This window comes from Collinsella sp. TF05-9AC (assembly GCF_003438495.1).
GTDB lineage: Bacteria > Actinomycetota > Coriobacteriia > Coriobacteriales > Coriobacteriaceae > Collinsella.
Window position 1 is genome coordinate 1 of record NZ_QSSH01000019.1, and the last position, 45,971, is coordinate 45,971.

The 45,971-nt window shown below is 60.5% G+C and carries 48 protein-coding genes and 1 riboswitch; of the genes, 37 read left to right on the plus strand and 11 right to left on the minus strand.

Going from position 1 to position 45,971, the window contains the following annotated elements:
• Window positions 1–407 precede the first annotated feature (407 nt).
• The 3 genes from DXC52_RS06350 to DXC52_RS06360 all read right to left on the minus strand — a co-directional run bounded on the left by DXC52_RS06350 (window position 408) and on the right by DXC52_RS06360 (window position 2,983).
• Complete coding sequence (locus DXC52_RS06350) at window positions 408–851, minus strand: hypothetical protein (protein ID WP_117746605.1); 444 nt, start codon at window positions 849–851, stop codon at window positions 408–410.
• 8 nt (window positions 852–859) lie between these two features.
• A riboswitch (SAM riboswitch) is annotated at window positions 860–950 on the minus strand.
• Window positions 951–1,216: 266 nt separating this feature from the next.
• The gene (locus tag DXC52_RS10370) at window positions 1,217–2,206 is read right to left on the minus strand and encodes a hypothetical protein (protein ID WP_117746606.1); all 990 of its coding nucleotides are present in this window, start codon (window positions 2,204–2,206) and stop codon (window positions 1,217–1,219) included.
• Window positions 2,207–2,329: 123 nt separating this feature from the next.
• Window positions 2,330–2,983, minus strand: a complete 654-nt coding sequence (locus DXC52_RS06360; RefSeq protein ID WP_089573552.1) for a transcriptional regulator — start codon at window positions 2,981–2,983, stop codon at window positions 2,330–2,332.
• A 277-nt stretch (window positions 2,984–3,260) separates the two neighbouring features.
• On the opposite strand from DXC52_RS06360, the gene dpaL reads away from it, so the two are divergent.
• From dpaL to hydA, 6 genes are all read left to right on the plus strand, one after another.
• The gene (dpaL, locus tag DXC52_RS06365) at window positions 3,261–4,475 is read left to right on the plus strand and encodes a diaminopropionate ammonia-lyase (RefSeq protein WP_055252227.1); all 1,215 of its coding nucleotides are present in this window, start codon (window positions 3,261–3,263) and stop codon (window positions 4,473–4,475) included.
• A 237-nt stretch (window positions 4,476–4,712) separates the two neighbouring features.
• Window positions 4,713–6,098, plus strand: a complete 1,386-nt coding sequence (locus DXC52_RS06370) for a YgeY family selenium metabolism-linked hydrolase (protein ID WP_117746608.1) — start codon at window positions 4,713–4,715, stop codon at window positions 6,096–6,098.
• A 201-nt stretch (window positions 6,099–6,299) separates the two neighbouring features.
• Entirely contained in the window at window positions 6,300–7,502 is a 1,203-nt protein-coding gene (ygeW, locus tag DXC52_RS06375) for a knotted carbamoyltransferase YgeW (RefSeq protein WP_055287465.1), read from the plus strand.
• Window positions 7,503–7,516: 14 nt separating this feature from the next.
• The gene (gene arcC, locus DXC52_RS06380; protein ID WP_117746609.1) at window positions 7,517–8,467 is read left to right on the plus strand and encodes a carbamate kinase; all 951 of its coding nucleotides are present in this window, start codon (window positions 7,517–7,519) and stop codon (window positions 8,465–8,467) included.
• A 177-nt stretch (window positions 8,468–8,644) separates the two neighbouring features.
• Window positions 8,645–9,259: a nucleotidyltransferase family protein gene (locus tag DXC52_RS06385; RefSeq protein ID WP_158554604.1), complete on the plus strand. Its 615-nt coding sequence runs from the start codon at window positions 8,645–8,647 to the stop codon at window positions 9,257–9,259.
• 9 nt (window positions 9,260–9,268) lie between these two features.
• Entirely contained in the window at window positions 9,269–10,636 is a 1,368-nt protein-coding gene (gene hydA / locus DXC52_RS06390) for a dihydropyrimidinase (protein WP_117746611.1), read from the plus strand.
• A 109-nt stretch (window positions 10,637–10,745) separates the two neighbouring features.
• Here the strand turns inward: hydA and yqeC are convergent, their stop codons facing one another.
• On the minus strand, window positions 10,746–11,480 hold the full coding sequence (yqeC, locus tag DXC52_RS06395; RefSeq protein WP_117746612.1) for a selenium cofactor biosynthesis protein YqeC: 735 nt from the start codon (window positions 11,478–11,480) through the stop codon (window positions 10,746–10,748).
• 102 nt (window positions 11,481–11,582) lie between these two features.
• Here yqeC and yqeB point away from each other — a divergent pair, with 102 nt between their 5' ends.
• From yqeB to DXC52_RS06510, 23 genes are all read left to right on the plus strand, one after another.
• A complete protein-coding gene (yqeB, locus tag DXC52_RS06400) occupies window positions 11,583–12,377 on the plus strand; it encodes a selenium-dependent molybdenum cofactor biosynthesis protein YqeB (protein ID WP_117746613.1) in 795 nt (264 codons plus the stop codon).
• Window positions 12,378–12,386: 9 nt separating this feature from the next.
• Window positions 12,387–13,430 (plus strand): XdhC family protein, encoded by a 1,044-nt coding sequence (locus DXC52_RS06405; RefSeq protein ID WP_117746614.1) that lies wholly within the window; start codon window positions 12,387–12,389, stop codon window positions 13,428–13,430.
• Between the two features lie 312 nt (window positions 13,431–13,742).
• On the plus strand, window positions 13,743–14,300 hold the full coding sequence (rplE, locus tag DXC52_RS06410) for a 50S ribosomal protein L5 (RefSeq protein WP_117746615.1): 558 nt from the start codon (window positions 13,743–13,745) through the stop codon (window positions 14,298–14,300).
• Between the two features lie 79 nt (window positions 14,301–14,379).
• A complete protein-coding gene (locus tag DXC52_RS06415) occupies window positions 14,380–14,565 on the plus strand; it encodes a type Z 30S ribosomal protein S14 (protein WP_022094280.1) in 186 nt (61 codons plus the stop codon).
• Between the two features lie 119 nt (window positions 14,566–14,684).
• Entirely contained in the window at window positions 14,685–15,083 is a 399-nt protein-coding gene (gene rpsH / locus DXC52_RS06420; protein ID WP_006235262.1) for a 30S ribosomal protein S8, read from the plus strand.
• Window positions 15,084–15,116: 33 nt separating this feature from the next.
• Window positions 15,117–15,653: a 50S ribosomal protein L6 gene (gene rplF / locus DXC52_RS06425; protein ID WP_006235263.1), complete on the plus strand. Its 537-nt coding sequence runs from the start codon at window positions 15,117–15,119 to the stop codon at window positions 15,651–15,653.
• Between the two features lie 75 nt (window positions 15,654–15,728).
• Window positions 15,729–16,097, plus strand: coding sequence for a 50S ribosomal protein L18 (gene rplR, locus DXC52_RS06430; protein WP_006235264.1), 369 nt, complete (start codon window positions 15,729–15,731; stop codon window positions 16,095–16,097).
• 14 nt (window positions 16,098–16,111) lie between these two features.
• Window positions 16,112–16,636, plus strand: a complete 525-nt coding sequence (gene rpsE / locus DXC52_RS06435; RefSeq protein WP_022094279.1) for a 30S ribosomal protein S5 — start codon at window positions 16,112–16,114, stop codon at window positions 16,634–16,636.
• 2 nt (window positions 16,637–16,638) lie between these two features.
• Complete coding sequence (gene rpmD, locus DXC52_RS06440; protein WP_006235266.1) at window positions 16,639–16,821, plus strand: 50S ribosomal protein L30; 183 nt, start codon at window positions 16,639–16,641, stop codon at window positions 16,819–16,821.
• Between the two features lie 3 nt (window positions 16,822–16,824).
• Window positions 16,825–17,274 (plus strand): 50S ribosomal protein L15, encoded by a 450-nt coding sequence (gene rplO / locus DXC52_RS06445; RefSeq protein WP_006235267.1) that lies wholly within the window; start codon window positions 16,825–16,827, stop codon window positions 17,272–17,274.
• Window positions 17,268–18,554 carry a preprotein translocase subunit SecY gene (gene secY / locus DXC52_RS06450; RefSeq protein WP_117746616.1) on the plus strand — a complete coding sequence of 429 codons (1,287 nt, stop codon included), beginning with the start codon at window positions 17,268–17,270 and terminating at the stop codon, window positions 18,552–18,554. Before rplO ends, secY begins: the two co-directional genes overlap by 7 nt.
• 18 nt (window positions 18,555–18,572) lie before the next feature.
• Window positions 18,573–19,199, plus strand: coding sequence for an adenylate kinase (locus DXC52_RS06455; RefSeq protein WP_006235269.1), 627 nt, complete (start codon window positions 18,573–18,575; stop codon window positions 19,197–19,199).
• A complete protein-coding gene (map, locus tag DXC52_RS06460; RefSeq protein WP_006235270.1) occupies window positions 19,196–19,984 on the plus strand; it encodes a type I methionyl aminopeptidase in 789 nt (262 codons plus the stop codon). The genes DXC52_RS06455 and map overlap by 4 nt, the downstream gene beginning before the upstream one ends.
• 104 nt (window positions 19,985–20,088) lie before the next feature.
• On the plus strand, window positions 20,089–20,307 hold the full coding sequence (gene infA / locus DXC52_RS06465; protein ID WP_035137443.1) for a translation initiation factor IF-1: 219 nt from the start codon (window positions 20,089–20,091) through the stop codon (window positions 20,305–20,307).
• Between the two features lie 150 nt (window positions 20,308–20,457).
• Entirely contained in the window at window positions 20,458–20,571 is a 114-nt protein-coding gene (gene rpmJ / locus DXC52_RS06470) for a 50S ribosomal protein L36 (RefSeq protein WP_006363204.1), read from the plus strand.
• A gap of 14 nt (window positions 20,572–20,585) precedes the next feature.
• Entirely contained in the window at window positions 20,586–20,960 is a 375-nt protein-coding gene (gene rpsM / locus DXC52_RS06475; RefSeq protein ID WP_022094275.1) for a 30S ribosomal protein S13, read from the plus strand.
• A gap of 14 nt (window positions 20,961–20,974) precedes the next feature.
• Window positions 20,975–21,379, plus strand: a complete 405-nt coding sequence (rpsK, locus tag DXC52_RS06480; RefSeq protein WP_006235274.1) for a 30S ribosomal protein S11 — start codon at window positions 20,975–20,977, stop codon at window positions 21,377–21,379.
• A 19-nt stretch (window positions 21,380–21,398) separates the two neighbouring features.
• Entirely contained in the window at window positions 21,399–21,995 is a 597-nt protein-coding gene (gene rpsD / locus DXC52_RS06485; RefSeq protein ID WP_006235275.1) for a 30S ribosomal protein S4, read from the plus strand.
• A 32-nt stretch (window positions 21,996–22,027) separates the two neighbouring features.
• Complete coding sequence (locus DXC52_RS06490) at window positions 22,028–22,969, plus strand: DNA-directed RNA polymerase subunit alpha (protein ID WP_006235276.1); 942 nt, start codon at window positions 22,028–22,030, stop codon at window positions 22,967–22,969.
• A 30-nt stretch (window positions 22,970–22,999) separates the two neighbouring features.
• Window positions 23,000–23,467 carry a 50S ribosomal protein L17 gene (gene rplQ, locus DXC52_RS06495; protein WP_055287451.1) on the plus strand — a complete coding sequence of 156 codons (468 nt, stop codon included), beginning with the start codon at window positions 23,000–23,002 and terminating at the stop codon, window positions 23,465–23,467.
• Between the two features lie 92 nt (window positions 23,468–23,559).
• Window positions 23,560–24,384, plus strand: coding sequence for a tRNA pseudouridine(38-40) synthase TruA (truA, locus tag DXC52_RS06500; protein WP_055287449.1), 825 nt, complete (start codon window positions 23,560–23,562; stop codon window positions 24,382–24,384).
• A 203-nt stretch (window positions 24,385–24,587) separates the two neighbouring features.
• Window positions 24,588–25,586, plus strand: coding sequence for a glycosyltransferase (locus DXC52_RS06505; protein WP_138375096.1), 999 nt, complete (start codon window positions 24,588–24,590; stop codon window positions 25,584–25,586).
• Between the two features lie 132 nt (window positions 25,587–25,718).
• A complete protein-coding gene (locus DXC52_RS06510) occupies window positions 25,719–26,156 on the plus strand; it encodes an arginine repressor (protein ID WP_117746618.1) in 438 nt (145 codons plus the stop codon).
• Window positions 26,157–26,345: 189 nt separating this feature from the next.
• Here the strand turns inward: DXC52_RS06510 and DXC52_RS06515 are convergent, their stop codons facing one another.
• Window positions 26,346–28,544 (minus strand): transglycosylase domain-containing protein, encoded by a 2,199-nt coding sequence (locus DXC52_RS06515; RefSeq protein ID WP_117746619.1) that lies wholly within the window; start codon window positions 28,542–28,544, stop codon window positions 26,346–26,348.
• A 162-nt stretch (window positions 28,545–28,706) separates the two neighbouring features.
• On the opposite strand from DXC52_RS06515, the gene DXC52_RS06520 reads away from it, so the two are divergent.
• From DXC52_RS06520 to DXC52_RS06535, 4 genes are all read left to right on the plus strand, one after another.
• Window positions 28,707–30,665, plus strand: coding sequence for a U32 family peptidase (locus DXC52_RS06520; protein WP_158554605.1), 1,959 nt, complete (start codon window positions 28,707–28,709; stop codon window positions 30,663–30,665).
• A 96-nt stretch (window positions 30,666–30,761) separates the two neighbouring features.
• Window positions 30,762–31,973 (plus strand): tyrosine--tRNA ligase, encoded by a 1,212-nt coding sequence (gene tyrS, locus DXC52_RS06525; RefSeq protein WP_117746621.1) that lies wholly within the window; start codon window positions 30,762–30,764, stop codon window positions 31,971–31,973.
• A gap of 385 nt (window positions 31,974–32,358) precedes the next feature.
• Window positions 32,359–34,179, plus strand: a complete 1,821-nt coding sequence (locus tag DXC52_RS06530; protein WP_055287474.1) for an adenine deaminase — start codon at window positions 32,359–32,361, stop codon at window positions 34,177–34,179.
• Between the two features lie 206 nt (window positions 34,180–34,385).
• Window positions 34,386–35,180, plus strand: coding sequence for a Cof-type HAD-IIB family hydrolase (locus DXC52_RS06535; RefSeq protein WP_055287476.1), 795 nt, complete (start codon window positions 34,386–34,388; stop codon window positions 35,178–35,180).
• Window positions 35,181–35,298: 118 nt separating this feature from the next.
• On the opposite strand, the gene DXC52_RS06540 is transcribed toward DXC52_RS06535, so the two are convergent.
• From DXC52_RS06540 to DXC52_RS06565, 6 genes are all read right to left on the minus strand, one after another.
• Complete coding sequence (locus DXC52_RS06540; RefSeq protein ID WP_117746622.1) at window positions 35,299–36,141, minus strand: Cof-type HAD-IIB family hydrolase; 843 nt, start codon at window positions 36,139–36,141, stop codon at window positions 35,299–35,301.
• 86 nt (window positions 36,142–36,227) lie between these two features.
• Window positions 36,228–37,646: a citrate synthase gene (locus DXC52_RS06545; RefSeq protein ID WP_117746623.1), complete on the minus strand. Its 1,419-nt coding sequence runs from the start codon at window positions 37,644–37,646 to the stop codon at window positions 36,228–36,230.
• Window positions 37,647–37,723: 77 nt separating this feature from the next.
• Window positions 37,724–38,011, minus strand: coding sequence for an ACT domain-containing protein (locus tag DXC52_RS06550; RefSeq protein ID WP_006235289.1), 288 nt, complete (start codon window positions 38,009–38,011; stop codon window positions 37,724–37,726).
• Window positions 38,012–38,407: 396 nt separating this feature from the next.
• The gene (locus DXC52_RS06555) at window positions 38,408–39,115 is read right to left on the minus strand and encodes a site-specific integrase (RefSeq protein WP_255360342.1); all 708 of its coding nucleotides are present in this window, start codon (window positions 39,113–39,115) and stop codon (window positions 38,408–38,410) included.
• A gap of 18 nt (window positions 39,116–39,133) precedes the next feature.
• The gene (locus tag DXC52_RS06560; protein WP_006235292.1) at window positions 39,134–39,385 is read right to left on the minus strand and encodes a helix-turn-helix transcriptional regulator; all 252 of its coding nucleotides are present in this window, start codon (window positions 39,383–39,385) and stop codon (window positions 39,134–39,136) included.
• Between the two features lie 9 nt (window positions 39,386–39,394).
• Window positions 39,395–39,907: a DUF2975 domain-containing protein gene (locus DXC52_RS06565; RefSeq protein WP_006235293.1), complete on the minus strand. Its 513-nt coding sequence runs from the start codon at window positions 39,905–39,907 to the stop codon at window positions 39,395–39,397.
• A gap of 552 nt (window positions 39,908–40,459) precedes the next feature.
• On the opposite strand from DXC52_RS06565, the gene DXC52_RS06575 reads away from it, so the two are divergent.
• The 4 genes from DXC52_RS06575 (at window position 40,460) to DXC52_RS06590 (ending at window position 45,742) form a co-directional block, all read left to right on the plus strand.
• Window positions 40,460–42,682: a hypothetical protein gene (locus tag DXC52_RS06575; protein WP_117746624.1), complete on the plus strand. Its 2,223-nt coding sequence runs from the start codon at window positions 40,460–40,462 to the stop codon at window positions 42,680–42,682.
• Window positions 42,683–42,687: 5 nt separating this feature from the next.
• Window positions 42,688–43,428: an ATP-binding cassette domain-containing protein gene (locus tag DXC52_RS06580; RefSeq protein ID WP_158554606.1), complete on the plus strand. Its 741-nt coding sequence runs from the start codon at window positions 42,688–42,690 to the stop codon at window positions 43,426–43,428.
• 153 nt (window positions 43,429–43,581) lie between these two features.
• Window positions 43,582–45,396: an ABC transporter ATP-binding protein gene (locus tag DXC52_RS06585; RefSeq protein WP_117746626.1), complete on the plus strand. Its 1,815-nt coding sequence runs from the start codon at window positions 43,582–43,584 to the stop codon at window positions 45,394–45,396.
• Between the two features lies 1 nt (window position 45,397).
• Window positions 45,398–45,742 carry a hypothetical protein gene (locus DXC52_RS06590; RefSeq protein ID WP_117746627.1) on the plus strand — a complete coding sequence of 115 codons (345 nt, stop codon included), beginning with the start codon at window positions 45,398–45,400 and terminating at the stop codon, window positions 45,740–45,742.
• Window positions 45,743–45,971: the final 229 nt, after the last annotated feature.

The window sequence follows — 45,971 nt, forward strand, 5'->3', positions numbered from 1 at the left end:
CGGTCGGCGGGGCCATTGTGGCTCTTGACAGCGGATTGGGTCATATGAGCGAGGCGAGCAGGCTAAGCGCGAAGCGCCTGGAGAATTTCAAGGAGGTCATTGGTGGTGCCGATCTTCCATAATTGTTGCAGCGATACCAGTATATCTTTGGCCCATGCTAGCCAGATGTTCTTTCCGCGAACGGCTCGTTAGTTTAGAGACGGCATATGGACGCCTGTCTCGTCCACGTTTCTCGTAAGGGCGATTATAAGGACATGAAGAGACTTTCTCGGAACAATCAATTGGGGATATCAAAGAAATGCTGGACGCCTCCTGATCGCTCAATGCCTTTGAGGTGAAATGCGGCGCATCGGCTACGTTGTTGAGATCATTTATCGAGCGATACGTCATTCCAGCTGAGGCCACCGTCATGAGGCTTCTGTTCCTACACCCCCCCCCGCAATCCCGCGCGCGGCACCCAACAGCTCGTACTCCCTCTCGCTCCACTGGCACAGCTCGGCAGTCTCGACGGCGTCGCGACACAGGTCCAGAAACACCTCAGCTCCCTCGCAGAAGCACTCGCGGGCAAAGTCACCCGAACCGCTTGCGACGCACGTGCCGTCGGCAAACAGCTTCCAGCTAGACAGCTCGCGCGAGTCGTCTCCAAGCAGCTTGATCTGCAGTACGTGCGGGTCGCCGGCGGTGTAGAGCTCTTTCTCGAGCGCCTGCACGGTAAAGCGCATCTGGTGGGGGAGACTGCTCTTGACCATGGCCGAGGCATAGCCGTTCGGCTTGTCCAGAAGATGCATTCGTTTTGGCTTGGCTGCCAGGTTGTGGAAGTTGCGCTCACTGCGCACGGAGAAATTGTCCATACGGACTCCTTTCATCGATATTGGCAGGGCCACCGTGCCTCTTGGCCGGTTGGCGTCGGGATCGTGGAGCCAACTCTCTACCCCGACTCTGGATAAAACGCGCCCGCTCCTTGCGGGCACGATGGGGTCTATCAACGTGTACGGACAGAAATCAAGCGCCATCCGCGAAATGACGCGCGGATGGCGTTGGTTTCCCAAGTGATTATTCGGCTTCCATCCGGAAAAGTGTCGAAATCAGCCGTGTAAAAGTACGGAAAAGTGTCGAGATAGGCACCTTAAAACTTCGGAAAAGTGTGGCTGGATGACAAAACAGCACTTAGAAGTCGGTGCTGGATGCGGGATCCTGTGGTCGCCTTCAGCCCTCGCTACTCGTCGTCCTCGTCGTTGGGGTCGCCCTTGAGGGTGTTGATGTCCAGGTACTGGTTGTCGTCCTCTTTTTGCTGGGTCTCCGACTCCGCTTGGGTGGGGCCGCGGAACAGCTGGAACCCCTCAAACGCAATGACACCGAGCAGGGCAATGATAATGGCGATAAAGGCAACCTTGACTGCCTGCGGAAATTCCGAGAAACGCAGCGCCTTTTCCTCGGCGTAATAATCGGCGAAGCGCTCTTCGCCCGTGCTTTTGGTATACGCCGGCGCGGACGCGGCCTCCGGGTCATATTCCGGTGCAGGCGTGGCGGCGTACGGATCGTTGAGATAATCGCTCGATGCGGTGCCATAATCCTCGGTCTCGATGCGACCGGTGCCAGCATAGCCATCGGAATAACCGGAATATGCCGCACCGCCCTCATAGTCCGCGGCGCTCGTGTTGGCGGCAAAAAGCGGGTTAACTGGAACATCGAGCGCCGGCATGCCGGTAGAGGTCTCATCCAGATCGGTTGCAGCCCAGGAATCGTAGGCAACCTGATGGGCAACGGGCTCATCGAGCCTTGCGACCGGAGGCTTGCGTGCCGCAGGAACAGGCAACTGCTGGGCGCTGTACATAACGGTGCTGTCGGCCGATTTGCCCTGCGTCGCTGCTGCGAGAAATGCCGCCGTCTCGGACGGGTCGCTTGCGGGGCGGGGAGCGGGCGTGGGCGCCGAAGTGGGTGCGGGCGTAGGCGCGGGCGTCGAAACAGGCGACTGCGCAGGAGTCGGCGCAGATACGGGCTCAGGCGCAAGTGCGGGATTGGGGCTTGACGGGCGAGCCCCGCCGCCGCCCATGAGTTCGTCGGCGGTCCACGGGCGATCATCCATCACGTCGTCAAGGCTCAGCGAAAACAGGTCGTCTTCACCCTCATCGAACATGCGGTGCACATGTCCACCAATTGCCGGAATCAATCCGCGACCGGTGCATGATGCCTTGCTCAACGCCATTCTGTCCCATCCTTTCGAAATACTAATGACATCGATTATATGGAACTTCCCAAGCGGCTCGGTCTCGGATTCGTGCTTTCCAGAACTCGCGCCCAAAAAGGGAGGGGCAATCCAGGCGAGTGCCTACTTGTCGCCGGCCGCCGCCTTGGCCTCATTGAGGTAGCTATAGAAGCTGTACTTGGAGATGCCAAAGAACTCGCAGGCGCGCTCACTCGACTTGGAAATGAGGAAGGCACCGCGACGGTCGAGGTAGCCAATGGCACGAATGCGCTCGTCTTTGGTCATGAGCGCCGCGGGCTTGCCCACAAACTGCTCGCACTCGTGCAGCAGGTCCTCGAGCAGGTCGCCGATGTTCTTGGTAATGGGCTCGGGCTCGGTATAGCCCGTGCCGCCGGTGCCGGTAAAAGCGTCGAGCGAGCGCTCAAATGCCTTCATAAGCGTAATGTCAAAGTTGATGCCCAAAATGCCGACGGGCTTGCCCTCGTCGTTGCGGATAAAGATCGTCGACGATTTGAGCAGCTTACCGTCGGTGGTTTTAGTGAGGTACGGCTCGCGGTCGTGTACGTCGGTGGCGCCCTCGTGCATGGACTCAAACACGATATGGCTGGGGCCGTCACCCAGTTTGCGCCCGCTGACGTGGCCGTTTTCGATCACTACGATGGAGTGGTCCACGTCCTCGGTCTCCAGGTCGTGGACGACGACTTCACAGTTGGGGCCAAATTGGAGTGCCAGGCCGTGTGCAAGGCGCTTATAGAACTCAATCTGTGCGGGGGTCATAGGTACCTTCCTAAAAATTAGTTTGGGCTCACTGTGCCATAAACCACACATGACCGCAAACAAATCCATCAACAAGGCAATTCATGACCGTTCGGCGGCGAAAAAGTACCGATTGCGGCAACAAACAATTCGTTAGGTATACCAATCAAAAAGTGTGATAGAACATTACTAACAAACTTTTTGTTTGGCATCCACATAAAAGTTCAGTCGCATGAATGGGAATGGGCTGAAACGCGTATGCGGGGGCCGGCAAGAGAGGACTTAAGGAGTTCACCGTATGGCCGATAAGATCCAGTGGGCGGGCAACACGATGCCCAAGAGCGATGACAAGCACTTGGGAATCATGAGCCTCGACCACGTGAAGAAGGCCCGCGCCTTCCACCAGTCGTTCCCCCAATATACCGTCACTCCGCTTGCCCGCCTGGACGGCCAGGCTGCGCGCCTGGGCCTGTCCAACCTGTGCGTTAAGGACGAGAGCTATCGCTTTGGCCTCAACGCCTTTAAGGTCCTGGGCGGCTCGTTTGCCATGGCCAACTACATTGCCGACGAGACCGGCAAGGACGTTGCCGAGTGCACCTTCGATTACCTGACTTCCGATCAGCTTGCCAAGGACTTTGGCCAGGCTACCTTCTTTACCGCCACCGACGGCAACCATGGCCGCGGCGTGGCATGGGCTGCCAACAAGCTGGGCCAGAAGGCTGTCGTGCACATGCCCAAGGGTTCCACCAAGCCCCGCTTCGATAACATCGCCGCCGAGGGCGCCACGGTGACCATCGAAGAGGTCAACTACGACGAGTGCGTGCGCATGGCGGCCGCCGAGGCCGACGCCTGCGAGCGCGGCGTTATCGTTCAGGACACCGCCTGGGAGGGCTACGAGAAGATCCCGTCTTGGATCATGGAGGGCTACGGCACCATGGCTTCCGAGGCTGCCGAGCAGCTGCGCGAGATGGCCATCAACCGCCCGACGCACGTCTTTGTCCAGGCTGGCGTGGGCTCGCTGGCCGGCGCCGTGGTGGGCTACTTCACCAACCTGTATCCCGATAACCCGCCGACCTTTGTTGTGGTCGAGTGCGCGCCTGCCGCCTGCCTGTACAAGGGTGCTGCCGCCGGCGATGGCGATCCGCGTATCGTGGACGGCGACATGCCTTCCATCATGGCCGGCCTGTGCTGCGGCGAGCCCAACATCCTGGGCTGGGATATCCTGCGCAACCACACCACCGCCTTCGTGTCTTGCCCCGACTGGGTCACCGCTCGCGGCATGCGTACCCTGGGCGCCCCCGAGAAGGGCGACCCGCGCGTCATCTCCGGCGAGTCCGGCGCTGTGACCACCGGCCTGGTCGAGACCCTCATGCTCGATCCCGAGTACGCCGAGCTCAAGGAACTCATCGGCCTGGACAAGACGAGCTCCGTGCTCTGCTTCTCCACGGAAGGTGACACGGACCCGGATCAGTACCGTCGCATCGTCTGGGAGGGCGAGTATCCGACCTGCTAGCAGACTGACCTGTCCGGAGGCAGCCGGAGGACTTTACTCCCTGCTCGGACAGTCCTGCTCGCACGGAGAGCACATTAAGTGCTCTCCGGCTCGTGCGGAACTCGCGACGGAGCAAAGTCCTCCGTCCGCCTCCTACGTTTACTTGCTTGCCGGGTACTCGACCTCACGCTGCTTGGCACAAGTGATCTATCTGAAATATCTACCTGTAGGTAAACCCTTGTAGAAAGGTTGACTGTTATGACTAAGGAACTCGATTTCGAGGCAATTAAAAACGCTGCTGAGTCCCATCGTGCTGATATGACTCGCTTCCTGCGCGCTATGATCTCCCATCCCTCTGAGTCCTGCGAGGAGGGTGAGGTTGTTGCCTGCATCAAGGCCGAGATGGAGAGCCTTGGCTATGACGAGGTCAAGGTCGACGGCCTGGGCAACGTTATGGGCTTTATGGGCGAGGGCGACAAGATCATCGCCATCGACTCTCACATCGACACCGTCGGCATCGGCAACATCGATAACTGGGATGCCGATCCTTATGAGGGCTACGAGACCGATGAGATCATCTATGGCCGCGGCGGCTCCGACCAGGAGGGTGGCATGGCTTCTGCTACCTACGCTGCCAAGATGATGAAGGACATGGGCCTCATCCCCGAGGGCTACAAGATCATGGTCGTCGGCACCGTCCAGGAAGAGGACTGCGACGGCATGTGCTGGCAGTACATCTACAACAAGGACGGCATTAAGCCCGAGTTCGTCATTTCCACCGAGCCCACCGACGGCGGCATCTATCGCGGTCACCGCGGCCGCATGGAGATCCGCGTCGACGTTCACGGCACCTCCTGCCACGGCTCCGCTCCCGACCGCGGCGACAACGCCATCTACAAGATGGCCGACATCATCGCCGACGTTCGCGCTCTCAACAACAACGGCTGCGACGAGTCGACCGACATCAAGGGTCTCGTCAAGATGCTCGACCCCAAGTACAACCCCGAGCACTTCGAGGACGCCCGCTTCCTGGGTCGCGGCACCTGCACCGTCAGCCAGATCTTCTACACCAGCCCCAGCCGCTGCGCTGTCGCTGACTCCTGCGCCATCTCCATCGACCGTCGCATGACCGCTGGTGAGACTTGGGAGTCCTGCCTGGACGAGATCCGTAACCTGCCGGCCGCCAAGAAGTACGGCGACGACGTGAAGGTCTCCATGTACATGTACGACCGTCCGTCCTGGACCGGCGAGGTCTACGAGACCGAGGCTTACTTCCCCACGTGGATCAACAAGGAGACTGCTCCGCACGTCAAGGCCCTCGTCGACGCCCACAAGGCCATGTTCGGTGACGAGCGCATCGGCTGCGAGCCCAGCATGGACAAGCGCACCGGTCGTCCGCTGTGCGACAAGTGGACCTTCTCCACGAACTGCGTCTCCATCCAGGGCCGCTATGGCATCCCCTGCGTCGGCTTTGGTCCGGGTGCCGAGTCTCAGGCTCACGCTCCCAACGAGGTCACCTACAAGGACGACCTGGTCACCGCTGCCGCCATGTATGTGGCTGCCCTGAACCTCTACGATCCGAGCCAGGCCGATGGCGATGCCACCGTGTTCCGCGCCGGTCTGACCAACAACAAGATCGACTAGTCCCATTCCTCGATCTTGTTGAGCCGGGGACAGTTTATGCCCCCGGCACCTCCTGTTGACTTGGGGCCCGCGGTCGTTATCTCCCATGCTTCCTCGACGGTAGCGGGTCCTCGTCATAGCGCTCTGCATGTTCTAGCCACACGCGCATGCCGGAGCGCATCTACTCATTGCGATCGTTTCACCTTTAGAAAGGACATTTACATGGACGCTAAGTTTACCGAGCTCGTCGAGCAGCTGAACGGCCTCGATTTTAAGGGTATGTACGGCAGCGACTTCCTGCACACCTGGGACAAGACCACTGATGAGCTCAAGGCGCTCTACATCGTCGCCGACGCCCTGCGCGAGCTGCGTGAGAACAACGTTTCGTCCAAGATCTTCGACTCGGGCCTGGCCGTCTCGCTGTTCCGCGACAACTCCACCCGTACGCGCTTCTCCTTCTCTAAGGCCGCCAACCTGCTTGGCCTTGAGCTGCAGGACCTGGACGAGAAGAAGTCCCAGATCGCTCACGGCGAGACCGTCCGCGAGACCGCTACCATGATCTCCTTCATGGCCGACGTCATCGGCATCCGCGACGACATGTACATCGGCAAGGGCGACGCCTACATGGCCGAGGTCTCCGAGTCTGTCCAGCAGGCCTACGAGGACGGCGTTCTGGATCACCGTCCCACGCTCATCTCCCTGCAGTCCGATTCCGACCACCCCACGCAGTCCTCTGCCGACATGCTCTACCTCATCAACGAGTTTGGCGGTCTTGAGAACCTCAAGGGCAAGAAGGTTGCCGTCACCTGGGCCTATTCGCCCTCTTACGGCAAGCCGCTGTCCTGCCCGCAGTCGCTGATCAGCCTGCTGCCCCGCTTTGGCATGGACGTCACCCTGGCTCACCCCGAGGGCTACGACCTCATGCCCGAGGTCGTCGAGCGCGCCAAGGGCTATGCCGCCGAGTCCGGCACCACCTTTAAGCAGGTCAACACCATGGCTGAGGCCTTCGAGGGCGCCGACATCGTGATCCCCAAGAGCTGGGCTCCGTTTGCCGCCATGGAGAAGCGCACCAACCTGTACGCCGAGGGCGACGACGCCGGCATCGCTGCGCTCGAGAAGGAGCTGCTCGCTCAGAACGCTACGCATCAGGATTGGTGCTCCACGACCGAGCTCATGGAGAAGACTGCCAACGGCCAGGACACCATCTTTATGCACCCGCTGCCCGCCGACATCTCCGGTGTCTCCTGCGAGCACGGCGAGGTCAACGCCGACGTCTTCGACATGCACCGCGTGGGCATGTACAAGGAGGCCAGCTACAAGCCGTACGCCATCGCAGCCATGATGTTCCTGCAGAAGGTTGCCGATCCCGCCGCTACCCTCAAGGCCCTCGACGAGCGCAACACCGCCCGTTGGCTCCAGGCCTAAAGCCGGGCTGAGAAATGGCTAAGCGTATCGTTGTCGCCCTGGGCGGAAACGCCCTCGGCGCCAACCTTCCCGAGCAGATGGAGGCCGTCAAGACGACTTCCAAGGCTATCGTCGACCTGATCGAGGAGGGCAACGAGGTCGTCGTCGTGCATGGCAACGGTCCCCAGGTGGGCATGATCGCCAACGCGATGGCTGAGCTCACGCGCTCTAATCCTCAGAAGTACGTTCCCTGCCCCTTGTCCGTTTGCGGCGCCATGAGCCAGGGCTACATTGGCTATGACCTGCAAAATGCGCTGCGCGAGGAAATGCTCGACCGCAATATCGACAAGGGTGTCGCCACCGTGCTCACCCAGGTCGAGGTTGCGGCGGACGATCCGGCCTTTGCCGACCCGGTCAAGCCGATCGGTCCGTGGATGAGCGAGGCCGAGGCCAAGGAGCTGGAGGCCGATCGCGGCTATCAGTTCATCCACGACGAGAAGCAGGGCTTCCGTCGCGTGGTTGCCTCGCCCAAGCCCGTGAACATCGTCGAGCTCGACACCATTAAGTCGCTCGTCGAGTCCAACCATGTGGTGATCTCCTGCGGCGGCGGTGGCATTCCCGTCACCAAGGCCCAGGGCAACCACCTTAAGGGCGCTGCCGCCGTCATCGATAAGGACTTTGCGGCCGAGAAGCTCGCCGAACAGCTCGATGCCGATGCCCTGATCATCCTGACGGCCGTGGAGAAGGTTGCCATTGGCTTTGGCACCGACCACGAGCAGTGGCTCGACACGCTGACCGCGGCTGACGTAAAGCGTCTGTCCGAGGCCAACGAGTTCGGTCGCGGCTCCATGCTGCCCAAGGTCCAGGCAGCCTCGACATTTGCCGAGAGCAAGCCGGGCCGCACGGCGCTCATCACGCTGCTCGAGAAGGCGCGCGATGGCCTTGCTGGCAAGACCGGTACCACGTTTACCGGCGACGCTGAGTAGGCATATCTGCACCATTGAGGAGGGTGCCCTGCGTCGCGGGGTGCCCTCCTTTGTGCTATGGAGAGCCAAGGGGCGTTCGCTGGAAAACGAGCGCATGCCTGTTCTGACGGAGTGCGAGCTTGGTATGGTGGGTATAGCAACTATGGTGTCCAAGGTGGCCAGGGGAGGTTTGCGGAGATGAAACTCGGTTGCGTGATTATGGCCTCGGGCGAGGGCAAGCGGTTTGGCTCCAACAAGATGCTCGCCGATATCTATGGCGAGCCGCTGATTGCCCGGACCATCGATTCGGTTCCCCAGGGCTTCGATGTCGTGGTTTCGACGCGTTGGCCCGAGGTCGCCCGGATTTGTGAGGACAAGCATTGCCCGTGCGTGCTGCACGATGGCGAGCTGCGCAGCGAAAGCGTCCGTGCGGGCCTTTCGTGGGGAGTCGAACGCAACTGGAAAGGCTACCTCTTTTTGCCGGGCGACCAGCCGCTCGTGAGTTCGGATTCTTTTGAGGCTATGGTTCGTGCATTTGACGAGTGTGGCCGCAAGCATCCGGTGCGTCTTGCGTGCAACGGTGAGCCTTCGAGCCCGGTGCTCTTTCCGGCGGAACTGTTCGATGCGCTCATGCGTCTTGAGGGCAAGGACGGCGGCGGTTCGATCCTCAAGGAGCGTACCGACGTGGTGCTGGTCGAGGCGCGTGCCTACGAGCTGTGGGATGTCGATACCGCCAAGGGACAGCGACGCATAGCGGAGCATATCGCCGCCTGCTCGTATTTTGATCGCGTGGCCAACTGCATAAATCAATAAGGAGCAATTATGATCATCATCAAAAACGGCGCGCTCGTGACGCCCCAGGGGCTTCGCCGCGCCGATCTTGCCATGGAGGGCGATAAGATCGTGCGGATCGCCGCGGCGATTGAGCCGGCCGAGGGCGATACCGTCGAGGATGCCGCGGGCTGCTGGGTGTTTCCCGGCTTTATCGACGGCCACACACACATGCAGTGCTGGACCGGCATGGATTGGACAGCCGATAGCTTTGAGACCGGCACGCGCGCGGCTGTCTGCGGCGGTACGACGACCATCGTGGACTACGCGACGGCCGATCGTGGCGTGACCATGCCCGATGCCTTGGCCGAGTGGCATCGCCGCGCCGACGGCACCTGCACGGCAAACTACGCCTTTCATATGGCACTCGCCGAGTGGAACGAGCGCAACCGCGCCGACCTTTTGGCCATGCGCGAGGCGGGCGTATCGTCGTTTAAGACCTACTTTGCCTATGACCACCTGCGCCTGGACGATGCCGAGACGCTCGAGGTGCTCGAGGAGCTCAAGCATATTGGCGGCATACTGTGCGTGCATTGCGAGAACGGCACGCTGGTGAATGAGCTGCAGAAGCGCGTGTTTGAGCAAGGTATCCACGGGCCCGAGGGCCACGCGCTCAGCCGTCCGGACGTGTGCGAGGCCGAGGCAGTGAGCCGCCTGCTATATCTGGCGCACCTGGCCGGCGACGTACCGGTCAACGTGGTTCACCTTTCGACCAAGCTGGGGCTCGAGGCCATCCGTGCCGCCAAGGCGCGCGGGCAGAAGAATATCTATGTCGAGACCTGCCCTCAGTATCTGATGCTCGACGATACGTGCTATTTGGAGCAGGGCGAGGACGGCTTTGCGGGCGCCAAATATGTGATGAGCCCGCCGCTGCGCCATGCGGGCGACCGTGCGGCACTGCGCGAGGCGCTTGTGGCCGGCGAGGTCGATACGATCGCGACCGACCACTGCAGCTTTAACCTGCACGGGCAAAAGGACCGCGGGCGCGACGACTTCCGCGCGATTCCCAACGGCGGGCCCGGTGTGGAGCATCGCCCCGTCGCGATCGCTACGAGCTTTGAGGGACAGCTGGGTCCCGAGGATCTGTGCCGCTTGATGAGCGAGAACCCGGCGCGCGTCTTTGGCATGTATCCGCGCAAGGGATGTCTTGCCGAGGGCTCCGATGCCGATGTGTGCGTGTGGGATCCCAAGGCGCGCTGGACGATCAGCGCCGCGACGCAGCATCAGGCCGTGGACTACACGCCGCTCGAGGGCTTTGAGGCGCACGGCCGCGCCAAGGCAGTGTTTGTGAACGGCGTGCTGGCCGCGTGCGACGGCGAGCCCACCGGAGCCCAACCCGGCCGCTACGTCCCCCGCTAGCAGCAAAGATGCCGTGTCCCCTCCTCAGTTGCGGTGAAATACGGACTGTTTGCGGCCGTCGGGCGGCCAAACAGTCCGTATTTCACCGCAACTGAGGAGATGGGGCCGGCTACTTGAGGCTGCTGGCGACGACGGGGTGGTCGAGAGCTGCCTCGAAGCGGTCGGCCATCGTGGGGTCGCTGAGCGTGTCGACTTGGTTGAGCATGACGCGTGCGGTGCTGAGCTTCATCTCTTGCATCTCGGCATTGAGCACCTGGGCGACGCGCTCGGGCGTGGCGATGTCGGTGAGCTCGCAGCCGCAACGCTCGCAAAAGAGCTCGGGGCGGTGGACGGCTTCGTTGATGGGCTTGCTGAGCCCCGAGGCGCCGACGAGCCAGATGACGTTGGCCGTGCCGGCGGGAACGACCGGCTCCCACGGGGCATGCGCCTTGAGCGGGAGCCGCTTGCTGCCGTCCGCCTCGGCCAGGACGTAGTCAAAGCGCTGCGTCAGCTGGTCGAGCGGCTCGGCAGGGGAGGAGAGCTTGCCCGTCTGGGAGTCCAAGACACCTGTCTGGCAGATGCTTCCCCGCACAAGCCCCGCGCAGGCCTCGCAGGTGCAGCCTGGGGCGTGTGGGGCACCTGGCTTCCAAGGCGCGGCGTCCAGGCGACGATTCGACCCGTCCCATGGCACGCCGGCAACGGGAAGCATATGCGTGGTGGTGCAGAGGAGCACGCGGCCGCCAGCGCGCATGAGCTCAAGACCCAGCGTTTTGAGCAACGTCGACTTGCCGCCGCTGCCGATAATCGCGGTAATGCCCGGCTCGATCCTGAGCGCCGAGGCAAGATCGCCGCTAACCGTTTCCATCTGTTCACCGCCGTATAATACTGTGATAATAAATAATCATCAGAGTAGCGGTCGAACCGCTTTTGCTCTGCTCAAACCGTAGCACAGGGAGGTGCCCCGGGAATGCTCGTTTATGTTCGCGGCGCCGGCGATATCGCCACGGGTGTCGCCGCTCGCTTGGTGCGCGCCGGCGTGTCGGTCGTTATGGCCGATATCGCGGTTCCCACGTGCATCCGCCGCACAATCAGTTTTTGCGAGGCTATCCGCCTGGGCGAGGTCCAGGTCGAGGGCATTCGCGCTCGCTTGGCGCAGACGCCGGCAGAGGCGCTCGAGATTACCCAAGCGGGGGATGTTGCCGTCGTGGTGGACCCTCAGGCCAAGATGCTCGATGAGCTTAAACCCGCGGCTGTGGTCGACGCGATTCTGGCCAAGCGCAACCTGGGCACCACGCGCGACATGGCGCCTACCGTCATCGCCGTGGGGCCGGGCTTTACCGCGCCGGTCGATTGCGACGCCGTGGTCGAGACCATGCGCGGGCATTTTTTGGGCCGTGTCATTACCCAGGGCTCGCCCCAGCCCAACACGGGCGTGCCGGGCGTGATCGGCGGATACGGCAAGGAGCGTGTTATCCACAGCCCCGCCGCCGGCGTGTTTCGGTCCGACCGCGCAATCGGCGACATCGTGAGCGCCGGAGACGTGATTGGCTACGCGGACGATACGCCCATGTGCACGCAGATCGATGGATGCCTGCGCGGGCTTTTGGCGAACGGCGTGCAGGTGACTGAGGGCTTTAAATGCGCCGATGTCGATCCGCGCGGCGATGCCAGCTATATCAACTACATTTCGGACAAGGCGACGTCGGTCGGCGGCGGCGTGCTCGAGGCACTCGCTATGCTCACCGATATCTTTAGAGGATAGAAGGCGGCAATGGAAAAGCTCGATGTTGTGAATGCGGCGCTTGCCGACCTGCGTGCTGGCGAGACGTGCGAGCTCGTGGTCGTGGCCGGCACGGCGGGGTCGTCGCCGCGCGGCGTGGGCGCTTGGATGGCCGTCTTTGCCGACGGCAGCCAGGCGGGCACTATCGGCGGCGGCAAGATTGAGCTCTTTGCGCTGGATGAGGCGCGCGAACTCCTGAGCGCGGGACAGTCGCGTCTGGTCCGCTACACCATGGGCGGCGAGAACTCCGATACCGGCATGATCTGCGGCGGAGCCATCTGCCTGTGCTATCTGCATCTGGATGCGACCCAGGCACCGTTGTTCCGGGAAATTGCCGACGTCTTGGTCTATCGGCGCATCGGCGACTTCGTCATCGACTTTGAGCCGTTTATCGCGAGCGCGCTCGAGGGCGATGTGGCCGAGTACCATGGCGAGGCATCGCGCCATACCATTGCGGGCTGCCCCGGGCTTTCACTGGTGGAGGAGGGGAGTAACGTCACCTACACCAACGCTGCCTCTGAGATTCCCGCGGCGCATATCGAGACGCTCTGCCCCGAGGGCCTGACCTACATCTTTGGCTGCGGACACGTGGGCGCCGCGACGGCGCGCGTGCTCACGGCGGCGGGCTTTGCCGTCGTGGCCTGCGATGACCGCCCCGGCACGTTGACGCCCGAATGGGTGCCCGGTGTCTACGATCGTCGCCTGGTCGATTACAAGAACCTGAGCGAGCAGTGCCCCATCGGCCCGCGCGACCTGGTGGTCGTGGCCACAGCAGGCCACAAGTCCGATATCGACGTGGTGATTCAGGCCATGCACGCCAAGCCTGCCTACCTGGGCTGTCTGGGTTCGCGCCGCAAGACGGCCTTTGTGCGTGCCCGCCTGGAGCAGGAAGGCTTTACGCAGGACCAGATCGACGAGCTGCACCTGCCGATCGGCGTTGCCATCGAGGCCGAGGACCCCGAGGAGATTGCCATCTCCATCGCCGCCGAGATGATTCACCTGCGCCGCACCAAAATCGTCCCCCGCAAGCGCTAATCCCCGTTCCCACCGATAAGTTGCGGTGAAATACGGATTGTTTAAGCCTGTAAGGCCGCCCAACAGTCCCTATTTCACCGCAACTGCTATTTGGGATCCATTTGTGCGGGGGAGTTGTGGAGTTGTGCAGGCAGACGAGGTTTTTCTGGAAATACGCTCCCGATGCGCGTATAGTACCGATTGTTTTGTCGGCTCCTGCTGCGTCGAGTCCAAACCGCAAAATGCCATGAGCGGCGCGGATGCAGCCAGGAGGCACGAGGACAACCCATCGTGGCCACGCCCCGTGCTTAAAACCCCAAGAAGGAGTGAACAATGGCAGAAGAGAAGTATATGCCGCGTCTGAAGACCAAGTACAACAACGAGGTCAAGCAGCAGCTTCAGGACAAGTTCCAGTACGAGAACGTCATGATGATCCCCAAGTTTGAGAAGATCGTCGTGAACATGGGTGTCGGCGAGGCCGCTACCGATTCCAAGGCCATCGACGGTGCCGTGCGCGACCTGCGCGCCATCACCGGCCAGCAGCCGATGATCACCCGTGCCCGCAAGTCCATCGCTACCTTCCGCCTGCGCGCTGGTATGCCGATCGGCTGCAAGGTTACCCTGCGTGGCGACCGTATGTGGGAGTTCTTCGATCGTCTGACCTCCGTCGCGATCCCCCGTATCCGCGACTTCCGCGGCATCTCCGCCAAGAGCTTCGACGGCCGTGGTAACTTCTCCATGGGCGTCACCGAGCAGCTCATCTTCCCCGAGATCGACTTCGACTCCGTCGATCACCAGCGCGGTATGGACATCACTTTCGTGACCACCGCCAATACCGATGAGGAGGCCAAGGCCCTTCTGGACGCCTTCGGTTTCCCGTTCAAGAAATAGGTTCACCTGCCCTATAAGCGCCGTTCCCACAAGGGGGCGGCGCTTGGGGCGAACAATACTCTATGTGAGGAGGATATAAGTGGCTAAGACATCGATGATCGTCAAGTGCAATCGCAAGCAGAAGTTCTCTACTCGTGAGTACACGCGCTGCCAGCGCTGCGGCCGTCCGCACTCTGTGTACCGCAAGTTCGGCCTGTGCCGTGTCTGCTTCCGCGAGCTTGCACTCAAGGGCGAGCTTCCCGGCGTTAAGAAGGCCAGCTGGTAAGTCACTACCAGCGTTTCAAGCATCAGTTTGGAACAGGGAAAACGCGCTAAAAAGGCTTTGCCGTTAAGGGCGGCGAAGAACCAAGAGCACGTGTTCATCAAGAACGAAGGAGAATCTGTATGAACCTTACAGACCCGATCGCAGATATGCTTACGCGCATCCGTAACGCTAACTCTGTGAACAAGGCCACGGTCTCCATGCCGAGCAGCAAGAAGCTCGTCGAGATCGCTCGTGTTCTGCACGAGGAGGGCTACATCGAGGGCTACGATGTCGAGGACACCGTTCCCCAGAAGACTCTGCACATCACGCTTAAGTATGGTCCCAAGAAGGCTAAGGTCATCAACGGCATCCGCCGCATTTCCAAGCCGGGCCTGCGTAAGTACACCGGCGTTGCCGACATGCCCCGCGTCCGCGGTGGCCTTGGTACCGCCATTATTTCCACCAGCCATGGCGTCATGACCGACCGCGATGCTCGCAAGCACAACGTCGGCGGCGAGATCATCGCTTACGTCTGGTAATTCGCTCGGTAGGTAGAAGGAAAGGAGATCACCGTGTCTCGTATCGGTAATAAGCCTGTCCAGATTCCCGCCGGAGTCGAAGTGGCAGTCAACGGCAACAACGTTGTCGTCAAGGGCCCCAAGGGCCAGCTCGAGCTCGATGTCTTTGAGAAGCTCGCTATCAACGTCGAGGACAACGTCCTCACCGTTTCCCGTCCCGACGACGAGCGTGAGACCCGTGCCCGCCACGGCCTCACCCGTGCCCTCATCCACAACATGGTTGTTGGCGTTTCCGAGGGCTTCGAGAAGAAGCTCGAGCTCGCCGGCGTCGGTTACCGCGTGCAGCAGAAGGGCAAGAACCTCGAGTTCTCCCTGGGCTTCTCGCACCCCGTGATCGTCGAGGCTCCCGAGGGCATCACCTTCGAGGTTCCCGACAACACCCACGTGAACGTCAAGGGTATCAACAAGCAGCAGGTCGGTCAGATCGCCGCTGAGATCCGCGGCCATCGTCCTCCCGAGCCTTACAAGGGCAAGGGTATCCACTACGTTGGCGAGCACATCCGCCGCAAGCTGGGTAAGGCCGCCAAGTAGTCGTAACCGACTCACTCGCATAAGACCAGTACCCCGTCAGGTGCTGGCAAGATCAACCTTTTTAGGAGTTTACGTATGAACAAGCATAAGGCGAAGCTGGAAGGCCTCAAGCGTCGTCAGCGTCGTGTTCGCGGCAAGGTCTCGGGTACCTCCGAGCGTCCGCGTCTTCGCGTGACCCGTACTAACGCCAACATCTATGCCCAGATCATCGACGACAGCAAGGGCTCCAGCCTGACGCTCGTCTCTGCCTCGACCCTCGAGGCCGAGTTCAAGGGCACCCACACCTCGAACAAGGAGGCTGCGGAGAAGGTCGGTCAGCTCGTTGGCAAGCGCGCCATCGAGGCCGGCATCACCAAGGTCGCCTTCGATCGCGGTGGCCGTATCTACCATGGCCGCGTCAAGGCCCTCGCCGACGGTGCTCGTGCCGCCGGTCTCGAGTTCTAGGAGGTATGTAGCACATGGCTCGTAATCAGAAGCAGCAGCGCGAGGCCTCCGAGTTCGAGGAGCGCGTCGTTTACATCAACCGCGTGTCGAAGACCGTCAAGGGTGGTCGTCGCATGAGCCTCGTCGCTCTCGTCGTCGTTGGCGACGGCAAGGGCAACGTCGGCGTTGGCATGGGCAAGTCCGCTGAGGTGCCCATGGCCATCTCCAAGGCGTCTCTCGATGCCAAGAAGAACATGTTCCACGTGCCGGTGACCGATCAGGGCACCATTCCGCACGAGGTTCTCGGTCACTTTGGTGCCGGCCGCATCATCATCAAGCCCGCTGTCGAGGGTACCGGCGTTATCGCCGGCGGCGCTGTGCGTCCCCTCTTCGAGCTTGCTGGCATCAAGAACGTCCTGTCCAAGTCCCTCGGTACCGACAACGGCCTCAACATCATCAAGGCTGCCGTCGAGGGCCTCAAGGAGCTCTCTAGCCCTGAGGACGTCGCGGCTCGCCGTGGCCTGACGGTCTCCGAGATGTTCGTCGGTAAGGAGAACTAAGCATGGCTGACACCATCAAGATCAAGCAGGTCCGCAGCACCAACGGTTGCAAGCAGGACCAGGTCCGTACTGTCCGTGCCCTCGGTCTCCACAGGATCCGCGAGGTTCGCGAGATTGCTGACAACGAGTCCGTCCGCGGCATGATCTTCAAGGTCAAGCACCTTGTCGAGATTGTAGAGGAGTAGCAAATGCAGCTTCACGATCTTACTCCCGCGCCCGGTTCCACCAAGAACCGCAAGCGCGTCGGCCGTGGCAATTCTTCGGGTCACGGCACCACTTCTGGCCGCGGTCAGAAGGGCCAGGGTTCCCGCTCTGGCGGCACCAAGGGTGCCGGCTTCGAGGGTGGCCAGACTCCGCTGGCCATGCGCCTTCCCAAGCTTCCGGGCTTCCGCAACCCCCGTCGTATCGAGTACACCGCTGTTAACGTTGAGCGTCTCGAGCGCAAGTTCGAGGACGGCGCTGTGATCGACGGTGCCGCTCTTAAGGCCGCTCGCATCACCAAGAGCGAGTTCGAGCCCGTCAAGGTGCTCGGCAATGGTGAGCTCACCAAGAAGTTCACGGTCAAGGTCGACAAGGTCAGCGCTTCTGCGCAGGCCAAGATCGAGGCCGCCGGCGGAAAGGTCGAGCTGCCGTGCTAAATGGTCTTAAGAATGCTTTCCGCATCAAAGAATTGCGCGAAAAGATTCTTTTTACCATAGCTATGCTCGTCGTGTACCGCATTGGTGCGCACGTTCCTGTGCCCGGCATTCCCTTCCAGGGGATGCTGGGCCATTTCTCGACCGATAACAATTCGGTCGCCGCAGGTGCTATGGCCCTCCTGAATCTTTTCTCTGGCGGCGCGTTGAGCTATGTGTCGGTGTTTTCGCTGGGCATCATGCCTTACATCACCAGCTCGATCATCCTCCAGATGCTCCAGGCCGTCGTGCCTTCCCTGCATGAGCTTGCCCGCGAGGGCGAGGTCGGTCAGACCAAGATTACGCAGTATTCGCGTTACCTCACCCTGGCTCTGGCAATCCTCAACTCCGTGGGTTACCTCTTCCTCTTTAAGAGCTTCGGCATCAGCTTTAATGGCGCCGGCGCTCCCGAGATCATCTTCGACCTCATGATCGTCGGTACGCTCACCGCGGGCGCTATGCTGATCATGTGGATTGGTGAGCTCATCACCCAGCGCGGTATCGGCAATGGCATGTCGCTGATCATCTTTGCGAACATCATGGCCGGTCTGCCGCAGGCGATCTTCTCCAGCACCGAGGGCAATGCCGGTGGCATCATCACCATGGTGATCATCTGCGCCATCATCTTGTTGGTTATCCCGCTGATTGTTTTCCTTGAGCGCGGCCAGCGCCGCATCCCGGTCTCCTACGCCAAACGCGTCGTTGGCCGTCGCATGATGGGTGGCCAGACCACCTACCTGCCCATTAAGGTCAACACCGCGGGTGTCGTGCCGATCATCTTCGCTTCGGCGCTGCTGTACTTCCCGGCTCAGATTGCCGTGTTCTTCCCCGGCATCGGCTGGATTCAGGCAGTTGCCTCCGCGCTTTCGACCGGTTGGCTCAACTGGGTGCTTAACGTTGTCCTCATCGTGTTCTTCGCGTACTTCTACACCTCCATGGTGTTCAACCCCGATGACACGGCCGACAACCTTAAGAAGCAGGGCGGCTTTATTCCGGGCGTGCGTCCGGGTAGGGCTACCGCGGCCTACATCAAGAACGCGCTCAACAAGATTACGCTTCCCAGCGCTGTCTTTTTGGCGCTCATCGCCATCGTACCTTCGATCATCTTCTCCTTCACGGGTAACCATCTGATTCAGGCTTTTGGCGGAACGTCCATCCTCATCATGGTCGGCGTCGTGCTCGACACGGTCGATAAGCTCGAAGGCCAGATCAAGATGTATGATTACGATGGATTCTTTAAATAGGCTAGAGGAGGATTGCTCATGAACCTCGTATTGCTCGGAGCTCCGGGTGCCGGTAAGGGCACCGTCGCACAGGAGCTCGTCGCCGAGTTTGGCGTCGCCCACATTTCCACGGGCGACCTGCTGCGTGCTGCCGTCAAGGGCGGCACCGAGCTTGGTATTCAGGCTAAGAAGTACATGGACGCTGGCGAGCTCGTTCCCGACCAGCTCGTGATCGACCTTGTCAAGGAGCGCCTTGCCGCCGATGACGCCCAGCAGGGCTTCATTCTCGACGGCTTCCCGCGCAACACCGCCCAGGCTGTGACGCTCGATTCCGAGCTCTCCGCCATGGGTCGCGAGATCGATTGCGCCCTTCTGGTCGATGTGGCCCCCGAGGTCATTATCGATCGTCTGTCTTCGCGTCGCACCTGCCGCGCCTGCGGTTACACCGGCACTGCTGCCGATGCTACCTGTCCCAAGTGCGGTGGCGAGATGTATCAGCGCGACGACGACAAGCCCGAGACTATCAAGAACCGTCTCGACGTCTACGAGAAGTCCACGAGCCCGCTCGTCGACTACTATCGTGGCCAGGGTCTGCTCAAGTCGGTCAACGGTGACCAGGCTCGCGAGACCGTGTATGGGGATGTCAAAGAGGCTCTCGGTCTATGATCAAGATTAAGTCTGCAACGCAAATCGAGCAGATGAAGAAGGCAGGAGCGCTATCTAAGATGGCGCTCCGCCACGTTGGAGCCATGGTGCGCCCCGGCGTTTCCACCTTTGAGCTCGATCAGCTCGCGGAGCAGATTATCCGCATGCATGGCGGCACCCCGGCCTTTAAGGGTTACGGCGGGTTCCCGGGGACCATTTGCGCATCGATCAACGATGCCGTGGTCCACGGTATTCCCAACCCCGACATGATCCTGCGCGATGGCGATATCATCTCCATCGATACGGGAGCCGTTGTCGACGGTTGGGTCGGCGATAATGCTTGGACGTTTTTCGTCGGCACCCCCACGCCCGAAGCCAAGGCTTTGTGCGAGGTCACGCGCGATTGCCTTAAGGCTGCCATCGAGCAGGCTGTTCCCGGTAACCATATCGGGGACGTCGGTTATGCCGTTCAGTCCCTCGCCGAGTCTCACGGTTACGGTGTGCTTCGTGATTATGTAGGCCATGGCATTGGCCGCGTGATGCACGAGGACCCCAACGTTCCTAACTATGGAAAGAAGGGGAGGGGCGTTCGCCTCCAGGCCGGCATGGTCATTGCCATCGAGCCGATGGTTACGATGGGTTCCAACCATGTGAGCACGGGCTCCGACGGTTGGATTGTTACGACCAACGATCACCTGCCCGCCGCGCACTACGAGAACACCGTCGCCATTACCAATGACGGTCCGGTGATTCTCACCACGGATGCCCAAGGTGCTTGGTGCTCCCTCCAAGGCGGAGAAATGTAACAAGTTCCATTTAGTTGTGGAGCCATTACGAAGTTATTACGATGCGTGCATACGTGTTGTAGAATACTCAATCGCTGTCGTTTTCTAGAGAAAGATGATTGCTTGTGAAGAAGGAAGACGCAATTGAGCTCGAGGGTACGGTAAAGGAACCGTTGCCCAACGCCATGTTTAAGGTCGAGCTCGAGAACGGTCATTCGGTTCTGTGCAATATTTCTGGCAAGATCCGAATGAATTACATCCGTATTCTCCCCGGTGACAGGGTTGTCGTGGAGCTTTCCCCGTACGACCTGACCCGCGGCCGCATCACCTATCGCTACAAATAGCGGCACGCATACACGCACTCCATTTCCGACTGCAGGCTTAGCTCAACCTACGGTCGGATTGTGTGTGAAGACCAGCCATAGTTTTAAACGCCTGCGGCTGGGCGAGTAGATAGTAGGGAAGTAGTTTGAGCGCTACCGAAAGGAAGAACGATGAAGGTACGTCCTTCGGTCAAGAAGATGTGCGATAAGTGCAAAATCATTAGGCGCCATGGCAAGGTCCTCGTCATTTGCGAGAACCCCCGTCATAAGCAGCGTCAGGGTTAAGAGAGGAGACTACGTTGGCCCGTATTAATGGTGTCGACCTCCCGCGTGAGAAGCGCGTTGAGATCGGTCTGACCTACATTTACGGCATCGGCCGCACCACTGCGACGAAGATTTGCGTCGAGTGCAACGTTAACGTGGATACGCGCGTTAAGGACCTCACCGAGGATGAGGTTAACGCCATCCGCGATTATATCGATAAGAACCAGATCATGGTTGAGGGCGACCTCCGCCGTGAGCGCAACCAGAACGTCAAGCGCCTTATGGACATCGGCTGCAACCGCGGCCTTCGTCACCGCAAGGGCCTCCCGGTCCGCGGCCAGCGCACCCACACTAACGCTCGTACCCGCAAGGGCCCGAAGCGTCAGATCGGTGCTAAGAAGAAGAAATAAGGAGCGCTAGATAGATGGCTACTGCTAAGAAGAACGTTCGCGCTGCCCGTCTGAAGCGCGCGGACCGTAAGAACATTTCCGTGGGCCAGGCTCACATTCGTTCTACGTTCAACAACACGATCGTTTCGATCACCGATCCCCAGGGCAACGTCATTTCCTGGAAGTCGGCTGGCCAGGTGGGCTTCAAGGGCTCCCGTAAGTCCACGCCGTTCGCTGCCCAGATGGCTGCCGAGGCTGCTGCCAAGCAGGCCATGGAGCACGGTATGAAGAAGGTTTCCGTCTTCGTCAAGGGCCCCGGCTCCGGTCGTGAGACCGCCATCCGCTCCCTCCAGGCTGCTGGCCTCGAGGTCTCGAGCATCCAGGACAAGACCCCCATTCCGCACAACGGCTGCCGCCCCAAGAAGCGTCGCCGCGTGTAACTGAAAGGATCGTATCAATATGGCAATCGACAGGACTCCTGTTCTTAAGCGCTGCCGTCAGCTCGGGATCGATCCCGCTGAGCTCGGTTACAGCAGCAAGAAGGAATCTATCCGTCAGCCCAAGCGCCGTCGCAAGGAATCTGAGTACGGCATGCAGCTGCGCGAGAAGCAGAAGGTCAAGTTCATCTATGGCGTTCTGGAGAAGCAGTTCCACGGCTACTTCAACAAGGCCCGTAAGATGAACGGCGTCACCGGTGAGAACCTCATGATCATTCTTGAGTCTCGCCTCGACAACGTCGTCTTCCGTCTTGGCTTCGCCCGCACCCGCAAAGAGGCTCGTCAGTCCGTCCGTCACGGTCACTTCACCGTGAACGGCAAGCGCGTGGACATCCCGTCCTACCGCGTCAAGGCCGGCGACGTCGTCGCTGTCGGCGAGAAGTTCCGTGACCTCCTCCCCATCAAGGAGGCCCTGATTTCCTCCGAGCGCTTTGAGGTCCCTGGCTGGCTCGAGGTCGATATCGAGAAGCTGTCTGGTAACGTGCTCGCTCTGCCGACGCGTGAGCAGATCAGCGGTGATATCAACGAGCAGCTCATCGTCGAGCTCTACTCTAAGTAGTCCATCCGGGCTGCTGAGGCTGGAGGTAATACATGTCAGAATTCATTAGGCCTCAGGTTCAGGTCGAAGAGATCAACGAGACGTCTGCTCGTGTCTCCGTCGAGCCGCTCGAGCGTGGTTACGGCGATACGCTGGGTAACTCCCTTCGTCGCGTTCTTCTGTCCTCGCTCGAGGGTGCCGCCGTCGAGGCTATTCAGATCGATGGTGCGCAGCACGAGTTCATGACCATCCCTAACATGGTCGAGGATGTCACCGACATCGTCCTGAATGTCAAGGGTCTTGTCTTCAGGGCTCTCGGCACGACCGACGAGGCGACCGCCACCATCTCGGTTGACGGCCCCTGCGAGGTCACCGGTGCGGACTTCTTTATTCCGTCCGAGTTTGAGCTGGTCAACCCCGAGCAGCACATTGCTACGCTCACCGAGGGTGGCCATCTCACCATGAGCATGCGCATCGGCTATGGCCGCGGCTATGTTTCTGGCGAGGCCAACAAGCGCGACAACGATCCCATCGGTGTGATCCACGTCGACTCGCTGTACTCGCCGGTTTCCCGTTGCGCCAAGCTCGTTGAGGCTTGCCGTGTCGGTCAGCACACCGACTACGACCGCCTTGTCCTCGAGATCGAGACCAACGGCTCCATCGCCCCGCGCGACGCCGTTGTCCAGGCTGCCAATATCATCAACCAGCATATGGCCGCCTTTATGAACCTTGCCGAGACCCCCGAGGTCGAGGAGGAGGCTTCGATCTTCGCTCCCGAGGTCACCAACGACAACGCCGAGCTGGACAAGCAGATCGAGGATCTGGACCTTTCCGTCCGTTCCTACAACTGCCTTAAGCGCGCCAGCATTCACTCGGTCCGTCAGCTCGTTGAGTTCTCGGAGAACGATCTGCTCAACATCCGTAACTTCGGTGTTAAGTCGATCGAGGAAGTGAAGGACAAGCTTGAGTCCATGGGCCTGAGCCTGAAGGCTTAATGCTTCGCATATTTGAGGAGAAACTAGACCATGCGTCACAACGTTAAGAAGGGCCTGAAGCTCGGCACCGATGCGAGCCACACCAAGGCCATGAAGAAGAGCCTTGCTAAGGCCCTCTTCGAGAACGACCGCATCAAGACCACCGAGACCCGCGCTAAGGCGCTGCGTTCGGTCGTCGATCCGATCATCACTTGGGCCAAGAAGGGCGACCTGCACTCTCGTCGTCTGGCTATCGCCAAGCTCGGCGATAAGCAGCTCGTTGCCGAGATCTTCGACAAGGCTGCCCAGGGTATGTGGCAGGATCGCAACGGCGGTTATACCCGCATCATGAAGCTCGGTAACCGCAAGGGCGACAACGCTCCCATCGTTATCATGGAGCTCGTCACCGAGCCTTGCACGCCTAAGGCCAAGAAGGCTGCTCCGGCCCCCAAGAAGGCCGCTGCTCCCAAGAAGGTCGAGGCTGCCGAGGAGGCTCCTGCTGAGGAGACCGCTGAGTAGACAATCCGTCTGCATAGGCTATATTCGAGGGGTACGTTCGCGTACCCCTCTTTTTTTGTCGAAATGCCATTGCCTGTTTGTTGGGAGCGCCCATGACCGCGCCGTCTGATTTCAATTCGATTCCAGAGCTCGATGCCACGCTCGTTTTCCGCGTGGCATACGATGGCTCGTCCTATAGCGGCTTTGCCGAGCAGCCGGGACAGACGACGGTTGCGGGTGAGCTGCGTCGAGCCATCGAGACGCTGCTTCGCCGTCCGATCGATCTGACGTGCGCGGGTCGCACCGATGCCGGCGTGCATGCCGTGGCTCAGTACATCAGCGTGCCCGTAACGGACGCTGAGCTCGCCCTAACGCGCCGTAGGTGGCTGCGGGCTATGGATGCCCTGCTGCCCAAAGATATCGCCATCAACGAGGTCTACAAGGCCCGTAAAGGCTTTTCTGCACGTTTTGACGCGCGTTCCCGTACGTATACGTACCGTATTGCCGATCGAGATGCGCGCCCCGTGCTGTCCCGCGGTGCGGTGTGGTGGCATCGCTATCCCTTGGATGTTGAGGCTATGTCTGCTGCCTGCCCCGCGCTGCTGGGCGAGCAGGACTTTAAAAGCTTTTGCAAGGTTGCTTCTGCCGTGGGCAAACCTACGCACCGCTGCGTAATGCGCGCCGAGTTTGGCCATGAGGTTGCGTTTGGCGAGGACATCCTGACGTTTACCATCGAGGGCAATGCGTTTCTGCATTCGATGGTCCGTACGATCGTTGGCACGCTTGTCGCGATTGGCATGCATCGCCGTGAACCCGAGTGGATGCGCGAGGTCATCGATGCTTGCGACCGTACCGCTGCGGGCCCCACGGCTCCTGCCTGCGGCCTTACGTTTATGGGCGTGGATTACGATCCCGCCGAGCTCGTCGTGCTCGACTAGGGGAGGGCTCGACGCGTCGTGCGTCGACACCCATTATCTGTGGGCTGCGCGTGTGCAACATCTGTTCTTGGCGTGCAATACAACCGGTGTCTCATTGCTTTTATTGCCGGGGTGTACCATGAACCACGGTTTGATTCATTGCTGTCGAGAGGACGGATAACTTGGTTCGACGTGGCTCGCATCCGCGACTTTCGGTGATCCTTGTGGTAGAAGGTTCGCCCAGCTATGCGATGCGTGCGCTCGAGAGTATCCAGAACCAAGACCTCTACGATTTGCAGATTGTCGTTGTTTGCCGCGATGCTGCGCCCGGTGTGCGCCATTCGCTTCAAGTTGCTGCCGACAGGGACATCCATATTGATTTGATTGACGTCGAGGACGCGAAGCGCGGCGCTTGCCTTCGTGCCGGTTTTGCTGTCTCGCGCGGCTCTCAAATCATCGCTATGAACGCCGATGAGTGGTTTGCTCCGCAGTCCCTTTCCAAGATGGTCGATATCGCGTGCGATACTGCGGCAGACATAGTGTTCCCCACGGTGTCGCTCGACCGCTATGATGCACATCGAGAACGCCATTCGCGCGTCTTGGATGCTGCCTCTATTGCCATAGAAGACGAGTCTTCTATGGTGACTGGGCTGCCCCAGTTGATTTTGGGCGGCCTAGTCGCTCAGACCTCTGGCGTGATGTATAGCCGTCCGCTGTTTGAGGCATGCCTGTCGCGCGGCAAGGCGTACCGTACGGTTGAGTTTATGGCTTATGCGCTCTCGCAGGCACGATTCGTGTCCGGCTGCGGCGACGCTTGTTTCCACGCGGTGGCACCTAAGCTTACAGATGCCTTTGATCCCACCATGTATGCCAGGATATCCGATGACACTCGAGCGCTCGACGAGCTTGCGGACTCACTCTCGGAAGCAGATAGCGGTGGTCGGCTCAAGCTGGCAAGCCAAAAGTTCTACTTTGCCGGACTGGTCGCCTGCATCGAGAATTTGTGTCTTAGCCCGCATGGAGTGTCGTCAATCGAGCGTTCCGCCCGCATGCGTGATATGCTCGAGGCGCCTCGAACCCGTCAGATGGTCGCCGCGCTCAAGGATAACCATCGGGGACTCGGTTTGTTGTTTGGGCCGATCGCCAGCGCCAAGCCCGCGCGCTGCGTGATGTGTACGCATCTGGCAGCTTTTCTTAACCGGACGGGCGCAAAAACCGCCTAAACGGCTCATTTCGAAACAAATTTGCATAGAATTGTTTCGAAATGCGTTCTTATACACAAAAGCCTTCAAATAGCGTTAAACTATTCAGTCACTGATTGATTGTCTCCGCCATCTTTTGGAGAGAGGGTTTGTATGGCTAAAAAACGCGATGGGCGCCAGGATGCCATTAGAGATATTGTGCGCAATAAGGACGTCCGCACGCAGCGCGTGCTGGTCGATGAGCTCCGCGCTATGGGCTTTGATTGCACGCAGGCGACTGTCTCTCGCGATATTGCCGATATGGGGCTGCGTAAGCTCCCCGAGGGTATCTATGTTCTGGCAGAGGACCTGCACCTGCAGCGTATGGTTTCCGAGCTCGTAACGGGCGTTCTGCGCACCGATAATCTGGTTATGATCAAGGCTCAGCCTGGTACGGCTTCCGGCATCGCCGCCGCCGTTGATGCGGCAGAGTTGCCCGATGTGCTTGGCTCGCTTGCCGGCAACGATACGATTTTGGTTATTGCCCAGACGGCCGAGGACGGCGAGCGTCTCGAGGCGCTGATCAATAAGCTGAGCAATTCTCGCAAGTAGGCGTGCGGGTCGTGCGCTCGGCACTGTGTGCGTGACATGGTGGCTTGTAAGGGGGTATCGACGTTGGTCGGTACCCCCTATATTGTTTGCCGGTATAAAGGCCGTCCACCAGGTCGCTTTAAACTAAAAGGCCCCCGAGCACTTTAATAGGCTGCTCGGGGGCCTTGTTGCTAATGGCCGGATGAATTTCTAGCCAACCGTATCGTCAGGCGTGGGCGAGGGGTCGGGAGTGGGTGTAGGCGTAGGCGTAGGCGTGCCGCCATCGCCGCCGGTCGAACCACCAGTGGAGCCGCCCGTCGAGCCACCGGTCGTACCGGTGCCGCCGGTGGTGTCGCCGCCCGTGGTCTCGGTGGTCGTGGTCGTCGTGGTAGTCGTTGTGGTGGTTTCCTCTTCGTCCTCGTTCTCGTCCTTGTCGTCGTTCTCCGTCTTCTTGGTGTTGTTGGTGCCGTAGAACTTCCAGACGCTGTTGTTCTTGTAGGTGGGCGCCGTTCCGGTCGCAAACTCCTCGCGCTCGGTACCGGTCAGAACGGTGTTCATAAACCGCTTAAAGACAGGCAGGTTGGTGCTGTCGCCCAGCAGGTCTGTGCCGTATTTTTGGATGGGAATCTCGCCCGCGGAATAGCCGGTCCACAGGGCGCACGCCAGCTGCGGGGTATAGCCGCAGAACCACAGGTTGGTGGTGTTGTCGGTGGTGCCCGTCTTGCCGGCATAGGGCTGGTTGACGCTCAGGGCGCCGGCAGCACCCGTACCGCCGCCCTTCATGACGCCGGACAGAACATCGGTGACCGCGGCGGCCTCGCCCTCGGTAAGTACCTGTGAGGGATTGTCGGTGTGCTGGTACAGCACCGAACCGGTACGAGAGTCAATCTCGGTGATGGCGATCGGCTGGCGATAGTAGCCGCCGTTGGCAAACGTCGCGTAGGCGGCGGCCATCTCGAGCGGCGAGATCGAGCCGGTGCCGAGGGTCATGACGGGAACGTCCTCGATGTTGTCCTTGGCGGGATCGATGCCGAGCTTTTTGACGAGCGAGATGATCTTGCTGTTGCCGACGGCTTCCGCCACCTGGATGTAGCCGGTGTTGGAGGAGTATGCCGTCGCCTGCTTAAGCGTGATGTTGCCATAGCTATGGTTGGCGTAGTTTTGGACCTCGGTCGTGGTGCCCTTGGCCTTGAGCGGCGAGTTGCAGTTGAGGGTGACGTTGGGGTTCATGCCGTTTTGGATGGCAGTTGCCAGCGTAAAGGCCTTAAAGGTGGAGCCGACGGGACGCTTGGCTGTGGCATGGTTTACGTGGTTCTCGTCGGCGTTGTAATCGTAGCCGCCCACCATGCACTTGATGTAGCCGGTCTTGGGGTCGACGACGACCATGCCCATGTCCAGGCCGTCGAGCGAGAGCGTGTCGAGCTGCTCGCGAACGGCATTCTCTGCCACCTGCTGCATCGTGGGGTCGATGGTGGTCTTGACGGTCAGGCCGCCCTTAAAGAGCACGTCGGTCGAGAACTCCTGCTCCAGCAGCTGCTTAACATAGGCGACAAAGTAGGGCTGCGAGTATACGTCAACGCCGCTGCCCGAGATTTCGGTCACGTTGAGGGTGATGGGCTCGGCCTGTGCGGCATCGTGCTCCTCCTGCGTAATGTGGCCCAGGCGCAGCATGTTGTCGAGGACCTTGTTGCGACGGGACAGCGCCAGGTCGGGGTTGACCGTGGGGTCGTACTGCGAGGGCGAGTTGGGAAGGCCGATCAACAGCGCGGCCTCGCTCAGGGTGAGGTCTGCGGCGCTCTTGGACAGGTAGGTCTCGGCGGCGGCCTCAATACCGTAGGCGCCGTGACCGTAATAGATGGTGTTGAGGTACATCATGAGGATCTCGTCTTTGGAGTACATGTCCTCCATCTTTACGGCGATGTAGGCCTCGCGCACCTTACGCTCGATGGTCGAGTCGAACTGCTCCTCCTGCAGGATGGTGTTGCGCACCAGCTGCTGGGTGATAGTCGAGGCGCCTTCGTGCCCGCCGCCGAGGGTTGCCACCGCAGCACGCGCGATACCCCACAGGTCGATACCGCCGTGCTCGTAGAAGCGCTCGTCCTCGACGTCAACGGTGCCCTGTAGCACGTAGGGAGAGACCTTGTCCTTGGTGATGGACTTGCGGTTTTGCGTGTAGAAGCTCGCGATCTTGTTGCCGTTGCAGTCGACGATCTCGGTGGGCTCGCTCACCAGATACGCGTTGGCGTCGGTGTAGTCGGGCAGATCGGACAGCCAGCGGTTGACGTTGCCGACCATGCCGATGCCAAATGCCACGCCCGCAATCAGCAAAAAGCCCAAAAACGAGAGCAGGATTATGGGCAGGGCATGCGTCTTTGAACGGCTGCGTCCCTGTCGTTGGCGAGGACCCATATATTGACCTCCAGGTATGTCGTGCCGGACGGCGGATGTGCCGTCGGGGCAGGATGGACATAAGTTATTACACGATAAACCAAACGGGGCGCGCGAGGCCTCGTGTATGCTGGAAGACGGCATTTTTCAGAGTGAATGCATACCTTGGTAAGGAGTTTGCCGATGGCGATTCGGGCGATGGGGCCGAGCGGACAACACAAGACTGGATTGGATGCTGCCGGTGCGGCGCTGCCCGAGCTGCTGGCGCCGGCGGGCGGGCTCGACCAGATGTTTGCGGCCATCGCCGCGGGCGCCGATGCCATCTATGCGGGGTTGGGCGGCTTTAACGCCCGTGTGAGTGCGCACGGTTTTACCGACGACGAGTTTGCGCGCGGCTGCGCCGTGGCGCATGCCCATGGCGTGCGTGTGTACGTGACGCTCAACGTGTTCGTGTTTGACGATGAGTTGTCCGACGCGGTGGCGTTGGGAGCTCATGCACTGGAGCTGGGCGCCGATGCTCTGATTGTCGCCGATGCCGGGCTGGCCTGCGCGCTGCGCGCGGCGATTCCCGGGGTCGAGATTCACCTGTCCACGCAGGCGGGCGTTCATAGCGAAGGCGCCGTGCGACTTGCCGCCGATGAGCTGGGGGTCGAGCGCGTGACGACGGCACGCGAGCTGACGGTCGACGAGATTGCGGCGCTATGTGCCACGGGCGTGCCCATCGAGGTATTCTGCCACGGTGCGATTTGCATCGGCTATTCGGGGGCGTGCGAGTTCTCGGCCCTGCGGCGTGGGCGCTCGGCGATGCGCGGCGACTGCACGCAGCCGTGCCGTCTGGCGTACGACCTGGTGGACGAGGCGGGGCAGAGCGTTGTCGCCGTCGAGGGAGATCGCCTGCTGTGCCCGCGCGACTATCTGGGTATTGCACATCTGCCCGAGCTTGTAGATGCCGGCGTGGCGTCGCTCAAGATCGAGGGGCGCATGAAGAACCCCGATTACGTATTCAACGTGGTGCGGGTGTGGCGCCGGGCACTCGATATGCTGTACGACGGCGCGTGGGACCCCGGTGCCGTGGAAGAGCTTGAGCGCGAGCTGGGAAGGTCGTTTAACCGTGGGTTTACCGATGCGTACCTGCGAGGGCGTTCGGGTGCCGAGCTGATGAGCTTTGAGCGTGCGATTAACCAGGGCGTGCGCGTGGGGCGCTTGGTCGCTGTGGGCCACGAAGAGGTGACCGTTGAGCTCGACGCCGCCGTGGCGGCGGGTGACACGCTCGAGATCCGGTTTTATCCGGGTGCCGACGCGCGTCCCGATGTGCCCAAGCGCTGGCCGCAGGTGCCCTGTCCGGTGGATGCCGCAGCGGGGGAGCGCGTCGTCGTGCATTGCAAGCGTAAGGTTGACACGGGCTGCGAGGTGTACCTGATTCGCAGCGCCGGCGTGTTGGATCAGACGGCGGCGGTGTTGGAGCGCATGCGGGCCGAGGCGGATGCGATTGCGCCCGTTGCGCGTGCCGTTGAGGTGCTGCCCTTTGAGGACGTTGCGGTGGATGGCAGTGCGTCCACGGAGTTGGTGGAGTGCGCGGTTCCCACTCGCATGGTTTTTGCTTGGCAGCTGATGGATGCCGACCCGCGCGGAGAACTTGATTTGTCCGACGCCGTTGTGGTGCTTGACGAGGTGTGCCGCACGGGTGACGCTGACTGGACCCGCTCACTGATACAGCGTGCCGGGCGCGTCGTCTGCCGCAACCTGGGACAGGTGGTGATCGCTCGCGAGCTGGGCGTGACGTTTGACGTGGCGGCGCCGGTGTTCTGCGCGAATCGGGCCACGCTTACCTGGCTGCGCGGACTCGGTGCGGGGCGGGTGTGCTTGCCGGCGGAGTTGCTCGGCAATGATGCGGAGCGTATTGCCGAACTGGCCGCTGAACCCGGCGTCTTGGGTCCGGTCGACGCCGACCGTCCCGAGCTTATGGTGTGCGAGCACTGCCTGCTGACCGCCGAGGGCGTCTGCGCCACCGATGCGACGGGACAGGTTCGTTGCCGCGACTGCTTGCGTCGTCGGCAGGTACGCTATCTGGTCGAGCGTGACGGTACACGTCTGCCAGTTGCCATTGACGCATGCGGCAGGACGAGGATTTTCCTGTCGTAGGTGCTGCGTCGCGTCAGTTTGTTATCATAAGAGAGTTTATGGACTTCCAGCACCGCCGTTTTCGGCGAGGGTGCTATAGCAAAAGGAGGATACCCAATGCTGTCTGTTGACGAGCAAATGCGTATCATCACCTCGGGCGCCGCGCAGATCGTTCCCGAGGCCGACCTTCGCAAGAAGCTTGAGAAGGGCGAGCCCCTCAACATCAAGCTCGGCGTCGACCCCACCAGCCCCGACCTGCACCTGGGCCACGCCGTGCCGCTGCGCAAGATGCGTCAGTTCCAGGACCTGGGCCACAACGTCACCCTCATCATCGGCAACGGTACCGCGTTGATTGGCGACCCTTCGGGCAAGAATTCCACCCGTCCGCAGCTTTCGCAGGAGCAGATCGAGGCCAATGCCGAGACCTACGTGAGCCAGGCCATGAAGATCCTGGATCCCGAGAAGACCACCATCGTGCACAACGGTGACTGGATCCTTTCGATGGATCTGGCCGGTCTGCTGCAGGTGTGCTCCAAGTTCACCGTCGCCCGCATCCTCGAGCGCGACGACTTTACCAAGCGCTACCAGTCTCAGACGCCGATCGCCCTGCATGAGTTCCTGTATCCCGTGATGCAGGCTTTCGACTCCGTGCAGATCAAGGCCGACGTCGAGATGGGCGGCACCGATCAGCTCTTCAACCTGCTCGCTGGCCGTGAGCTCATGGAGAAGATGGGCATGGAGCCGCAGGTCGCGCTCACCATGCCGCTGCTCGAGGGCACCGATGGCGTGCGCAAGATGTCCAAGTCCTATGGCAACTACATCGGCCTGACCGACGCTCCCAAGGATATGTTCGGCAAGACCATGTCCATCCCCGACGAGATGATCGGCAAGTACTATCGTCTGGCCAGCTCGCTCACCCCGGCCGAGGTCGACAAGATCGACGCCGCCCTGGCCGATGGTTCTGCCGACCCCTACGAGCTCAAGCGCGCTCTGGGCCGCGACCTGTGCGACACCTACCACGGCGCCGGCGCCGGAGACGAGGCTCAGGCCGAGTTCGACCGCGTGTTCAAGGAGGGCCAGCTTGCCGACTTCCCCGAGAAGCATGTCGAGCTGACCGTCAACGACGAGGGCCAGATCTACCTCGCCGGCCTGCTCAAGGACTTGGGCCTTTCGGCGAGCGCCGGCCAGGCTCGTCGCGATATCGACGGCGGTGGCGTCAAGATCAACGGCAAGGCCGTGGCTCCCAAGAGCTACAACATCGATCCCAGCGCCCTCAAGCTGGGCGACACCCTTTCTGTGGGTAAGCGCAAGGGCTTCAAGTTGATTTAGTTCCGCCGTTCTACCGAACGGCGGACCGGCCGACGCTGCGCGGGCCGCATTTGGACAATCTGACGTTCAACTTCAAGGGCGCGACCAGAAGGTCAGCGCCCTTTCGTTTCACGTCACCTTGTCTCAAATGCGACCCGCTCGCTGGCGATGCCAAAACATCGGCGCTTCCGTGGTTGGCACTTGGGGACGTTCCTTTTGTGCCGGCACTTTGGGACACTCCTTGTCATTGGTGCAAAGTAACCTGCCCCCATTGCGCCAAGCGGCGTGTGCCGTTAAGCGGAGAGGCGTATTGTTGACCCATCGTTTGGGCATACAATGGCTATTGGCTTGCTGCGGTGAAGGTCTGTCCGCTCCGCAGCTTTTTTCTACGGTTAAAGGAGTATGTATGTCCGTTGAGGTCATGAGGTCTGTGATCGAGGCCGCCGAGGGCCGCGTGCCCGTCGACACGCTGTTTACCAATGCGCAGATCGTCGACGTGTATGGCCAGCGTGTGGCGCCCGGCAGCGTTGCCGTCAAGGACGGTGTGATCGTCGGCGTGCTCTACGATGGTCGCGACGATGTCGCTGGCACCTACGAGGCTGCCGAGGTTATCGACTGCCAGGGTCGCTATCTCGCTCCCGGTTTTATTGACGGGCATCTGCATATCGAGTCTTCGAACATCCGTCCCGCCGAGTATGCTCGCATGGCCGCGACGCGCGGTACTACCACCGCCATTGCCGACAGCCACGAGATTGCCAATGTTGCCGGTCTCGACGGCTTGCGCTTTATGATCGAGGACGGCCGCCGCGCACCCATCTCCATCAAGTACATGATGCCTTCGTGCGTGCCCGCGCTGCCCGACGAGCAGGCCGGTGCCGTTATTTCGGCTGCCGATATGCAGGCGTTTTTTGCCGAGCATCCGGGCGATGTCTTTGGTCTGGGCGAGATGATGAACCTGCCGGGCGTCTTTATGGCCGATCCCGAGACCTGCGCTCGCATTGACGCTGCCAATCAGACGCCGTCCAAACAGGTCGACGGCCATGCTCCGCTTGTTGCCGGCAAGGATCTCAACGCCTATGCCGCAGCGGGTATTATCGCCGACCACGAGTCGACGATTCCCGAGGAAGCGCTCGACAAGCTATCCCGCGGCATGTATGTCATGCTGCGCGAGGGCACCTGCAGCCATGACCTTGCCAACCTGTCGCCTATGCTGCTGGAAAACCCCGCCCGTGCTCGCCGTTGCTGCTTTGCGACCGACGACCGCGCTCCCTCCGACGCGCTTTCGACCGGCATGATCGACAACGCCTGCCGCGTGGCCATCGAGGCCGGCATCGACCCGGTGGTCGCCATCTCCATGGCGTCTCTTTCCACGGCCGAGGCCTTTGGCCTGGACCACGGCTGTCGTGACCCGCATGAGCTCCGCGGCGCGATCGCTCCGGGCAAGCGCGCCGACCTGCTGGTGCTCGATGACCTGACCTTTGCCACGGCCCCGCATCGCGTGTATGCCGCCGGTGCGCTCGTGGCACAGGACGGCGCCTTTGTGGGCGAGGTTGCGCCCGAGACCGCTGAGGTCGCAGCGCTTGCCGATGAGCTGCGTGCTTCCGTTAAGCTGCCGAAGCTTTCGCTTGACGTGTTCGATTATGCCTTTAAGCCGGGCGAGGCGGTTATTGATGTGATCCCTGGCATGGCTATCACGGGCATGGTTCGTCCCGAGACTGACGAGGACTTGCGTCGCATTATGCTTATCGAGCGCCATGGCCGCGGCGTGTCGCTGCAGGCCGAGGGCGTCGACGGCGACGGTCCCGCCGGCATGGGGCTCGTCGGCAAGCATATCGGTCGCGGCTGGGTGCGCGGCTTCACCATCACGGGCGGTGCCATTGCCTCCACGATCGGCCACGACTCGCACAACGTGTGCGTGGTGGGCGACAATGCGGCGGATATGATGGCTGCCGTTGAGGCCGTGGGCCAGGGCGGCCACGTGCTGGTGCGCAACGGCGAGGTCGTGGCGCGCATTCCGCTGGCGCTCGGTGGCCTTATGAGCGAGGGCACGGCCGAGGATGTTGCCGCGCAGCACGACGACTTTATGGTCAAGGCGCGCGCCATGGGTATTGAGCCGCCGCTCGACCCCATCATGGGCATCATCTTCCTGCCCCTGCCGGTCATCCCGACGCTCCGCATCCGCCCCGAGGGCATGTTCGACGTCACAACCTTCACCTACGCCGACTAGTCATCGGGGACGTTCTTAAACGACTAGTCATCGGGGACACTCTTTGGCGGGCTGCCTGACGCCGCGACCGTAGGACCTCTGGCATGTGTGAGCTATTTGCCAGGTCCTTGTAACGTTTACGCCCGCGGAGTCTTATTTGAGCTCCCTTTGGGTACGTTGGAATCGGATACGCGTCTGATTCCAACAAGCCCGAAGGGAGCTTTTCTATGTTTAAACTGATTGCATCCGATATGGACGGCACACTGCTTGACGAAAACGGCCAGGTGCCTCCCGAGACCTATGAACTGATTCTGGCGCTACACGAGCATGGCGTGCATTTCGCCGCATCGTCAGGTCGTCGCTACGATCGCCTGTGCGAGTTCTTTGCGCCCGTTCGCGACAAGATGGACTTTGTCGCCGCTAACGGCGCCCAAGTCTACGCCGACGGTAAGATGGTAGACCGTGAGGTGTATTCCCACCTGGCGATTCGAAGGCTCGCCCAAGCCGTCAGGACGTTTCCCAATCTGCATCTTGCGCTCTTTGACCGAACCAAGTCCTTCCTGCTCGATGACGAGTGCAAGTTCGTGCGTGAGGTCGATAAGGACCTTCCCAATGCCGAGCGCATTTGGGAGCTGCCCGATCCCAGCGTAAATATCATCAAAGCGAGTATCTTTTGCGACGACAGTGCGGTTATGGACAGTGCGTACGTGCTACAGCGCGAACTCGGTCAGCTCTTTACCTTTGCGCCTTCGGGCAACGCGTGGATTGATGCCATGCAGCCCGGTGTGTCGAAGGCCTCGGGTATTGCACAGCTCGCGGAGCATTACGGCATTGGGCGCGACGAGGTCATGGCGTTTGGCGACTCGATGAACGACTACGAGATCATTCGCTTTGTCGGCACGGGCTGCGCGATGGAAAACGCGCGCCCTGCGCTCAGGGCGGTTGCCGATCGCGTGGTGGGTCGTAACCGCGACCACGCCGTTCAGCAGGAGCTCCGCCGCGTGCTAGAGGGCCTCGCTTAATCCGGCAGCTGGGGACGTTCCCGTTCTGCCGGCAGTGGGGGACAGTCCTTGCAGCTTTTCACGAAGAGTGTCCCCAACGACTAGTCATTCAAGAACGTCCCCAATGACTAGCCGATGACTAGGCGAGGGCGGCCATGATGGTGCGGGCGACGCCGTCGTGGTCGTTGTCGAACTCGGTGATGGCGTCGGCGGCGTCGCGGTCTTCGGGCTCGCCGTTGATCATGGCTATGCCGTGGCCTGCTGCCTGCAGCATGGGAATGTCGTTGATGTTGTCGCCGAAGCCCCAGGCGTCGGCGAGACGCTCGCCCAGGTGCTCGCATAGCCATGTGAGGGCCGTTCCCTTGGTGGCGCCCTCGCCCATGACCTCGATATTCATGGCGTACGAACGCGTGACCTCAATGCCTCCGAGCGTGTCGAGCTCCGCCGCGATGGCGTCGCGATCGGCCGGGTCGTGCCAGTACATGGCGATGCGTTCGAGTGTCTCGACCTCGTCGATCTTACTGTCGATATCCATGTCGATCGGTGTTCGTGTGCGCTTGAGCGAAGCCGCGATGTGGGGGTCGCCGCCGCAGAACTCGTCTAGGCGCTCATAGAGCGAGCGGGGGAGGAAGCACTGGCCGTCGGCGAAGATATCGAAGGTCACATCGTGGCCGACGGCGATGCGATGGATGCGATGGGCGATGCCACGGTCGAGCGGTCGGCTCAAGATACGTTTGGCGCGTGAGGCATCGGTAGGCGCATCTTCGTCGAGCTGCCAGACGCTGGCACCATTGGCGCAGACCGCGTAGTGCACGGCAGGATGGGCGAGGATAGGCTCAAAGATGCCCGACAGCGGGCGCCCCGTGCAGGGCACAAACTCAATACCGCGGCGCGCAAGCTCGTCGAGCATTGCCCAAGTGGCGTCGCTCATCTGCTTATCGCTCGTCAGCAGCGTTCCATCCATATCGGAAAACACAATCATTTGATGCAGCCCTTTCTACTGGCATAAAAAGCGTGGCCGAGGGCTTGGGTCCCTGGCCACGCTCGAGTTCTATAACGGTCCGCGTCCTAGCGGTCGGCGAGCGGCTTGTACTCCAGCGGCTCGATCACCGGACGATAGGCGGGGCGGATGATACGGTGCGCGCAGAAGAGCTCTTCCATGCGGTGCGCCGACCAGCCGGCCATGCGGGCGACGGCGAATAGCGGCGTAAAGAGCGTCTCGGGCACGCCGAGCATCTTGTAGATAAAGCCCGTGTACAGGTCGATGTTGGCGCAGATGGGCTTGGTCATGCCGTGGTCGCGCATGACCTGGGGTGCCAGGCGCTCGATACGCTCGATGAGTGCGAACTCTTCGCCCAAGTCCTTCTTGGCTGCCAGTGAGCGCGCGTAACGGCGGCAGACCTCGGCGCGCGGGTCGCTGAGCGTATAGACGGCGTGGCCCATGCCGTAGATGAGGCCCGTGCCGTCGAAGGCCTGCTTGTCGAGGATCTTGCCCAGGTAGGCCGCGACCTCGTCCTCGTCCTCCCAGTTGGAGACATGCGCGCGGATGTCCTCGTGCATAGACACGACCTTGGCATTGGCGCCGCCGTGGCGCGGGCCCTTGAGCGAGCCGATAGCCGCGGCGTAGGCGGAATACGGGTCGGTGGCCGAAGACGACAGCACGCGGCAAGCGAAGGTGGAGTTGTTGCCGCCGCCGTGCTCGGCATGCAGCATGAGCATAACGTCGAGCAGCATCGCCTCATCGCGGGTGAACGCCATGCCGCCGCGCAGGACCTGTAGGATGGTCTCGGCGGTGGAGAGGCCGGGCGTGGGGTGCGGCACGTGAACCTCGGAGCCGCGAAGCTTGGCGACCGAGGCCATGTGTGCGAAGGCGGCGATGCGCGGGAGACGTGCGAGCATGGAAATGGCGACGTCGATTTCGTGCTCGGGCGTGATCACGTCTGGTTCGGCATCGAAGGCGTAGAGCAGCAGCACGGCGCGCTGAAGCACATTCATGATGCTCGACGACACCGTGGTCATGGGAAACTCTTTGACGTACTCGTCGCTCAGATGTCTAAAGGCACCTAGGCGCTCGCAGAAGCCGTCGAGCTCTTCCTTGTTGGGCAGCGAACCCGTGATAAGCAGATAGGCGACTTCTTCGTAGCCGTAGCGATTCTCGGCCTGGGCATTGTTGACCAGATCCTCGATGCTGTAGCCGCGAAGCGTGAGCTTGCCCTGATCGGGCACGACCTTTCCGTCGACCTTGTTGTAGCCGTGCACATCCGAGATACGAGTGAGGCCCGCGACCACGCCCGAGCCGTCGGCATTGCGCAGGCCGCGCTTGACATTGTGCTCTTCGAACAAGCCCTCGTCATAAGGGTCGGTCGGCAGGCCGTGGTAGAGGCTTTCGCTCTCAGGCGAAATCTGGCGGCTTGCTTCGTAATCCAGAACCAGTCGGCTCAAGTGGTCATCGAAGCGGTAATAGATTTTCTTGGCGTCGTAGGCCATGCGCGCTCCTCTCCGGTCCGCTTTGGGGCCGCGCGCTTGGACGATATGACGTCAAGCTGCCCCGAGCGGCTTGTTCGCTACAGGCGGTACATAAAGTTAAAGACGTCCTCGCGCTGGATGGACACGTTGACGCCCGAAAGCTCGCCGGCCTCGGCCAGGGCCTTCTGCAGCTCGGCGAAGTCGAGCTTGGACTCGGCGGTGTCGGCCAGCATGGTCATGGTGAAGATGTCCTCGATAATGGACTGCGTGATGTCGCGGATGTCGACGTTGGCCTCGCCCAGAACGCGGGTGACGCCGGCGACGATGCCGGGGCGGTTCTTGCCAAGGACGGTGATGACGATGCGGGAGGACGAGATCTCGGCCATGGGAAACCCTTTCGCGTGATTGCGGCGCGCGCGGGGCGCTCCGCTACGGTACAGTGTTCATCATTGTACCTGTCTGGCGCAAAAAAGGCGCGCTCGCTGCGGCGTTACATGCCTGCAACATGAGCGTAAGGGGGAAGGCCGTACGGGGAAGAGCCGTCTGGCGCGTGTCCGGCTCGTGTTGGGTTGATTTCCGATCTCAGCCGAACACATTGAGCGGACAGGCCGTTCCCGCAGTCAGCCGAACGCCTCCGACGGCTGATTCCGAACTGGAAGCGGAGGGCATCCCCGCCCTTCGGTAGGGGATACCGCTCCGCGGCGCATGCCGCGGGCGGCGCCCCTATCGGACCACCGTGACCTCAGTTGGGATGGGCCCAGCACTGCCGCGTACTCGGTGAGCTAGAGCCAACTGTTCGTCTTCACGTCGCGTATGGCGATATTTCGGTCGTCCGGCTCGGTGATGCCGTAGCCGAACGCCTGGAGCGTCTCGATGGACTCCTGGATCCTCTGTTGGAACATGGGACCCGGATCGACCCTCGGCCCGAGGTGCCCGCGCCAAAGGCACGGCGTGGCGCGCAGCATGTTATGGATTTTGGAGATGGGCTCGATGTCGGCGTAGACGTTGAGCGTCGCCATGGCGTCCTTGTGGCCGAGGATCGATTGGAGCGCCTTGATATCGCCGCCTTGGCGGATCCACTGCGTTGCGAACGTGTGGCGAAGGCCGTGGAACGTGATCAGCTCGTCGTTGGTGCCCATGAGGCCGTTGGTCTCCGAGAACGTCTTGAACGCCCTGCGGATATAGCTTGTCGTCGCGAAGGTCGCGCCCGGCTCCGACAGGATGTAGCAGTCCCCGATCTCGACCGCCCCGGTAAGGCCGCGCAAGCGCAGCTTTCCGCAGTCGATCTCGTGGGTCTCCTTCAGGAAGGGGAGTAGGCCGACCGGGTCGATGGGGATACCCCTGGCGTCATGGGTCTTGGTGTCCTTGATGAACGAACCCATTCCCTTCGCGTACGCCACCGAGTGCCTGATCGAGATCAGGCCCGTCTCGAAATCCACATCGCACCACCGAAGGCCGCAGACCTCGCCGATTCGCATCCCCGTGTGCAGGGCGAGTACGACCGCCCTCTAATCCTCGGCGGACCAATCGAGTCCGAACTCCTTTCGGGCATCCTCTTCGCTCATGACTTCGAGAAGGTCTCCGGGTTGGCAACGAAGGGCGAGGCATAGCTGCTCGAGTGTGTTGAAGCGAATGCCGCGAATATGCCCTTTTTTAATACGGGACAGGTTCACGGGCGTGGTTCCAATCCTTTCGGCAAGTTCGTTCGAGGAAATCTTTCGCTCGGCCATGATCTTGTCGAGGCGAACAATTACGGGCATGGCGTTTCCTTACGCAATCTCGTCGGAGTCGAGGTACAGCTCTCGGGCGTACAAGAAGAGCTGGGAAAGCATGAACAGGACGATGCCGAGAACCAGAGAGGTCCAATCGAATGATGAAGCGATCTCTTGGGCGCCGACGGCCCCCTCGCCGCCAAACATCGAAACGGAGGTTTTGAGTGAGCCGGCGTAGAGGCTGGTGGCAGCTTGAACAACGAAGAGAATGCCGAGCACCTTCAAGCATGTCGCAGACCCTTTCTTGAAGGGGTCTCCGCTCTTGATCGTCCACACGAGAACGGCGCTGAGGATGGTCGTAGCGATACCGATGACGGCAGGGACCAATGTCGAGATCGCAAGGGCTGGATACGCGGGGGAGTCTGCAATTACAGGGTTGTCGAGCACTTCGATTGCTGGCTTTAAGGAGAACGCCACTTGTGCGATGGCGGTGGCGCAAAGGGTCGCAGAGGCTATCGCACATGCGATGCGGAAGGAATGAAGCCGGGGAGTGCGATTGTCGGAACTCATAATAACCTCCGAAGAATTTAAAAAACTCAGGTTACTTTTTAACAGTTTATGTTAAATTGACTTTGCCGGCAAGTAATCACAGCATGCTGCAACCGAAACCCCTCTAGATTGGAGAGGATTATGTTCAGTACTGTTAAGTCGTGTAAGCTCTTGGTTTTCCTCGGCCTCGCTCTTTGTCTGTTGCTGCCGGGAGCCCCCGCTTTTGCGGATACCCCGATGCCTCCTTCCCAGGAGAGCAGCCAGTGTGCCCTCGTTGAGCCCCTCGGGTATACGGACGACGTCGTCGATACCTACTGGAGCTACAGCTGTCCTCGCGGCGTAAGCGGGCACAGCATCTCGATGTTCAACATCTCTTACAAGACGATCTCCTACCGAAATGGCTATCGCCGATCCGCGCATCATAGGGAATCTCGCCTCGCTGCAATGTGCTCCTGTGGTGTTCTTGGCACAACTGATAAATGGCAATTTGTCTATAGCACCTACTAGATGCGAGGAAGGGCCGAGCATTTTGTTCGGCCCCTCTGTTCCGACTGGATGAGGTTAAGGTTGGCGATGAATATGCTCAAAATCTCGAAGGCAATCTTTAGGTCGCTCATCTCCTCCAGGTCGCTCTGTGTTGCCGTTGTTGCGCTGATGGTTCTTTGTGCTTTGCCCGTCTTCAGGAGCGCGGCTGGCATCGACGGACGGGTCGAATACCTCGAGTCGGGAATAACCCGTGTTGAGCAGGAATTGTCAGCATCCTATGCGGATGCGCTTGTGAATGCGGGGGAGGAGGGTGTCTATACCTCTTCATCAAGCATGCCCGCGCTTCTGTACCCTCTTGCCGCGGGGCGTCTTGTCTTGGCGCCGCTCTCTACTCTGCTTCCGTTTCTGCAGGTATCGGATGGAGCGTACTCCTATTATGACGGATCGAAGGAGTACTTGCTATGGGCCGCAACGGCCGTTGCCGTCTCGTTCCTTGCCGCGCGTCTTAACAAACGTGAAAAACTCATCATCCAGGCACCGATGGGTGAGCTGGGCAGGCTTGTTGCATCGAGCGTATGGGCGAGTGTTTTTGCGATGCTTGCCGTCTTCGCCGTCAATCTTCCAGGGATAATCGCCGCACTTGTGAAGAATGGCCCGGGCTCGCTGTTCTATCCGATAGGCTACGTTCAATATGCGACTCCGGTTATCAAACCGGCTTGGCTGGTGTTCGCACAGACGGCCATCTTGCAATTCTTGGTGGCGGCGTTCATCTCGCTCGTCGTTCACCTTGCCGTGAAGATTGCCAATAACCCTACGCTTGGAAACGTGTTCGTATGTGCCCTGATGGGGGCGACGATGGTTCCCGGGTATTACGGAAGATCCATCGCTTTACGTGAGTTCGCCCTGTTGAATCCCCTTACGTATGCGAACACTGAGTTGACCGTCGGCGCCTATAGCCCGTACCCGACAACGCAGATAGTGAATCTGCCTGGACTTTGCTTCGAGCGTGGCGCGATTACCCTCGTATGCGCAATCGGGATCGAGGTGCTGGCAATTAGCCTGCTTTGCGTTGCTGGAAAGAGCGGCTGCGCGCGCCCGATGTCCCCGATTTGTCTTGAGAGAGGTTCCTTCACCGCATCGAGAACGACAGCCCGTTCGAGCGCTTGTGCCTCCGCCGTTGCATACGTAAGAACGATGGGGAAGCTGCTCCTGCATTCTCCTGCCCTCGCCGTATGCGCGATTGCAATGTCGACGGCGATGCTGGCCCCGGCTCTGGTCGAGGTGTTTCCTGACGCTGGTGACGTTTCCGCTGTTCGGTATAGGGATGGGGAGCTCCGTTCAATAGATCGGTATCTAGAGCAGGACGCTGCGAATATGGACGTCGAGGGCAAAGCGGCCCTGGAAGGCATGCGAGATGCTCTTTCGGGTTTCGTGTACGCGCCCACGCCTGCGGAGGGGTTTCGAAGCCTTGCGACGTACGAGCGCGCTCGAGGCGAGCTGGGCGCGGCAGATGCGACCCTCCTGCAATCGATCGGAATCGAGCCGGAGACTCCTTCTCGTGCGGAGGCGCGCGCCCTTCTGCTCGAGTCGATCGCGAGCTTGCCGGACCCCAAGGTTTACGAGTTAAGTACGAAGATGCCCCCATTAATCCTCCTTTCCTATCTCCAGGCAGCGCTTCCTTCCTTGTTTTGGCTGTTGCCCGTGGTTGTCACATCGCTTGCGTGCACCCACCTGCGGTGCCGTTCCCTTCTGGTTTTCCAAGTCCCCGCAACAGCGCATGTGCGTTTTCTGACGGCTGTTGCGCTGTCTCTCCTGCTTGGCTTGGCGCTGCTTTTGGTGTCGATGGTTCCCGCTGCGGTTGTGTCCTTGATTAAGAACGGTGCGGGTGGATCGGAGTATCCCGTCGCTCTCATTCGGGCGGGAGCTTCGACAACGTCCATGGTGGGGGAGGCGGTGTTGTGCAGTATTCCGTTGCTGGTCATGGCATACGGCGTGATTTCCGTCGTCGCTGCGTTGACAGCAGCGATTAGCCGCAACCCCGTTGTCACCGGAGTGGTTTGCGCGGTTCTCCTGGTGTTGGGTTCGTTGAGCGCTCATGTTGAAAGCGCGGGCATGGGCGTCGCGCTGCTGGCTCCATTCGCCTCGTTTGATCCCGCTTCCCAGGTGGGGACGATTGGGTTCCTTGGGCGAGGGACGAACGCGATGCCTTTTGGAGAGGTCGTCGGCGCATCGGGCGCTCTGCTGGTGGTTTTGGGCGCCGTATCTCCGTTGATGGTGCGCCTGAGTGTTCCAAAGATCGAAAGGGGATGATCTCGATGATTGGCCTTCAAACGCTGACGATCTCTTATGGAAAGAAGGTGCTCGTAGATTCGGTGGACGCTGAGTTTGCCCCGGGTACGGTCTACGGTCTCGTCGCTCCGAACGGGCATGGAAAGACGACGTTGCTGCGTGCGATGGCAGGTTTGCCGGGTCCTCGCGTGGACGGGAGCATCGTTCTGGATGAGGTGCAGGGTACGGGTGCGAGAGAGGTCCGTTCTATGATCTTCTATGCACCTGGTGAGGGGACGCTGCTGTATCCCGGATTGCGTGCGGAAGATCACCTCAAGATGGTTTGCGATATGTGGCCGCATGCTCGCGATATCGAAGAGATAGTGGAACAAACGCAGATAGGCGAGTTCGCGAAGATGAGGATCCGCACTCTGAGCCAGGGCATGAAGCAGCAGCTTACCCTGGCGATTGCGTATGCGACGGGCGCGCGGTACCTTCTATTAGATGAGCCCATGAACGCGCTCGACCCCAGCAGGGTGGACTTGCATTCCGAGATTCTCAGGAAGCTGGCCGATTCTGGTACGTGCATCATCATGTCATCCCACATCTTGGATTCGGTCGATAGGCTGTGCGATGAGATTCTGTTTTTGAAGGATGGGAGGCTCATTAGAAGCATTCCGCAAGATGATGCTGCGCCGAAGTCTCCTGGATCCCATTTCGCAAAGCCTGCCGGACGCGCCGAGGGTGCGCTAAGCACGTATCGGCGACTCTACGAAAAGGGCGGGTAGAAATGCAAGTTAAAAATCTATGTGGCCAATGTGATACCGTTGAACCCGCATATCGATACCGCTCAGCCATTCGCCTCGCCCCCGTCGCACGCATCTTCATCCGGTCTGTTACTTTTAATCTAACAATTCTTTGAGGAACGTAGGTGCTTCTAAATGTACTGTCGACTTCTTCTCAAACTAATCCTAAGAGACAGGGCCGTATGGATTTGCACGCTCGTTCTCGCCGCAGCCTTTTCCGTCCCCATTGCGTTCAATTCACCCATCTACGGCCCCTTCTTTATGAAGCAGGGCATGCAGGGCTTTGTCGACGCATTCAATACGCGCGCGCCCCAGGCCAGCGGCACAGACCTATCGCCAGAGCAGCAAGATGACGCTGAGCTTGCAAGATACGCGAACGCCGCCCTCGCCGCTCAAACCGACGCCGCCTTTCTCGATTCTGCCGAGAGCTACTACGCGCTCATGGGCGAAGGCTTCCAATCCGGGTCCATCGTGGGAGACCGAGAGACCAATGACGCAGAGCTCGCATATTGCCGCGCCCTGAGCAGCTCCGGCATCACGGATATCCCGGCCTCCGCAAACGACCTGCCGTTCCTCTCCTTCCTGCCCTACGCCATTGCCCAGGCGCCGTCCTTCCTTCCCTTCATCCCCTTCCTTCTCTCGTCGATACTCGTGCTCGGCGCCACAAGGCCTGCGACCCTGGCGGCAAAGGCGCCCGTGCCCAAATTCCGGCGCCTTATCCAAACCGTGTTTTCGATAATTGGCGCGGGGACCGCGATGCTCCTCGCCGGCCTTGCGCCCGGGAGTATTTACGCCTTGGCCCTAAACGGCTTCGGGCAAATTGGGTACCCGATCGCCTTCTTCCATGACGGCGCGCTCACTACCACGACCGCGGGAAACGTCTTCACGACCATACTTCTCGCGCTGCTCGCGGGTGGAACCTTGATATCCGTTTGTTCCGCCGTCCTATCGACCGCAACGAGGCGCGTCCTCGCGGGCCCCCTTGCCTCCGCGTTGCTTGTCGCGGCCCCGGCATTCCCGTTATTGTCCGATTCGGCACTGGGGCATAATGCCGCGCTCGGGCTCCTGCCGCTGGCCGTGTTCTCGCCTATCGAGGCAACGGGTTACGTAGGGTGCTTCCCGACGGAATTCATTGGCTCCGGTTCGGGCGGCGCATCGATGCTTGCCGTGGCCCTGGTATACGTCGCGGTCCTTTTCGCGGTCGGCGCCGTTGTGACGCGTTCGCCCAAACAGGCTGGACCCGCTAAAAAGCACCATGGGCTTGAGCTCCTGGACGTGAGCGTGGGATACGGGAGCACGACGGTACTTTCAATCGGGTCGCTTTTCCTGAGCCCGGGAACGGCGGCGGGCCTCATTGCTCCCAACGGCTCGGGGAAAACCACCCTTCTTGAAGCGCTGTCGGGCCAATTTCCCACCCGCATCCGCTCGGGAAGCCTGGCGGCAGACGGAATCTGCCAACGTCGATCAGCCGAATTTGCAGAACTCGTCTACCTGAGCTCTTCGGGCGGCGCGGATCTCTACCCAACGCTATCGGCCCTCGAGCACCTCTCTTTCGTTGGGGAGGCGTGGAAATCGGCCGCCGACATCGACTCGCTCTGCGACTCCCTCGGAATCTCCCCATATCTCGACAAGCCGATGCGTAATCTCTCGACAGGAATGAAGCAGCAGGTAAAGCTTGCCATGGCGATAGCGACCGGTTGCCCGTACCTCATCCTCGATGAACCGCTGAACGGCCTCGATCCGGGAAAGCGGAAAACCTCCTGCGACGCGATGCGCAGCGAGGTGGCGCGGGGACGAAGCGTGCTCATTTCAAGCCATCTGCTCGACGACCTGGCAGACCTCACCAACTCGTTCTACTTCATCGAGGCCGGCACGCTCGTGGAAAAGATCAAGTCGTCCTCGCAGACGCTCAAGCAGGAATACCTCGATACATACGAGGGAGGTGAATGACATGAAACTATTTGAACAGCTGAAGTCCAATGCGTCGCGCATGGCTGTCTACGCCATCCTCGTGGCAACGGCTTTATGCGGAATCGCGGCACCCGTCTATGCGCTCAACGGGGAGAAAGGCGATGTCGAACCCGCGTACATGGCTTCGACGGTTAAAGACCGGTACAAAGCCTTCTCTGGAGACGCGTTTTACGTAGCAGAGTACGACACGACCTACCGTGAGCTTCGCTACAACAAGAGATACGAATATCTAGGCGCAAAAGTAATCAGCTATACATCGGGTTGGTACGGCCCCAACTATGGACACATAACCCAGTTCAAGTGTAACTACCGTGTGTACAACTAAAGCAACCCGGCCGGGACGAGGGGTGACGCAAAAGCGTCGCCCCCGTTTTTAACCATGTCAACTGAACCTAGTTCAGTTTGGTTGATTTCCGATCTCAGCCGAACACATTGAGCGGAAAGGCCGTTCCCGCAGTCAGTCGAACGTCCCCGGGGCCCTTCTCAGGCCCCGGGGACGGCATTTTCCCAGTTGAAGGAACGGTGGAGATGTGTTTCGATGGGTCAGATTCGTG

What these genes read in the sequence shown, in the direction of transcription:
- DXC52_RS06350 (WP_117746605.1), bottom strand. Translation starts at nt 851, where the DNA reads ATGGACAATTTCTCCGTGCGCAGTGAGCGCAACTTCCACAACCTGGCA.
- DXC52_RS10370 (WP_117746606.1), bottom strand. Translation starts at nt 2,206, where the DNA reads ATGGCGTTGAGCAAGGCATCATGCACCGGTCGCGGATTGATTCCGGCA.
- DXC52_RS06360 (WP_089573552.1), bottom strand. Translation starts at nt 2,983, where the DNA reads ATGACCCCCGCACAGATTGAGTTCTATAAGCGCCTTGCACACGGCCTG.
- dpaL (WP_055252227.1), top strand. Translation starts at nt 3,261, where the DNA reads ATGGCCGATAAGATCCAGTGGGCGGGCAACACGATGCCCAAGAGCGAT.
- DXC52_RS06370 (WP_117746608.1), top strand. Translation starts at nt 4,713, where the DNA reads ATGACTAAGGAACTCGATTTCGAGGCAATTAAAAACGCTGCTGAGTCC.
- ygeW (WP_055287465.1), top strand. Translation starts at nt 6,300, where the DNA reads ATGGACGCTAAGTTTACCGAGCTCGTCGAGCAGCTGAACGGCCTCGAT.
- arcC (WP_117746609.1), top strand. Translation starts at nt 7,517, where the DNA reads ATGGCTAAGCGTATCGTTGTCGCCCTGGGCGGAAACGCCCTCGGCGCC.
- DXC52_RS06385 (WP_158554604.1), top strand. Translation starts at nt 8,645, where the DNA reads ATGAAACTCGGTTGCGTGATTATGGCCTCGGGCGAGGGCAAGCGGTTT.
- hydA (WP_117746611.1), top strand. Translation starts at nt 9,269, where the DNA reads ATGATCATCATCAAAAACGGCGCGCTCGTGACGCCCCAGGGGCTTCGC.
- yqeC (WP_117746612.1), bottom strand. Translation starts at nt 11,480, where the DNA reads ATGGAAACGGTTAGCGGCGATCTTGCCTCGGCGCTCAGGATCGAGCCG.
- yqeB (WP_117746613.1), top strand. Translation starts at nt 11,583, where the DNA reads ATGCTCGTTTATGTTCGCGGCGCCGGCGATATCGCCACGGGTGTCGCC.
- DXC52_RS06405 (WP_117746614.1), top strand. Translation starts at nt 12,387, where the DNA reads ATGGAAAAGCTCGATGTTGTGAATGCGGCGCTTGCCGACCTGCGTGCT.
- rplE (WP_117746615.1), top strand. Translation starts at nt 13,743, where the DNA reads ATGGCAGAAGAGAAGTATATGCCGCGTCTGAAGACCAAGTACAACAAC.
- rpsH (WP_006235262.1), top strand. Translation starts at nt 14,685, where the DNA reads ATGAACCTTACAGACCCGATCGCAGATATGCTTACGCGCATCCGTAAC.
- rplR (WP_006235264.1), top strand. Translation starts at nt 15,729, where the DNA reads ATGAACAAGCATAAGGCGAAGCTGGAAGGCCTCAAGCGTCGTCAGCGT.
- rpsE (WP_022094279.1), top strand. Translation starts at nt 16,112, where the DNA reads ATGGCTCGTAATCAGAAGCAGCAGCGCGAGGCCTCCGAGTTCGAGGAG.
- rpmD (WP_006235266.1), top strand. Translation starts at nt 16,639, where the DNA reads ATGGCTGACACCATCAAGATCAAGCAGGTCCGCAGCACCAACGGTTGC.
- rplO (WP_006235267.1), top strand. Translation starts at nt 16,825, where the DNA reads ATGCAGCTTCACGATCTTACTCCCGCGCCCGGTTCCACCAAGAACCGC.
- DXC52_RS06455 (WP_006235269.1), top strand. Translation starts at nt 18,573, where the DNA reads ATGAACCTCGTATTGCTCGGAGCTCCGGGTGCCGGTAAGGGCACCGTC.
- map (WP_006235270.1), top strand. Translation starts at nt 19,196, where the DNA reads ATGATCAAGATTAAGTCTGCAACGCAAATCGAGCAGATGAAGAAGGCA.
- rpmJ (WP_006363204.1), top strand. Translation starts at nt 20,458, where the DNA reads ATGAAGGTACGTCCTTCGGTCAAGAAGATGTGCGATAAGTGCAAAATC.
- rpsK (WP_006235274.1), top strand. Translation starts at nt 20,975, where the DNA reads ATGGCTACTGCTAAGAAGAACGTTCGCGCTGCCCGTCTGAAGCGCGCG.
- rpsD (WP_006235275.1), top strand. Translation starts at nt 21,399, where the DNA reads ATGGCAATCGACAGGACTCCTGTTCTTAAGCGCTGCCGTCAGCTCGGG.
- DXC52_RS06490 (WP_006235276.1), top strand. Translation starts at nt 22,028, where the DNA reads ATGTCAGAATTCATTAGGCCTCAGGTTCAGGTCGAAGAGATCAACGAG.
- rplQ (WP_055287451.1), top strand. Translation starts at nt 23,000, where the DNA reads ATGCGTCACAACGTTAAGAAGGGCCTGAAGCTCGGCACCGATGCGAGC.
- truA (WP_055287449.1), top strand. Translation starts at nt 23,560, where the DNA reads ATGACCGCGCCGTCTGATTTCAATTCGATTCCAGAGCTCGATGCCACG.
- DXC52_RS06510 (WP_117746618.1), top strand. Translation starts at nt 25,719, where the DNA reads ATGGCTAAAAAACGCGATGGGCGCCAGGATGCCATTAGAGATATTGTG.
- DXC52_RS06515 (WP_117746619.1), bottom strand. Translation starts at nt 28,544, where the DNA reads ATGGGTCCTCGCCAACGACAGGGACGCAGCCGTTCAAAGACGCATGCC.
- DXC52_RS06520 (WP_158554605.1), top strand. Translation starts at nt 28,707, where the DNA reads ATGGCGATTCGGGCGATGGGGCCGAGCGGACAACACAAGACTGGATTG.
- tyrS (WP_117746621.1), top strand. Translation starts at nt 30,762, where the DNA reads ATGCTGTCTGTTGACGAGCAAATGCGTATCATCACCTCGGGCGCCGCG.
- DXC52_RS06530 (WP_055287474.1), top strand. Translation starts at nt 32,359, where the DNA reads ATGTCCGTTGAGGTCATGAGGTCTGTGATCGAGGCCGCCGAGGGCCGC.
- DXC52_RS06535 (WP_055287476.1), top strand. Translation starts at nt 34,386, where the DNA reads ATGTTTAAACTGATTGCATCCGATATGGACGGCACACTGCTTGACGAA.
- DXC52_RS06540 (WP_117746622.1), bottom strand. Translation starts at nt 36,141, where the DNA reads ATGATTGTGTTTTCCGATATGGATGGAACGCTGCTGACGAGCGATAAG.
- DXC52_RS06545 (WP_117746623.1), bottom strand. Translation starts at nt 37,646, where the DNA reads ATGGCCTACGACGCCAAGAAAATCTATTACCGCTTCGATGACCACTTG.
- DXC52_RS06550 (WP_006235289.1), bottom strand. Translation starts at nt 38,011, where the DNA reads ATGGCCGAGATCTCGTCCTCCCGCATCGTCATCACCGTCCTTGGCAAG.
- DXC52_RS06560 (WP_006235292.1), bottom strand. Translation starts at nt 39,385, where the DNA reads ATGCCCGTAATTGTTCGCCTCGACAAGATCATGGCCGAGCGAAAGATT.
- DXC52_RS06565 (WP_006235293.1), bottom strand. Translation starts at nt 39,907, where the DNA reads ATGAGTTCCGACAATCGCACTCCCCGGCTTCATTCCTTCCGCATCGCA.
- DXC52_RS06575 (WP_117746624.1), top strand. Translation starts at nt 40,460, where the DNA reads ATGAATATGCTCAAAATCTCGAAGGCAATCTTTAGGTCGCTCATCTCC.
- DXC52_RS06580 (WP_158554606.1), top strand. Translation starts at nt 42,688, where the DNA reads ATGATTGGCCTTCAAACGCTGACGATCTCTTATGGAAAGAAGGTGCTC.
- DXC52_RS06585 (WP_117746626.1), top strand. Translation starts at nt 43,582, where the DNA reads ATGTACTGTCGACTTCTTCTCAAACTAATCCTAAGAGACAGGGCCGTA.
- DXC52_RS06590 (WP_117746627.1), top strand. Translation starts at nt 45,398, where the DNA reads ATGAAACTATTTGAACAGCTGAAGTCCAATGCGTCGCGCATGGCTGTC.